55 protein-coding genes, 1 tRNA gene and 1 other annotated feature are annotated in these 54,429 nt (G+C 67.5%); of the genes, 29 read left to right on the top strand and 27 right to left on the bottom strand.

The genetic code is table 11. The annotated features are described in order from the left end of the window. The first annotated feature begins 82 nt into the window (after positions 1–82). Positions 83–625, top strand: coding sequence for a DedA family protein (locus tag CWC60_RS19610; protein WP_206420053.1), 543 nt, complete (start codon positions 83–85; stop codon positions 623–625). A gap of 9 nt (positions 626–634) precedes the next feature. Here CWC60_RS19610 and CWC60_RS19605 read toward each other — a convergent pair whose 3' ends face one another. Together CWC60_RS19605 and CWC60_RS19600 are read right to left on the bottom strand one after the other, a co-directional pair. After that, positions 635–1,399, bottom strand: a complete 765-nt coding sequence (locus tag CWC60_RS19605; RefSeq protein WP_109795618.1) for a CoA-transferase — start codon at positions 1,397–1,399, stop codon at positions 635–637. Further along, entirely contained in the window at positions 1,396–2,232 is an 837-nt protein-coding gene (locus CWC60_RS19600; protein ID WP_109795617.1) for a CoA transferase subunit A, read from the bottom strand. The genes CWC60_RS19605 and CWC60_RS19600 overlap by 4 nt, the downstream gene beginning before the upstream one ends. A gap of 147 nt (positions 2,233–2,379) precedes the next feature. On the opposite strand from CWC60_RS19600, the gene CWC60_RS19595 reads away from it, so the two are divergent. The 3 genes from CWC60_RS19595 (at position 2,380) to CWC60_RS19585 (ending at position 4,053) form a co-directional block, all read left to right on the top strand. Then, complete coding sequence (locus CWC60_RS19595; protein WP_109795616.1) at positions 2,380–2,604, top strand: AbrB/MazE/SpoVT family DNA-binding domain-containing protein; 225 nt, start codon at positions 2,380–2,382, stop codon at positions 2,602–2,604. 73 nt (positions 2,605–2,677) lie between these two features. Then, positions 2,678–3,547, top strand: coding sequence for a sulfurtransferase (locus tag CWC60_RS19590; RefSeq protein ID WP_109795615.1), 870 nt, complete (start codon positions 2,678–2,680; stop codon positions 3,545–3,547). Next, positions 3,544–4,053, top strand: coding sequence for a hypothetical protein (locus tag CWC60_RS19585; protein ID WP_109796420.1), 510 nt, complete (start codon positions 3,544–3,546; stop codon positions 4,051–4,053). The genes CWC60_RS19590 and CWC60_RS19585 overlap by 4 nt, the downstream gene beginning before the upstream one ends. A 7-nt stretch (positions 4,054–4,060) precedes the next feature. On the opposite strand, the gene CWC60_RS19580 is transcribed toward CWC60_RS19585, so the two are convergent. Continuing rightward, complete coding sequence (locus CWC60_RS19580; protein WP_164516647.1) at positions 4,061–4,552, bottom strand: GNAT family N-acetyltransferase; 492 nt, start codon at positions 4,550–4,552, stop codon at positions 4,061–4,063. Positions 4,553–4,674: 122 nt separating this feature from the next. Between CWC60_RS19580 and CWC60_RS19575 the strand changes: the two genes are divergently transcribed. The 4 genes from CWC60_RS19575 to CWC60_RS19560 all read left to right on the top strand — a co-directional run bounded on the left by CWC60_RS19575 (position 4,675) and on the right by CWC60_RS19560 (position 7,813). Beyond that, positions 4,675–5,187 (top strand): hypothetical protein, encoded by a 513-nt coding sequence (locus tag CWC60_RS19575; RefSeq protein ID WP_109795612.1) that lies wholly within the window; start codon positions 4,675–4,677, stop codon positions 5,185–5,187. Positions 5,188–5,281: 94 nt separating this feature from the next. Beyond that, positions 5,282–6,052, top strand: coding sequence for a crotonase/enoyl-CoA hydratase family protein (locus CWC60_RS19570; RefSeq protein ID WP_109795611.1), 771 nt, complete (start codon positions 5,282–5,284; stop codon positions 6,050–6,052). Positions 6,053–6,106: 54 nt separating this feature from the next. Continuing rightward, positions 6,107–6,181 (top strand) — tRNA-Gln (locus tag CWC60_RS19565). A gap of 99 nt (positions 6,182–6,280) precedes the next feature. Beyond that, the gene (locus tag CWC60_RS19560; protein WP_109795610.1) at positions 6,281–7,813 is read left to right on the top strand and encodes a DHA2 family efflux MFS transporter permease subunit; all 1,533 of its coding nucleotides are present in this window, start codon (positions 6,281–6,283) and stop codon (positions 7,811–7,813) included. Here the strand turns inward: CWC60_RS19560 and CWC60_RS19555 are convergent. After that, entirely contained in the window at positions 7,810–8,604 is a 795-nt protein-coding gene (locus tag CWC60_RS19555; protein WP_109795609.1) for an enoyl-CoA hydratase/isomerase family protein, read from the bottom strand. The genes CWC60_RS19560 and CWC60_RS19555 overlap by 4 nt on opposite strands. Before the next feature lie 243 nt (positions 8,605–8,847). Here CWC60_RS19555 and CWC60_RS19550 point away from each other — a divergent pair, with 243 nt between their 5' ends. Together CWC60_RS19550 and CWC60_RS19545 are read left to right on the top strand one after the other, a co-directional pair. After that, positions 8,848–10,425, top strand: a complete 1,578-nt coding sequence (locus CWC60_RS19550; protein WP_109795608.1) for an ABC transporter substrate-binding protein — start codon at positions 8,848–8,850, stop codon at positions 10,423–10,425. A 155-nt stretch (positions 10,426–10,580) separates the two neighbouring features. Beyond that, entirely contained in the window at positions 10,581–12,140 is a 1,560-nt protein-coding gene (locus CWC60_RS19545; protein WP_164516646.1) for a bifunctional aminoglycoside phosphotransferase/ATP-binding protein, read from the top strand. Here the strand turns inward: CWC60_RS19545 and CWC60_RS19540 are convergent. Both CWC60_RS19540 and CWC60_RS19535 read right to left on the bottom strand, forming a co-directional pair. Continuing rightward, positions 12,135–13,313: an acetate/propionate family kinase gene (locus tag CWC60_RS19540; RefSeq protein WP_109795606.1), complete on the bottom strand. Its 1,179-nt coding sequence runs from the start codon at positions 13,311–13,313 to the stop codon at positions 12,135–12,137. The genes CWC60_RS19545 and CWC60_RS19540 overlap by 6 nt on opposite strands. Beyond that, a complete protein-coding gene (locus CWC60_RS19535) occupies positions 13,313–14,254 on the bottom strand; it encodes a bifunctional enoyl-CoA hydratase/phosphate acetyltransferase (RefSeq protein ID WP_109795605.1) in 942 nt (313 codons plus the stop codon). The genes CWC60_RS19540 and CWC60_RS19535 overlap by 1 nt, the downstream gene beginning before the upstream one ends. Before the next feature lie 184 nt (positions 14,255–14,438). Between CWC60_RS19535 and CWC60_RS19530 the strand changes: the two genes are divergently transcribed. Together CWC60_RS19530 and CWC60_RS19525 are read left to right on the top strand one after the other, a co-directional pair. Then, positions 14,439–14,657 carry a hypothetical protein gene (locus CWC60_RS19530; RefSeq protein ID WP_109795604.1) on the top strand — a complete coding sequence of 73 codons (219 nt, stop codon included), beginning with the start codon at positions 14,439–14,441 and terminating at the stop codon, positions 14,655–14,657. 87 nt (positions 14,658–14,744) lie between these two features. Next, on the top strand, positions 14,745–15,842 hold the full coding sequence (locus CWC60_RS19525; protein ID WP_109795603.1) for an alpha/beta fold hydrolase: 1,098 nt from the start codon (positions 14,745–14,747) through the stop codon (positions 15,840–15,842). On the opposite strand, the gene ubiB is transcribed toward CWC60_RS19525, so the two are convergent. Continuing rightward, entirely contained in the window at positions 15,839–17,419 is a 1,581-nt protein-coding gene (gene ubiB / locus CWC60_RS19520) for a 2-polyprenylphenol 6-hydroxylase (RefSeq protein WP_206420052.1), read from the bottom strand. The two genes, CWC60_RS19525 and ubiB, sit on opposite strands and share 4 nt — an antisense overlap. 52 nt (positions 17,420–17,471) lie before the next feature. Further along, positions 17,472–18,224, bottom strand: a complete 753-nt coding sequence (ubiE, locus tag CWC60_RS19515; RefSeq protein WP_109795703.1) for a bifunctional demethylmenaquinone methyltransferase/2-methoxy-6-polyprenyl-1,4-benzoquinol methylase UbiE — start codon at positions 18,222–18,224, stop codon at positions 17,472–17,474. A gap of 50 nt (positions 18,225–18,274) precedes the next feature. Between ubiE and mutM the strand changes: the two genes are divergently transcribed. The 3 genes from mutM to CWC60_RS19500 are packed head-to-tail and all read left to right on the top strand — an operon-like array spanning position 18,275 to position 20,252. Further along, on the top strand, positions 18,275–19,105 hold the full coding sequence (gene mutM, locus CWC60_RS19510; RefSeq protein ID WP_109795602.1) for a bifunctional DNA-formamidopyrimidine glycosylase/DNA-(apurinic or apyrimidinic site) lyase: 831 nt from the start codon (positions 18,275–18,277) through the stop codon (positions 19,103–19,105). After that, positions 19,102–19,443 carry a hypothetical protein gene (locus CWC60_RS19505; RefSeq protein WP_109795601.1) on the top strand — a complete coding sequence of 114 codons (342 nt, stop codon included), beginning with the start codon at positions 19,102–19,104 and terminating at the stop codon, positions 19,441–19,443. The genes mutM and CWC60_RS19505 overlap by 4 nt, the downstream gene beginning before the upstream one ends. Before the next feature lie 32 nt (positions 19,444–19,475). Further along, the gene (locus CWC60_RS19500; RefSeq protein ID WP_109795600.1) at positions 19,476–20,252 is read left to right on the top strand and encodes an enoyl-CoA hydratase; all 777 of its coding nucleotides are present in this window, start codon (positions 19,476–19,478) and stop codon (positions 20,250–20,252) included. An 84-nt stretch (positions 20,253–20,336) separates the two neighbouring features. Here the strand turns inward: CWC60_RS19500 and CWC60_RS19495 are convergent, their stop codons facing one another. From CWC60_RS19495 to CWC60_RS19465, 7 genes are read right to left on the bottom strand one after another with little or no spacing between them, the layout of a single operon-like run. Next, positions 20,337–21,503 (bottom strand): pyridoxal phosphate-dependent aminotransferase, encoded by a 1,167-nt coding sequence (locus CWC60_RS19495; RefSeq protein WP_109795599.1) that lies wholly within the window; start codon positions 21,501–21,503, stop codon positions 20,337–20,339. Further along, entirely contained in the window at positions 21,500–22,462 is a 963-nt protein-coding gene (gene meaB / locus CWC60_RS19490) for a methylmalonyl Co-A mutase-associated GTPase MeaB (RefSeq protein ID WP_206420051.1), read from the bottom strand. Before meaB ends, CWC60_RS19495 begins: the two co-directional genes overlap by 4 nt. Next, positions 22,446–22,736: an HPr family phosphocarrier protein gene (locus CWC60_RS19485; protein WP_206420050.1), complete on the bottom strand. Its 291-nt coding sequence runs from the start codon at positions 22,734–22,736 to the stop codon at positions 22,446–22,448. The genes meaB and CWC60_RS19485 overlap by 17 nt, the downstream gene beginning before the upstream one ends. Continuing rightward, on the bottom strand, positions 22,733–23,140 hold the full coding sequence (locus tag CWC60_RS19480; RefSeq protein WP_109795598.1) for a PTS sugar transporter subunit IIA: 408 nt from the start codon (positions 23,138–23,140) through the stop codon (positions 22,733–22,735). Before CWC60_RS19480 ends, CWC60_RS19485 begins: the two co-directional genes overlap by 4 nt. Positions 23,141–23,168: 28 nt before the next feature. After that, positions 23,169–24,086, bottom strand: a complete 918-nt coding sequence (rapZ, locus tag CWC60_RS19475) for an RNase adapter RapZ (RefSeq protein WP_206420049.1) — start codon at positions 24,084–24,086, stop codon at positions 23,169–23,171. Next, positions 24,083–24,556 carry an HPr kinase/phosphorylase gene (locus CWC60_RS19470; protein ID WP_109795597.1) on the bottom strand — a complete coding sequence of 158 codons (474 nt, stop codon included), beginning with the start codon at positions 24,554–24,556 and terminating at the stop codon, positions 24,083–24,085. The genes rapZ and CWC60_RS19470 overlap by 4 nt, the downstream gene beginning before the upstream one ends. Further along, complete coding sequence (locus CWC60_RS19465) at positions 24,534–24,971, bottom strand: PaaI family thioesterase (RefSeq protein ID WP_109795596.1); 438 nt, start codon at positions 24,969–24,971, stop codon at positions 24,534–24,536. The genes CWC60_RS19470 and CWC60_RS19465 overlap by 23 nt, the downstream gene beginning before the upstream one ends. A gap of 167 nt (positions 24,972–25,138) precedes the next feature. Here CWC60_RS19465 and CWC60_RS19460 point away from each other — a divergent pair, with 167 nt between their 5' ends. Together CWC60_RS19460 and CWC60_RS19455 are read left to right on the top strand one after the other, a co-directional pair. Further along, positions 25,139–27,475 (top strand): bifunctional salicylyl-CoA 5-hydroxylase/oxidoreductase, encoded by a 2,337-nt coding sequence (locus tag CWC60_RS19460; protein WP_109795595.1) that lies wholly within the window; start codon positions 25,139–25,141, stop codon positions 27,473–27,475. A gap of 506 nt (positions 27,476–27,981) precedes the next feature. After that, the gene (locus tag CWC60_RS19455; protein ID WP_109795594.1) at positions 27,982–28,296 is read left to right on the top strand and encodes a ribbon-helix-helix domain-containing protein; all 315 of its coding nucleotides are present in this window, start codon (positions 27,982–27,984) and stop codon (positions 28,294–28,296) included. Positions 28,297–28,326: 30 nt separating this feature from the next. On the opposite strand, the gene CWC60_RS19450 is transcribed toward CWC60_RS19455, so the two are convergent. Continuing rightward, positions 28,327–31,476, bottom strand: a complete 3,150-nt coding sequence (locus tag CWC60_RS19450; RefSeq protein ID WP_109795593.1) for an AsmA family protein — start codon at positions 31,474–31,476, stop codon at positions 28,327–28,329. A gap of 246 nt (positions 31,477–31,722) precedes the next feature. On the opposite strand from CWC60_RS19450, the gene CWC60_RS19445 reads away from it, so the two are divergent. The 6 genes from CWC60_RS19445 (at position 31,723) to CWC60_RS19420 (ending at position 37,726) form a co-directional block, all read left to right on the top strand. Beyond that, positions 31,723–31,944 carry a DUF4169 family protein gene (locus CWC60_RS19445; protein ID WP_109795699.1) on the top strand — a complete coding sequence of 74 codons (222 nt, stop codon included), beginning with the start codon at positions 31,723–31,725 and terminating at the stop codon, positions 31,942–31,944. A gap of 37 nt (positions 31,945–31,981) precedes the next feature. Beyond that, the gene (locus CWC60_RS19440) at positions 31,982–33,640 is read left to right on the top strand and encodes an acetolactate synthase large subunit (RefSeq protein WP_109795592.1); all 1,659 of its coding nucleotides are present in this window, start codon (positions 31,982–31,984) and stop codon (positions 33,638–33,640) included. Positions 33,641–33,766: 126 nt separating this feature from the next. Further along, positions 33,767–34,348 (top strand): YqaA family protein, encoded by a 582-nt coding sequence (locus tag CWC60_RS19435; RefSeq protein ID WP_109795591.1) that lies wholly within the window; start codon positions 33,767–33,769, stop codon positions 34,346–34,348. 36 nt (positions 34,349–34,384) lie between these two features. Further along, positions 34,385–34,879, top strand: coding sequence for a disulfide bond formation protein B (locus CWC60_RS19430; protein ID WP_109796419.1), 495 nt, complete (start codon positions 34,385–34,387; stop codon positions 34,877–34,879). Continuing rightward, positions 34,876–35,415, top strand: coding sequence for a demethoxyubiquinone hydroxylase family protein (locus CWC60_RS19425; protein WP_109795589.1), 540 nt, complete (start codon positions 34,876–34,878; stop codon positions 35,413–35,415). Before CWC60_RS19430 ends, CWC60_RS19425 begins: the two co-directional genes overlap by 4 nt. A gap of 115 nt (positions 35,416–35,530) precedes the next feature. Next, entirely contained in the window at positions 35,531–37,726 is a 2,196-nt protein-coding gene (locus CWC60_RS19420) for a PAS domain-containing sensor histidine kinase (RefSeq protein ID WP_164516645.1), read from the top strand. Here the strand turns inward: CWC60_RS19420 and CWC60_RS19415 are convergent. Genes CWC60_RS19415 through CWC60_RS19405 form a run of 3 tightly spaced genes read right to left on the bottom strand, consistent with a single transcriptional unit; the run spans position 37,716 to position 41,933 of the window. After that, positions 37,716–39,140: an FAD-binding oxidoreductase gene (locus CWC60_RS19415; RefSeq protein WP_109795587.1), complete on the bottom strand. Its 1,425-nt coding sequence runs from the start codon at positions 39,138–39,140 to the stop codon at positions 37,716–37,718. The two genes, CWC60_RS19420 and CWC60_RS19415, sit on opposite strands and share 11 nt — an antisense overlap. A 47-nt stretch (positions 39,141–39,187) precedes the next feature. Further along, positions 39,188–41,194, bottom strand: a complete 2,007-nt coding sequence (locus tag CWC60_RS19410) for a hydantoinase/oxoprolinase family protein (protein WP_109795586.1) — start codon at positions 41,192–41,194, stop codon at positions 39,188–39,190. A 37-nt stretch (positions 41,195–41,231) separates the two neighbouring features. Continuing rightward, complete coding sequence (locus CWC60_RS19405; RefSeq protein WP_109795585.1) at positions 41,232–41,933, bottom strand: SDR family NAD(P)-dependent oxidoreductase; 702 nt, start codon at positions 41,931–41,933, stop codon at positions 41,232–41,234. Positions 41,934–42,031: 98 nt separating this feature from the next. On the opposite strand from CWC60_RS19405, the gene CWC60_RS19400 reads away from it, so the two are divergent. Beyond that, entirely contained in the window at positions 42,032–43,312 is a 1,281-nt protein-coding gene (locus tag CWC60_RS19400; RefSeq protein ID WP_109795584.1) for an acetyl-CoA hydrolase/transferase family protein, read from the top strand. A gap of 150 nt (positions 43,313–43,462) precedes the next feature. Here the strand turns inward: CWC60_RS19400 and CWC60_RS19395 are convergent, their stop codons facing one another. Beyond that, the gene (locus CWC60_RS19395; protein ID WP_109795583.1) at positions 43,463–43,936 is read right to left on the bottom strand and encodes a cupin domain-containing protein; all 474 of its coding nucleotides are present in this window, start codon (positions 43,934–43,936) and stop codon (positions 43,463–43,465) included. A 25-nt stretch (positions 43,937–43,961) separates the two neighbouring features. Further along, positions 43,962–44,360 carry a metallopeptidase family protein gene (locus tag CWC60_RS19390; protein WP_109795582.1) on the bottom strand — a complete coding sequence of 133 codons (399 nt, stop codon included), beginning with the start codon at positions 44,358–44,360 and terminating at the stop codon, positions 43,962–43,964. 88 nt (positions 44,361–44,448) lie between these two features. Here CWC60_RS19390 and CWC60_RS19385 point away from each other — a divergent pair, with 88 nt between their 5' ends. Next, on the top strand, positions 44,449–44,772 hold the full coding sequence (locus CWC60_RS19385; protein WP_420891174.1) for a 4a-hydroxytetrahydrobiopterin dehydratase: 324 nt from the start codon (positions 44,449–44,451) through the stop codon (positions 44,770–44,772). 12 nt (positions 44,773–44,784) lie between these two features. On the opposite strand, the gene CWC60_RS19380 is transcribed toward CWC60_RS19385, so the two are convergent. The 4 genes from CWC60_RS19380 to CWC60_RS19365 are packed head-to-tail and all read right to left on the bottom strand — an operon-like array spanning position 44,785 to position 48,959. Further along, complete coding sequence (locus CWC60_RS19380; protein ID WP_109795581.1) at positions 44,785–45,348, bottom strand: nitroreductase family protein; 564 nt, start codon at positions 45,346–45,348, stop codon at positions 44,785–44,787. Between the two features lie 22 nt (positions 45,349–45,370). Further along, a complete protein-coding gene (locus CWC60_RS19375) occupies positions 45,371–47,035 on the bottom strand; it encodes an acyl-CoA dehydrogenase family protein (RefSeq protein ID WP_109795580.1) in 1,665 nt (554 codons plus the stop codon). Between the two features lie 54 nt (positions 47,036–47,089). Further along, complete coding sequence (gene mltA, locus CWC60_RS19370) at positions 47,090–48,244, bottom strand: murein transglycosylase A (RefSeq protein WP_109795579.1); 1,155 nt, start codon at positions 48,242–48,244, stop codon at positions 47,090–47,092. 10 nt (positions 48,245–48,254) lie between these two features. Further along, positions 48,255–48,959, bottom strand: coding sequence for a Tim44/TimA family putative adaptor protein (locus CWC60_RS19365; RefSeq protein ID WP_109795578.1), 705 nt, complete (start codon positions 48,957–48,959; stop codon positions 48,255–48,257). A 101-nt stretch (positions 48,960–49,060) separates the two neighbouring features. On the opposite strand from CWC60_RS19365, the gene CWC60_RS19360 reads away from it, so the two are divergent. From CWC60_RS19360 to CWC60_RS19350, 3 genes are all read left to right on the top strand, one after another. Next, the gene (locus tag CWC60_RS19360) at positions 49,061–49,558 is read left to right on the top strand and encodes an FxsA family protein (protein ID WP_109795577.1); all 498 of its coding nucleotides are present in this window, start codon (positions 49,061–49,063) and stop codon (positions 49,556–49,558) included. Positions 49,559–49,631: 73 nt separating this feature from the next. Further along, entirely contained in the window at positions 49,632–50,141 is a 510-nt protein-coding gene (gene secB / locus CWC60_RS19355) for a protein-export chaperone SecB (protein ID WP_109795576.1), read from the top strand. 93 nt (positions 50,142–50,234) lie between these two features. Beyond that, on the top strand, positions 50,235–50,594 hold the full coding sequence (locus CWC60_RS19350) for a DMT family protein (protein ID WP_109795575.1): 360 nt from the start codon (positions 50,235–50,237) through the stop codon (positions 50,592–50,594). A gap of 65 nt (positions 50,595–50,659) precedes the next feature. Here CWC60_RS19350 and CWC60_RS19345 read toward each other — a convergent pair whose 3' ends face one another. Both CWC60_RS19345 and CWC60_RS23345 read right to left on the bottom strand, forming a co-directional pair. Further along, entirely contained in the window at positions 50,660–51,382 is a 723-nt protein-coding gene (locus CWC60_RS19345) for an alpha/beta fold hydrolase (RefSeq protein WP_109795574.1), read from the bottom strand. A gap of 281 nt (positions 51,383–51,663) precedes the next feature. Then, positions 51,664–53,199, bottom strand: a complete 1,536-nt coding sequence (locus tag CWC60_RS23345) for a hypothetical protein (protein ID WP_125182830.1) — start codon at positions 53,197–53,199, stop codon at positions 51,664–51,666. 101 nt (positions 53,200–53,300) lie between these two features. Between CWC60_RS23345 and CWC60_RS19335 the strand changes: the two genes are divergently transcribed. Then, positions 53,301–54,429 (top strand): IS3 family transposase gene (locus CWC60_RS19335; protein ID WP_420891140.1). Its coding sequence is split into 2 segments (ribosomal slippage), with 1,130 coding nucleotides annotated over them: positions 53,301–53,595 and positions 53,595–54,429; the frame shifts between segments, so codons are not numbered across the junction. This gene is flagged as partial in the annotation. After that, positions 53,582–53,698, top strand: a sequence feature (AL1L pseudoknot). It overlaps the preceding gene by 117 nt.

Raw genomic sequence — 54,429 nt, 5'->3', positions numbered from 1 at the left:
CGCCTGACGGAGGAGCTGTGTCATCTTCGACTGGATCACGGGCGTCATCGAACAGGGCGGCTATCCGGGCATCGCCTTCCTGATGTTTGCGGAGAACGTCTTTCCGCCCATCCCCTCGGAGCTGATCATGCCGCTCGCCGGGTTCAGTGCTGCCCGCGGGGAGCTGGACATCGTTCTGGCGACCCTCGCCGGTTCGGCCGGTTCCCTGCTGGGCGCGCTGTTCTGGTACGGCATCGGACGCTGGCTGGGCGAGCACGAACGGCTGAAGCGTTTCGCCGAAGGCCACGGACGCTGGCTGACCCTGACGCCGAAGGAGATCGACCGGGCCCGCGACTGGTTCGAACGCCATGGCGGCAAGGCGGTCTTCCTCGGCCGCCTCGTGCCTGCCGTGCGGACGTTCATTTCCGTGCCGGCCGGCGTGGCCCGCATGTCCCTGGCCCGCGTCACGCTCTACTCGGCGCTGGGCACGGTGATCTGGACTGCGCTGCTTTCGGGGGCGGGCTTCCTTCTGGAAGACCAGTACCAGCGCGTCGCCGGCTGGGCCAACCCGGTATCGAACGCCGTCGTGGCCTTGCTCGTGATCTGGTACCTCTACCGTGTGATCACCTTCCGCAAGGGAGGCTGAGCGGCCTGCTCAGGCGGCCTGCATCGCCTCGGGAAAGACACGCTGGGCGAAGCGCGGATAGGTTTCGGCGATCTCCAGCGAAACGTGACGGCGGATTTCGTCCAGCGTCGCCCGGTCGGGCAGCACGGTCTCCGGCACGTCATCGGGCACGTCGAAATCGAAGCCGGTGTTGTCGCGCACCTCCTCGACCGTATGGCCGGGATGGACGCTTTTCAGATGAAAGCGCGCGCGCGCCGTGTCGAACCCCATCAGGCACAGTGGCGTAACCATCGCGTAGGGCCCCCCGGTGCGGTAGATGTCCTTGCCGCTGGTGCCCGGCGTGGAGACGAAATCCACCTTCGGTACGAAGACGCGGCGGCTGTGCTCCTCCCGGAACAGGATCACCCGCGGCACCAGATAGTAGAGATAGGCGCTGCCGAAGGAACCCGGCCAGCGGATGTCGTTGTTCGGATAGTCGCCGGTCCCCACCAGGTTGATGTTGGCCTGACCGTCGATCTGCCCCCCGCCCAGGAAGAAGGCGTCCAGCCGGCCCTGGCCGGCCCAGTCGAACAGTTCCACACCGCCATTTGTCATCAGGTTGTTGGCGCGGCTGCCGAGAATGTTGACGTGCATCGCGCCGCCGCTCTGTCGCCGCGCCAGCAGGCAGCCACCGCCCGGAATGGGCGAGGACGCGCCGGCCGCCACCAGACGGCAGCCCTCCAGCAGGCGTGCGATGATGGCGATCAGCAGCTCTTCCGGCTTGACCTCGTCCGGGGAGGGCCGCGCCGGGTTCATTCCGCGGCCGCCTGAGCGCTCTCGCCCAGGACATGGGCGCGGAGATACTCGGCGAACCCTTCGTCGGAGCGGGCTGCAGCGACATAGCCCTGCATGTGCGCGTCGTCCGTGGCGTATTCGTTCCAGAACGGCAGCGGCCAGGCGCCGTGCCGGGCTTCGGCGACGCCGCCCACATAGATGGATGACAGCGTGCCTGCGGCAGTGGCGTCGTCTTCCAGCAGATTGCCTTCGACGATTTCCTCGACCGTCACCAGCGATTGCTTCGCTGCGCCGGCCATGGCGAACAATTCCCGACGGATGCCGAGATAGACATTGCCCTGCCGGTCGGCCTTGAGCCCGTGGAAGATCGCGAAATCGGGGCGCAGCGCCGGCAGCAGGACGATCGGGTCCTCGTCGGCCGAGAACGGGTTCTGCTGCACCAGCCAGTCATCGCGGTTGGCCAGGATGTCGGAGCCGATCATGCCCCTCAGCGGCATGTAGGGAATGCCCTTCTGGCCGGCCTGAATGGCCGCGTGAACCGCCGGACAGGTCGCGTCCTTCACCTTCAGGGTGCCGGCCTTCAGCGCCGCCTGGAACCGCGGCGCGCCGCCGAACTCGCCCAGGGTCACCGCGGAGGTCTCGATGGTCGATACCGCGCCGGCGCCGATCAGCATGTCGCCCTGCAGGCCGGTGACCGGCACACAGACCAGATGCAGGTTCTTCACCCCGCGCCGCACCAGCGCCCGGGTGAGCTCCATGGAAACGCCGGAATAGTCGGGCGGCACCGCAATCTGGGCCCCGTCGGGCACCATCGCGGCCAGTTCCTCGGCGGATGAGCGGATCGCGTCAGCCATGTCACTTGTCTCCCCGGAAACGCATCTCTTACAGACATATCATGTTCCAGTGATGCAAAACAGTCACGAAGTCCGACAAACCCCTGTGTTCTCTTGCAAATTCACTCTGGAGATGGTAACTAAGTACAAATTGCAAGTGGAAATTCGATGGCGCGCGCGAAAATTGCGACGGTGAAGGGCAGCAAGGCGGTCGTCCTGCCGGACGACATCGCCCGGCGGCTGCATCTGATGGCGGGAGACACCGTCTACATCCGGGAGACCAGCCGGGGGATCGAAATCAGCGCAATGAGCCCGATCGAGGAAGACGACCTCCGCAGCGCCCAGGAAGCCATGCGCGCCTACCGGGAGAAATGGCGCTTCGCCGGAGGCTGACTGCCAACGGGTTCCCCCTGCATCGAAGGCGCACTACTCTCCCCGGACCCATGGCGACCGGGAGACCGCCCGAATGAACGAACGCGTCCAGCGCTGGCTGATCAGCGCCGCCGATCTGCAGGATCGCCTAGCCGATCCCGATCTCCGCATCTTCGATTGCACCACGCGGCTGGAGCCCGATCCGCAGAGCACCTACCGCGTCGTGCCCTGCCGCGACGAATACGAGGCCGCCCATGTTCCCGGCGCCGCGTTCATCGACATCCAGCAGGATCTCTGCAGGCCCCATCCGACGCTGCGCTTCACCTTCCCCGATGCGGACGCCTTCGCCCGCGGCGCGGGGGCGCTGGGCATCGGCGACGGCAGCCGGGTCGTGCTCTACAGCCGCCACCATCCCATGTGGGCCACCCGCGTCTGGTGGATGCTGCGCGCCTTCGGTTTCGACAACGCGGCCGTGCTCGACGGTGGCATCGACAAGTGGGAGGCCGAGGGACGGCCGATCGAGCAGGGGGCGAACAGCTATCCGCCGGCGACGTTCACGCCCGCGCCCCGGCCGGAACTTGTCTACGACCGCGAGCAGGTGCTCGCCGCACTGGCGGACAAGGGCTCGGTCGTGGTCAACGCCCTTTCCCGTGAGCAGCACGAGGGCGGTGGCACGCACTACGGCCGGCCCGGCCGGATTGCAGGCTCGGCCAATGCGCCCGCGCGGGAGATGGTGCGGCCTGACCGCACCTTCCGGCCTCTGTCCGAATTGCGACAGCTCCTCGACGAGGCCGGCGCCGACGAGTCCAAGCGGGTCGTCACCTATTGCGGCGGCGGCATCGCCGCCACGACACCGGCCTTCGTTATGGCCCTGATGGGCCAGGACGAGGTCTCGCTCTACGACAATTCCCTCAGCGAATGGTGTGTCCACCCCGAACTGCCCATGGAGAGCGATCGGTCATGAAACATCTCTTAGCGTTCTGCCTCGGACTGATGCTTCTCGTCCCCGCCGGCGCGCACGCCGCGGACCCCAGCCTGGTGGGCGAACTCGATCCGGGGCTGATCGACGCGATCGGCAACCGTGCGCTGGACAACATACATCTGGGCCAGTGCGCCCCGGAAAGGAACTGCCAGCCGGCGACGTCCGCCGAGAAGCGCCGCGGCGTGATTACCGGCAACATGACGGCGGACGCGATCCGGCGCGGCGCCGGCTCCGCCTGGGCCGATCACTGCGGCTTCGAGTGGGGCGAACGCTCCTTCCTGCCGCTGATGGAGCGGGAGCAGAACAGCGGCTGCTGGAACCCGCGGCAGCTCGCCCTGATCTCGGTTACTCACGGCCTCGCCATGGCGCTCTTCCGGGACGAGTTGAAGTCCAAGGGCCATATCTGCGATCCTGCCACGCAGGAGCGGGTCGAGGCCTATCTGCTGAAGATCGGCGGCATGACGCGGCGGAACGACTGCCGCGAATAGCGCCGGTTCAGCCCTCGCCCGCAAGACCCTCGAGAGCGTCGCCGTACAGCACGCGGATGTCCGCCGCCTCGTCGCCTGCGCCCAGCTTGTCGTAGAATCGCCGGCCACGGGCGTTGTCGCGCCGCACGCCCCAGAAGACCGCGTCGCAGCCTGTCGCCAGGGCATGCAGCGCCACGGCCGCCATCAGGCTTCGGGCGACGCCGCCGCCCCGCCACTCCGGCGTGACATAGAGATTCTCCAGCCACCGAGCGGGCTGCGCCGTTTCGGCGTGATAGGCCAGATTGTGAGCCGCGTAGCCGACGACGATCCCGCCGGCCACGGCGACTTCCGTCGCCAGGATCGCGTTATCGCCGATGAAATCCCGTATCATGACGGAGGCATCGAAGGGACAGAGCGCCTCTGCGCCCAGGTCCTCGAAATCCAGCGCGTTCGCCAGTTCCGCCAGACGCGCCGCATCGTCCGGCGCCGCCCGCCTGATCGTCCACTTGCCCTCGTCCATCCGCCACCCCCGTTTCAGCCGCGCCGTAGATAACGCCGATGCCATCGGTTCCCAAGCGGCGCTTGCAATTCCAATTTGATAATGATTATCATTTTCATATCAATCGAGAGGAGCGCATCATCATGATTCTCGCCATGCAGCCCCCGTCCCTGCGCATCGACACCGCCCGGCTCGGCGAATGCGAGCGTCTGTTTCTCTGGTGCGTGCGAAGCTGGGTGCACGCCGCCTTCCGCCGCACCAGCTCAGAGGACCTGCGTCTGGCCCTGCTTGCCCATCGCCTGGAGCCCGCGGCGGCCGAGATCGACGGCCTTATGCGCCAGATCGCGGCCCATGCCAGCGGCACCGTCGACATCCGCATCCGCCGCGCGACCGAGTTGAGCGGCGACGAGATCCGCCTCCTTCGCGCCCTGCGCGCTGGCTTCCTGGGCCTGCCTGAACTGGGCGACGCGCTGCTGGCGCCTCTGGTACATCAACCGGGAAGGGCCGCGGCGATGCAGCGCCTCTGGGCGCTGGCGGAGTCCTTCCGTTCCGCCGGGCTCGACGCCTGCGACTGGCCACAGCCGGAGGGCCGGGCCGACCGGACCGGCGACGACCGCCGCGGCCGCCGCAGCGCACCCGGCAACGACGTGGCCTGACAGGTCGCCCTCCTCCCGCTTCCCTGCCGCTTGGGAAGCTGCATTATCATGCGGACAATGGCCCGGGGCGGCCGGCTGAGGGAGGACATCGGCGATGGCGATCATCACGACCCGCGAGGACGGGATCACTACCATCCTGATCGACAGGGCGGCGGTCAGGAACTGCGTCAACCACGAGACCGCGCTGGAACTGCGGAAGGCATTCCGCGCGTTCGACGAGGACGACAGCCAGAAGATTGCGGTGCTGGGCGGCGTCGGCGGCTGTTTCTGCGCAGGCTACGACCTGAAGGAGGCCGCGGACGGCGCCGGCGCGCTCAACTACGAACCGGAGGGCGAAGGCCCGATGGGCCCGACACGCATGCTGCTCGACAAACCGGTGATCGCCGCGGTGGACGGCTACGCGGTCGCCGGCGGGCTGGAGCTTGCGCTGTGGTGCGACATGCGCGTGATGGAGGAGGACGCCACCTTCGGCGTCTTCTGCCGGCGCTGGGGCGTGCCGCTGATCGACGGCGGCACCGTGCGCCTGCCGCGGCTGATCGGCCAGTCGCGGGCGCTCGACATGATCCTGACCGGCCGTGCGGTCGGCGCCGAAGAGGCGATGGCCTGGGGCCTCGCCAACCGGGTGGTGGCGAAAGGGCGGGCGCACGAGGCGGCGACGGAACTGGCCCGGGAGATCGCGCGCTTCCCCGAGGTCTGCATGCGCGCCGACCGCCGTTCGGCCCACGAACAATGGGGTCTGGACCTGAGCGAGGCGCTGAACAACGAAGGCCGCGGCGGGCTGAAACCGCTGATGGAGGAGACGGCGAAGGGCGCGGCCCGGTTCCGGGACGGCAAGGGCCGCGGCGGCGATTTCGGCACCATCTGACCTCCGCCGCGCGCTTGCGCGCCGCCGGCGGAGCGCCTAGTTTCCGCATCGGATTGGGGCGTGGCCAAGTGGTAAGGCAGCGGCTTTTGGTGCCGCCATTCGCAGGTTCGAATCCTGCCGCCCCAGCCAGCCCTCCGGCGCCGGACCGAACCGGCCCCGGCGGCGCGGCCCGCCCATGCGTCAGGCCCGGTTGCGCATGCCGTGCGGGGCACGGATCATGAGGTCCGTATGGCACTATCCGAAAACCCAGCCGCGGAAGGGGGGCCCGGGCTGACCGCGGTCCAGCGCTGGGCCATCCTGGCCTGCATCGTCCTGTCCGGCACCCTTTACAGCCTGGCCATCCTGGTCGTCTCGGTCCTGTTGCCGCAGATGCAGGGCAGCCTGTCGGCGACCCAGGACCAGATCTCCTGGGCGATGACATTCAACATCCTGGCCACCGCCGTGGTCACGCCGATGACGGGCTGGCTCACCGCGCGCTTCGGCCGGCGCCCGGTCATGCTCTGGAGCACGGGCGGATTCACCCTGGCGACGCTCGGCTGCGGCCTGTCCGACAGCCTGCTGACCATGGTGCTGTGGCGCATCGTGCAGGGCGGTTGCGGCGCGCCGCTTGTGCCGCTGGGCCAGGCCGTGATCCTCGACACCTTCCCCAGGGAGCAGCACGGCAAGGTCACGGCGATCTTCGGCATGGGCGTGGTGGTGGGACCGGTCATCGGACCGGCGCTTGGCGGCTACCTGGCCGAGCTCTACAACTGGCGCTGGGCGTTCTACATGATCGTGCCGCTGGGCCTGATGGCGCTGCTCGGCCTGGCGCTGTTTCTCACCGACAAGGGGAAGGAAGACGACGCGCGGCTGGACTGGACCGGCTTCCTGGCCCTTTCCGTGGCGGTGATCTGCCTGCAGCTCATGCTCAGCCGCGGCCAGCGCCAGGGCTGGTTCGAGAGCCCCGAGATCGTAATCGAGGCGGCGATGGCCGTCCTCGCCTTCTACGTCTTCGCCGCGCACACGTTCACGGCCCGTCGGCCCTTCCTCAACCCGAAGCTGCTGCTGGACCGGAACTACGCGGTCGGGCTGGTGGTGGTCACGATCTACGGCATGCTGAATTTCACGCCGATGGTGCTGCTGCCGCCCATGCTGCAGGACCTGCTCGGGTTCCCGGATTCGGCCATCGGCCTGATTCTGGGCTTTCGCGGCGTCGGCGCGGTGGGCGGCTTTTTCGCCGCCATGTGGCTGTCGAAGCTCGACCCGCGCGTCGGCATGTGCCTCGGCTACTCGATGCAGGCGGTCTCCGGCTGGTTCATGGCCGAATTCGGTCTGGAGATCACGATCACCGACGTCGCCATTCACAGCATCTTCCAGGGTCTCGCCGTCGGCATCATCTGGGTGCCGCTCACGGTCGCGACATTCTCCACCCTCGACCCGCGGCATCTGGCGGAAAGCTCCGCCGTCTTCCACCTGCTTCGCAATCTGGGAAGCTCGGTCTTCATCTCCCTCTCGGTCACGATCGTGATCGTCACCGGCGCCATGAACTACGCGGACCTCACTGAATTCATCAATCCCTTCAACGAGCTGCTGCGGATGCCGGAAATCATGGGCGGCTGGAGCGCGGCGCCGGAGGGCGGCCTGGCGCGGCTGGAGAACGAGGTCGCCCGTCAGGCGGCGCTGATCGGCTACGTCAACGCCTTCTATCTCTATTCCCTGACCAGCGCAGCCGCGGTGCCGCTGATCCTGCTGATGCGCGTGAAGCGCCGGAAGGCGACCTAGCGCCCGGTAAATCGCGGCGTGCGCTTCTCGTTGAAGGCGGCCAGTCCCTCGGCGCGGTCGGCAGAGCGGGCGTGCAGCGCGTTGAGCGCCAGTTCGTAGGACAGGGCGGCGTCCAGCGGCTGCTCCAGACCATTGTCGACCATGCGCTTCATGCGCTCCAGGCCGACGGGACTGCGCCCGGCCAGCCGCTCGACCATCTCCGCCGTCGCGTTCAACAGTTCGGCGTCGGCCACGACGCGGTTGACCAGCCCCCATTCGGCCAGCGTCGCGGCGGGCAGGAAGTCGCCGGAGAAGATCAGTTGCTTGGCACGGTTGGGCCCGACCTTGCGCGGCAGGCGGACCGAAGAGCCGCCACCGGGGACCAGGCCGTAATTGGCGTGGGCATCACCCAGCCGCGCGCTCTCCGCCGCGACGACCAGGTCGCAGCAGAGCACCAGTTCCAGGCCGCCGGCCAGGGCGAGGCCGTTGACCGCGGCAATCACCGGCCGGGGGAACCGCTCCACCTTCACCAGCACGTCCCGAAGCCGTTCGAGAAATGCGGCATTCGCGGCCGGACCGTCGTCGCCGCTGACCCGCTCCTGCGCCGCCTTCAGGTCGACGCCCGCACAGAAGGCGCGGCCCGCGCCGGTGAAGACCAGCGCACGCAATTCGCGCCGGGCGGCAAGCAGGGCCATGAGGTTCTCCAGATCGGCCAGCATGCCCGCCGAAATGCTGTTCATCTTGTCCGGGCGGTTCAGCGTCACCCAGACCGAAGTCGCCCGGTCATCGACGATCAGCGTGCCATTATCCATGTCGAGCGCCCCCTTCTCCGTTGCCCGGCGGCGAGACTACCGCGTGCGGGCCGCCGGCGCATCCGGCCCGTTTCTTTGTCCTGCCCCGCCAATGGGGTACCATGCGGGACGCCGACCGAATGGAGAGGGCACCGCCCTCACGTCCCCAAGAGACCGCCGCCGGCGCAACGTCCGACGCCATGGCCGCGTCAGGCGCCGCCGGTTTCCGACGAGGGGTCCGCGCAACAGGAAAGACAGCGAGACATGACATACAGGGAACTCAAGCGACGTTACGAAACTGGCCGGCTCGACCGCCGGTCCTTCCTGCAGGGCGCCGCCGCCGTCGGTGCGCTGGGCGCCGCGAGTGTGCTGGCAGCCCCCCAGGCGCAGGCCCGGAAGAAGGGCGGCACCATGCGCATGGGCAAGGCGCACGGTCAGACGACGGATACGCTGGATCCCGGCACGGCGGAGAACGGTTTCACTACGGCTCTGCTCTATGGCGTGCACGGCTTCATGACCGAGGTCGGCGATGACGGTTCGCTCCGACCCGGCGTCGCAGAGAGCTGGGAAGCGTCGCCCGATGCCAAGGTCTGGACCTTCAAGCTGCGTCCCGGCGTGATCTTCCACAGCGGCAAGACCCTGGATGCCAGCGACGTGGTCGCCTCGGTCAACCACCATCGCGGTGAGGAGTCCACCTCCGCCGCCGGACCGATCGTCAAGCCGATCAAGGACATCAGGACGCCCGACGACATGACCGTCGTCTTCGAACTCGAAGCCGGCAATGCCGACTTTCCCTTCGTGCTGAGCGACTACCACCTTGTCATCGGACCGGCGAAGGACGGCAAGCTGGACTGGAAATCGGGGGACGGCTGCGGCGCCTACCGGCTGACCCGCTTCGACCCCGGCGTCGCCGCGGAGTTCGAGAAGTTTGCGGATTTCTGGGACGATGGCCGCGGCTTTTTCGACGAGATCGAGATGCTCTGCCTGGTCGATCTCAATGCGCGCACCACGGCGCTGGTTTCCGGCGATGTCGACGCCATCGACCGGCTGGACCTGAAGACGGTGGGGCTGCTGGGCCGCCGGCCCGGGGTCGACATCCACTCGGTGGCGGGCAACCAGCATTACACCTTCGCCATGTCGACCAATCACGATCCCTACACCGACAACAATGTCCGTCTCGCCCTGAAGCACGCGGTGAACCGCGAGGAACTGGTGGAGAAGATCCTGTTCGGCTATGGCACCGTGGGCAACGATCATCCGATCGGCCGCGGCCAGCGCTACTACAACGACGAGATGGCGCAGACCAGCTACGATCCCGACAAGGCGAAGTACCACCTGAAGCAGGCCGGCATGGACAGCCTGGAGGTCAGCCTGTCTGCTTCCGACGCGGCCTTCGGCGGCGCCGTCGATGCTGCCGTGCTGTTCCAGAACTCCGCCAAGGAGGCCGGCATCGACATCAACGTCGTCCGCGAACCGAATGACGGTTATTGGTCGGACGTGTGGATGAAGAAGCCCTTCAGCGCCGTCTACTGGAGCGGCCGTCCGGTCGAGGATCAGATGTTCTCCACTGCCTACCAGACGGACGCGGCGTGGAACGACACCTTCTGGTCGAACGAGCGCTTCGACGAACTGCTGATCGCGGCCCGCGCCGAACTGGACGAGGCGAAGCGCCGGGAGATGTACTACGAGATGCAGGCGATCCTGAACCAGAACGGCGGCGCCATAATCCCGATGTTCGCCTCATGGGTCTTCGCCACAACCGACAAGGTCGGCCATGGCGAGTTCGCTTCGAACTGGGACCTGGACGGCGAGCGCTGGATGGAGCGCTGGTGGTTCAAGTGATCTGACCGTCTCCCGACGAGCGAAGCATGCGGGCGGGCCGCGCCGGTAACCGGGGCGGCCCGTTGCGTTCCGGCCCTTGACCTGCGTCAAGGCTGGCGAGCGCCATGTGTGTCACCTATCTGTCGGCGCACAAGGCATCCGGAGGGTCGACAGCCGTGGCCGAAGACGAAACGCAGGACGAGGCGCGCCGCCTACTGGCCGACCCGGCGACCCACGGCGGCGGCAAGGTCGAGGTCGTCGAAACCCACGCCAACGTGATCTTTCTGGGTCCCGAACTGGCCTTCAAGATGAAGAAGGCCGTCCGCTATCCCTATCTGGATTACGGCACGCCGGAGCGGCGGCGGCGCTTCTGCGAGGCGGAGGTCGAGATCAACCGCCGCACCGCACCGGAGATCTATATCGACGCCGTTCCGTTGACGCGGGAGCGCGGGGGAGCGCTGGCGCTGGACGGCGCCGGCGAACCGGTTGAGTGGGTCGTGCGCATGAAGCGCTTCGACGACGGCAAGCTGCTCGACCGCCTGGCGCGGCGGGGCGAGCTGACCGACCGGATCTGCCGCGACGCGTCGGACGTCATCTTCGACTTCCACCAGCAATCCGAGACGCGCGCCGGGCGCGACGCCGCCGCCGACATGGCCGCGGTGGCGGACGGCAACATCGCCGAGCTCCGGCGTCACGGCGAGGCGGTTTTCGAGGATCGCGCGATCGACCTGCTCGAAGAGCGCACGCGGCAGGCCATCGAATCCGGGCGGAGCCTGCTGCGCCAGCGGGCCGCGGGGGGCGCTGTGCGCCATGTCCATGGCGACCTGCACCTGCGCAACATCGTCCTGCTCGATGGACGCCCGACCCTGTTCGACGCCATCGAGTTCGATCCGGGCCTAAGCGACATCGACGTTCTCTACGACCTGGCCTTCCTGCTCATGGACCTGCTGCACCGCGACCTGAAACGGGAAGCCAATCTGGTGATGAACCGATATCTGGCGCGCGGCGGCGATTATCGCGGCGTGGGCCTGCTTCCCCTCTACCTGTCGCTCAGGGCCGGAATCCGGGCGCACACCACCGCCTCGGCGGCCAAGGGGCCCGGGGACCGGGAGAAGGCCGGGGAAGCGCAGGCCTATCTCGACCTTGCGCTGGCGATGCTGGAGCCCGACCACCCACGCGCCGTCGCCATCGGCGGGGCCAGCGGCACGGGCAAGTCGACGGCCGCGGCCATGCTCGCCCCGACGCTGGGCGAGGCCGCGGGCGCGGTGCACCTGCGCAGCGACGTCATCCGCAAGCGCCTGAAAGGCCGAAGGCCCGAGGAGAAACTGGGCGAGAGCGCTTACAGCTCGGCGGTTTCCCGTCGCGTCTTTCACACCCTGGCCGAGGAAGCGCGGACCGTGATCGAGGCCGGCAGGCCGGTGGTCGTCGACGCCGTCTTCGGCCATGCCAGGAACATCGATCCGCTCAGCGCGGCTCTGGCCGTTGAGGGCGTGAGCCTGGAAGGCTTCTGGCTTGACGCGGACCCGGCGATCCTGCGCGAACGTGTCGGCGGTCGCCGTGACGATGCCTCCGACGCCGACGAGCGGGTGCTGGCGAAGCAGCTGGGCAATCTGGAACGGCCTGCGGGCTGGCGGCTCATCGACGCGTCCGGAAGCCCGGAGGACACTGTCGCGCTGATCCGCGCCGCGCTGAACGAGGACAATTCCGGCGCCCCACAAGGCCGATCCCGGCTATGACGCTCCGATCGACGCGCCGATGCAGCGGGCGGCATGTATGGCCAGCATCTTCTCCTCGTCCGTCGGCAGGCGGAGCAGCCTGATCCGGCTGCTTGCCGCGTCGAAACGCTCCGCGCCTGCGGCGTTCGCGGCCTCGTCCACCACGGCGCCAAGCAGGCCGAGCCGGCTGCAGATGTCGGTGCGGATCGCCGGCGCGTTCTCCCCCACCCCGGCGGTGAAGACCAGCCCGTCCAGACCGCCGAGACTGACCGCCAGCGCGCCGATCTCGCGGGCGACGCGATAGCAGAAATACTCGATCGCGAAGGCCGCCTCGGGCGTGCCGGCTGCCCGCAGTTCACGCATGTCGCCGCTCAGCCCCGACAGTCCCTTCAGGCCGCTGTCGCGGTAGAGCATGTGCTCCACCTCGGCCAGCGGGCGGCCTTCCCGCCACAGATGCAGGACCACGCCCGGATCGAGCTGCCCTGTCCGCGTCGCCATGGGCAGGCCGTCCAGGGCGGTGAAGCCCATGGTGCTGTCGACGCTGCGGCCGTCGCGCATGGCGCAGAGACTGGCGCCTGCGCCGAGATGGGCCACGATGACCCGTCCCGAGGCGAGTTCGGGATCGAGATTGCGGAGCCGCCGGGCGATGTATTCGTAGGAAAGGCCGTGAAAGCCGTAGCGGCGGACGCCGGCTTCGGTCATTTCGCGCGGCAGGGCATAGACCTCGGCCACTTTCGGATGATCGCGGTGAAACGCGGTATCGAAGCAGGCGACCTGCGGCGTCCCCGGCAGCGCCCGGGCCAGCGCCACCATGCCGGCCAGGTTATGCGGCTGGTGAAGCGGCGCCAGCGGAATGAAGGCCTCCAGTTCGCGCACCACCGCCCCGTCCGCCAGCAGCGGCCAGACATGGTCGGGTCCGCCGTGAACGATGCGATGGGAGCAGGCGACGATCGTGTCTCCGCTGAAAGCCTCGCCAATCCAGGTCACCAGCGCATCCATGGCGCGCTCGTGGTCGGCGCCCGGCAGTTCCTGCGAACGGGTTTCGCCCGCCGCTTCGGCGCGGAAGGCGCAAGCGTCAGACCCCAGCGCGTCGACATGGCCGGCGGCGACCCTTTCCAGCGACGGCAGACGGAACGCCCCGAACTTGACGGTCGAGGAACCGGCGTTCACCGCAAGGATCAGATCGCCCGCCATCAGTCTTCCCCCATCACCGCCGCGGCAGCCGCGATGCGCCGCGCATGGGCGACCAGCGCGGCGACGGCGGCAGAGGCGAGGCGCGCGGCCGCGTCGTCCGCACGGCTTGTCAGGATGATGGGCGCACGTGCGCCCATCACCACGCCGGCAGCGCGCGCATTGGCGAGGAAGGTGAGCTGCTTGGCAATCATGTTGCCCGCCTCCATGTCGGGTGCGACCAGAATGTCGGCGCGGCCGGCGACCGGAGAGTGGATGCCCTTGATCTCGGCCGCCTCCACGCTGACGGCGTTGTCGAAGGCCAGTGGACCGTCCAGATCCGCCCCGGTGATCTGGCCGCGGTCCGCCATCTTGCAGAGGGCGGCGGCGTCCACCGTGGACGGGATCTTCGGCGTGACCGTCTCGACCGCCGACAGGATTGCGACCTTGGGCCGCTCGATCCCCAGGGCGCGCACGCAGTCGATCGCATTCTGGACGATATCCGCCTTGGCCAGCAGATCGGGATAGATGTTGATGGCCGCGTCCGTGATGAAGTGAAGGCGGTCCTGGCCCGGAATCTCCAGGGCGAAGACGTGGCTGAGGCGCTTCTCCGTGCGCAGGCCGGTCTCTCTTGCGAGCACGGCATGGAGCAGTTCGTCGGTGTGCAGACTGCCCTTCATCAGCGCCTCCGCGCGGCCCTGACGGACGGCCGCCACCGCCATCTCCGCCGACTCGTGGCTGTGGCGGGTGTCGATCCGGGGCCAGGCCGAGATGTCGAGACCGAGCGCCGCCGCCGCATCGTCGATGCGGTGCCGCGGCCCGACGAGCAGAGGCTCGATGAGGCCCGCGCGCGCAGCGTCCGCGGCGCCCTGCAGGGAGGGCGCGTCACAGGGATGAACGACCGCCGTCGGCGCCGACGGATAGCCGGCGGCGCGCGCCACCAGTGCGGAGAAGATGTCAGCCATTGTTCCCGATCGCCCGAATTGTCCGTGCCATGCGCAGCATGACCGCGGCGCGCCGGAGAGGCATTGCGCCAGATCAAGACCGCCGGGGCCAGTGTGGTTCGCACAATTGAGCCAGATCAAGATCGCCGGCCGCCGCCGCCGCTATGCTCGCACCATTCTGGGAACAACGCATGGAGGGGCGTCAATGGCCTCGATCTCGACCATCGTGAAGAAGCACGTCGAAGCCGCCGTCGCCGAGGCCGCGGAAACCGGCTATTCCCGCGAGGAAGTCGCGCGCTCGATGATGTCCTTCGTCATGCAGATTTACCGCGAGAACCGGCCGATCGAGGAGATCGCCGAGGAACTGCGCTACATCATCGACAATCTCGACCCGGACGAGCAGTACGCCTTCATGCGGCCCTGAGTGCGGCCTGCGCGGCCCGGAAGGTCTTCGTCGGCAACGGATGAGGCACTACGCTGAAGCCCGGACCGCCGCGAGAGGAGCCGCATCATGGAAGACCTGTTGCCGTCGGGCGTCCGCACCGGGCGCGTGGACAATCTGAACGGGCTGGAGATGTTCTACCTGGAGGCCGGTTCACCCGACGCGCCGGTCCTCCTGCTGCTCCACGGCTTTCCCGAACTCGGCTTTTCCTGGCGCAAGGTGATGACGCCGCTGGCCGCCGCCGGCTACCGGGTCATCGCGCCCGACCAGCGCGGCTACGGCCGGACCACCGGCTGGAACCCCGGCTTCGAGGACCCGGAACGGGCCTGCCGCATGCTGAATCTGGCGACGGACGCGCTGGGTCTGCTCAAGGCGCTCGACATCCGGGAGGCCGCGGCGGTCGTCGGACACGATTTCGGCTCGCCAGTGGCCGCTCACTGCGCCCTGATCCGGCCCGACATCTTCCGGCGCGCGGCGCTGATGAGCGCCCCCTTCGGCGGGCCGCCGCCGCTGGAAGCGAGACGCGGGAGCGGCGATATCCACGCTGACCTCGCCGCACTGCCCCGCCCGCGCAAGCATTATCAGTGGTACTACGTCACACCCGAAGCCGACCGCGACATGCTGGATGCGCCGCAGGGCCTGCACGACTTCCTGCGCGCCTACTATCACGCGAAGAGCGGCGACTGGCCGGGCAACCGGCCCCGGGAACTGGCGGCGTGGAGCGCGGATGAACTGGCGAAACTGCCGGCCTACTACGTCATGGACCGTGATGCCGGCATGGCGGAGACCGTGGCGCCCGACATGCCGACGCCGGAAGAGATCGCCGCCTGCGGCTGGCTGACGGACGCGGAGCTGGCGGTCTATGTCGAGGCCTTCCGCCGGACCGGGTTCCAGTGCGCGCTCAACTGGTACCGCAACATGACCGACCCCGCCTATCTGGCCGACATGCGGGTCTTCGCCGGCCGGCGACTGGACGTACCAGCCTGTTTCATCGCCGGGGCGCGGGACTGGGGCATCCACCAGCGCCCGGGCGCGTTGCAGGCTATGGCCGAGCGCGCCTGCGCTGACTGGCGCGGGACGACGCTGATCGATGGCGCCGGCCACTGGGTCCAGCAGGAACGGCCCGAGGCGGTTGTCGGCGCACTTCTCGACTTCCTGGCGGACTAACCGTTCAGCACCAGCGCCATGATCACGGCGCCGGCAAGGCCGCCCAGCACCGCGGCGCCCGCCGTGAGCCAGGCTGTGCGCTTGCGCCGCTTCGCGGTGACATCCAGGGTCTCGGAGGCCATCACGGGCAGCGCCGACAGCCGGTCGATGGCGATCTCCGTCCGCGCCAGCAGCCTGGGCACCCGGTCGATCATGTCGAGCGCCGTGCCGAGACCGTCAACGACGCGCGCCTCCAGCCCCAGATTCTCCTCGGCCCAGCCTTCGACGACGGGCTGCGCCGCCTCCCAGAAGTTGATCTCCGGGTCCAGATCACGGGCCACGCCTTCCACCGTGACCATCGTCTTCTGCAGCAGCAGAAGCTCGGTCCGGGTCTCCATGTCGAAGGTCTTGGTGATGCGGAAGAGCTGCGCCAGCAACCGGCCGACGGAAATCTCGCTCACCGGCTTGCCGCGGATCGGCGCGCCGATGGATCGGCAGGCCTGTGCGAAGGCGTCGACCGACTTGTGACGCGGCACGTAGCCGGCGGCGAAATGCACCTCCGCCGCCCGGCGGTAATCGCCGGCGATGAAGGCCCCCAGCATTTCCGCCATGAATATGCGGGTTGGCCGGTCCAACCGGCCCATGATGCCGAAATCGACTGCGACGATGACGCCATCGGGCTTCACGAACAGGTTCCCCTGATGCATGTCGGCGTGGAACAGCCCCTGGTTCATCGCCTGCCGCAGGAAGATGCGGATGACGCGGACCGCGACTTCCTTCAGGTCGATGCCCGCCGCTTCCAGCGCCGCCCGGTCGCCCATGGAGATGCCGCGCACCCGCTCCATGGTCAGCACCGACTCGCTGGTGCGCTCCCAATCCACCGCTGGCGCCTCAAAATCGGGATCGCTCTCGAACATCTCCCCGATTTCGTCGGCGGCCGCCGCCTCCAGCCGGAAGTCCATTTCCAGCTCGACGGTTTCCTGCAGGGTCCGCACGACCTCCGTCGGCTTCAGGCGGCGAAGCTCGGGCTCGGCCCGCTCGGCCATCGCGGCCAGCCAGTAGAACAGCCCAAGGTCGCGTTCCATCATTTCCGCGATGCCGGGCCGGACGACCTTGACCGCCACCTCCCGGATCGTCTCGCCGTCGCGCACGGTCGCAAAATGAACCTGAGCGATGGAAGCGGCCGCCACCGGCTTTTCGTCGAAGCTCTCGAACAGCTCCTCCAGCGGGCGGCCCAGCTGATCCTCGATCTTTTCCTTCGCCTTCACGAACGGGAAGGGCGGCAGCCGGTCGCGCAGACGGTCGAGGTCATGGGCAATGTCCTCGCCCAGCAGGTCGGCGCGCACCGACAACGCCTGTCCGAGCTTGATAAAGGAGGGTCCCAGATCCTCGAAGGCAGCGGCCAGCCTTTCACCTGGCCGCCGTTTCCGGTTCTTGCGGCTGCGCAGCGCGAACAGCCGGGCCAGCCGCATGACCAATGGCGGGGCGTCGAACTGCTGCAGGGGGAACAACGCGTCGTGACGCGCCAGGGTGCGCGCGATGACGATCAGCCGACCGAGATAGCGGAGCTTCCGGAACATCGCGACCGACCCGATCATGGCCGGCCTGCACCGCGGGCGCGAAGCGATCGGTCCCCGGAAGCCATCCGGGTCAGATCCGCCAGCCGTGGTGAATGGCGGCAACGCCGCCGGTCAGGTCCTCGTGGGCCACGCGGCGGAACCCGGCCTCCTCGATCATCGCGGCGAAGGCCCGCTGATCGGGAAACCGGCGGATGCTCTCGGCAAGATAGCGGTAGGCGGCCTCGTCGCCGGCGACGAGGCGGCCCAGGCGCGGCAGCACCTGGAAGGAATAGACGTCGTAGGCCGGACGCAGCGCCGCACGCACGCTGGAGAATTCGAGGCAGTAGAAACGCCCGCCCGGCTTCAGCACACGCCGCATCTCCGCAAGCGCCTTCGGTATGCGGGTGACGTTGCGGATGCCGAAGGCGATTGTCACGGCGTCGAAGCGGTGATCGGGAAAGGGCAGCGCCTCGGCGTCGCCGACGACCCAGTCGATGCCGCGGACCATGCCCCGGTCGATCAGCCGGTCGCGCCCTGCCGCCACCATGGCTTCGTTGATGTCGCAGAGCGTGACCTTCGCCGTGCCGCCGGTGCGTTCCAGGATGCGCCGGGCGATATCCCCGGTCCCGCCGGCCAGATCGAGGATGCGCTCCCCGGGCCGGGGCCGGAGGGCGGCGACAAAGCGTTCCTTCCAGAGGCGGTGGACGCCCCCGGACATAAGGTCGTTCATCAGATCGTAGCGGCCGGCGACCGAGCGGAAGACTTCGCCCACGCGTGCGGATTTCTCCGCCGCGGGGACCTCCGAAAAGCCGAAGCTTGCCTTCTCTTCATCGCTGTCCGTCATGGCGGGATGGACCATAGCGGAGGCCCGAGGGCCGCGCTACATTGCGGCCCATGCCGGAACTGCCCGAAGTCGAGACCGTTCGTCGCGGACTGGAGCGCCGCCTGAAGGGGCGCGTGTTCTCTCGGGTCGAGGTGCGCCGGCCGGACCTGCGCTTTCCCTTGCCCGAGAACATGGCCGAACGCCTGACCGGCCGCCGCGTCGAGGCCCTGCGCCGCCGCGCCAAATACCTTCTGTTCGATCTCGACGACCGCCAGACCCTGATCGGGCACCTGGGCATGTCGGGGAGGATGCACATCCACGACGCCCTGCCGAACGCGCAACGCCCGCACGAGCACATCGTCTTCGTCGCCGACGACGGCACCGCGGTCACATTTCAGGACCACCGCCGTTTCGGCTTCTTCGACCTGGCCGAGACGAGTGCGCTGGAAAGCCACCGGTTCTTCGCCTCGCTGGGACCGGAACCGCTGGACGCCGCCTTCGACGGCGCCGAGCTGAGCCGTCGCCTCGCCGGCAAGCGGACGCCGATCAAGGCCGCGCTGCTGGACCAGCGGATCGTCGCCGGCCTGGGCAACATCTATGTCTGCGAAGCGCTGTTCCGCGCCGGCATCTCGCCAAAGCGGATCGCCGCCACCGTCGCCGGCCGGCGTGCAGAGCGGCTGGTCCCGGAAATCAAGACCGTGCTGGAGGAAGCCATCGCCGCCGGCGGCTCCACGCTGCGCGATTATGTCCAGGCCTCCGGCGAGCTGGGCTATTTCCAGCACGACTTCCGGGTCTATGGCCGTGAGGGCGAGCCCTGCCGGAAGCCCGGCTGCAGGGGCGCAGTGGGGCGGCTGGTGCAGTCCGGCCGTTCGACGTTTCATTGCGGGACCTGCCAGCGATGAGGCGCCTGGCCGCCATCGCCGCACTCTGCCTCGCGCCACTGCTGGTGCGGGCCGACGGCTGGATCGAGACCCTGGACATTCCGCTGATGCCGGGCCTGGTGGTCAACGCCGACAGCGAGACCGTGTTCGAGACCGCCGAGGGCCGTGTCGTCGTGGTACGTGCAGCCGGACCTGTTGCGCGCGAGGCCGTTGAAAGTTACTACGCCTCGGCCCTGCCCGGTCTCGGCTGGAACGCCGGACCCGGCGGCGGGCTCCTGCGCGACGGGGAGCGCATGGAACTGGAAATCAGGGGCCAGGGCGGCGAGACCGCCGTGACCTTCAGGCTGGCGCCGCGCTGAACGGCGGCGACCGACATACGGGGAGACCGGACATGGCCTATGAATGCATCCTCACCGACACGCGGGGACCCGTCGGGCTGATTACGCTCAACCGACCGGACGCGCTCAATGCGCTGAACAAGCAGCTCATGGACGAACTGACCGACGCGCTGATGAAGTACGAGGCCGACGACGCCATCGGCGCCATGGTCATTACCGGCTCGTCCAAGGCCTTCGCGGCCGGCGCCGACATCAAGGAGATGCAGCCCAAGTCCTACATGGACGTCTACATGGAGGACTTCATCACCGCCAACTGGGAGACCGCGAGCAAGGTGCGCAAGCCGGTCATCGCCGCGGTGGCGGGCTATGCGCTGGGCGGCGGCTGCGAACTGGCCATGATGTGCGACTTCATCCTGGCCGGCGAGAACGCCAAGTTCGGCCAGCCGGAGATCAACCTGGGCGTCATCCCGGGCGCCGGCGGCACCCAGCGCCTGACCCGCTTCGTCGGCAAGTCCAAGGCGATGGAGATGGTGCTCACCGCGCGCATGATGGACGCCGAGGAGGCCGAGCGCTCCGGGCTGGTGAGCCGCATCGTGCCTGTCGACGACCTGGTCGAGGAGGCCGTCAGCACGGCGACCAAGATCGCCGAGCTCTCGCGCCCGTCGGTGATGATCGCCAAGGAATCCGTCAACAAGGCTTACGAGACCATGCTGCGCGACGGCATCATGTTCGAACGTCGCGTCTTCCACTCGCTGTTCGCGACCGAAGACCAGAACGAGGGCATGGCCGCCTTCGCCGAGAAGCGCAAGCCCGCCTTCAAGAACCGGTAGGCAGTCGATCCAGGCGCGCGAGGGATGGCATGGCCGGCTCGCGCGCCTTCTTGACTGGCTAGCTGGATTTCCGTCTCCCTGCTCTCAATCCAGGTACGGTTGCAGCCGCTCCATGGCTTCCGACAGGGCGGCTTCGGAGCTGGCGAAGCAGAGCCTGAGATAGCCCTCGCCGCCCGGACCGAACGCGCTGCCGGGTGCGAGGCCGACGCCTGCCTCGTCGCGCAGCCTGCGGCAGAAGGCAAGGCTGCCCTCGGCCATCCCCTCGACGGCGAAGAAGGCGTAGAAGGCCGCGTCCGGCGGCGTGTAGCGCACGCGCGAAAAGCGGCCGAGTGACTGGGTGATCAGGTCCCGGCGGCGGTGCAGCCGCTCGGCCAGCCCGTCGACATAGGGGTCGCCGTCCCGCAGCGCGGCGACGCCGGCGTGCTGCACGAATGTCGTCGGCGCCGCCATGTTGTATTCGTTCAACTTGGCCAGCGCGCCGCCGATGCTGGCCGGCGCCGTGATCCAGCCCAGCCGCCACCCGGTCATCGACCAGCTCTTGGAGAAGCTGTTGATGGCGATCACCCGGTCATCGGGGTCTGCGACCTCGACGAAGGACGGCGCGTGGTGGCGGTCGTAGACCAGCCTGGCGTAGACGTCGTCGGCGATCAGCCAGATGCCCCGCCTGCGCGCCCATTCCATGATCGCGTCGCGCTGATCCTCCGGCATCATCCAGCCCGTCGGGTTGCCCGGCGAGTTGATGAAGACCGCCTTCGTGCGCTCGTCGGCGGCGTCGAACAGCCGGTCCAGGTCCAGCGACCAGCGGCCGTCGCGCTCGTCCAGCAGCACGCGGCGCACCTCGCCGCTCAGGATCTTCACGGTCTCGGCGCAGTTGGGCCAGACCGGGCTGATCACCAGCACGTTGTCGCCCGGGTCCACCAGCGCCTGGAAGGCGAGCATGATCGCGTTCATGCCGGAGGCCGTGACCGTGAAGCGGTCGCGCGCGAAGTCGCGGCCGTAGATCCGCGTCATGTAGGCCTGGATCTCGGCGCGCAGCGGCCCGATGCCGGCATTGGGAGCGTAGAAGGTCTCGCCCGCGTCCAGCGCCGCCTTGGCGGCGTCGCGGATGAAGTCAGGCGTCTCCTCGTCCGACTCGCCGAACCAGAGCGCGATCAGGCCGGGCTTGCCGATGTAGTCCAGCGCCACCTCGCGGATCTGCGAATCGGGCAGGTCGCGGATCAGGTCGCGGACTTCGGGGGGCGTGCGGCTCATCGGTCGTCCTTCATGGCCAGTCGCAGGAGGTCGAGGGCCGCCTTTTCCACTGTCGCGTCCCCGGTCGTCAATGCCCTTGCCAGCCGCTCCACTTCGGCGCTGTCGACCGCCGAGAGACGCCGCGACGCCAGATCCAGCGCCGCGCGCCGGAGCAGACGCCGGGCACGGGCCATGGGCGCGGCGTGACGACGCTCCCGTCCCAGCGCGTCCACCGCGGCTGCGAGTTCCGCCACCCCTTCCCCGTTCAGCGCCGTGGTCTTCAGCACTGCCGGCCGCGTCCCCTCGGGCCGCATGCCGGCCATCGTCTTCAGATGGCGGAGCGTCTGGACCGCCAGCGGGTGGTCGCCCTTGTTGACCACCAGGATGTCGGCGATCTCCAGGATGCCAGCCTTGATCGCCTGCACGTCGTCGCCCAGGCCGGGCGCGGCAACCACAACCTTGACGTCGGCCACATCGGCGATCTCCACCTCCGACTGGCCGGCGCCGACGGTCTCGATGACGATGACGTCGCGGCCGCCGGCGTCCATGCAGTCCATCACGCGGACGGCGCTGCGCGACAGTCCGCCCAGGTGGCCGCGGCTGGCCAGCGACCGCACGAACACCCCGTCGTCGCCGGCATGGCCGGTCATGCGGATGCGGTCGCCCAGGATCGCGCCGCCGGAGATCGGACTGGAGGGGTCGACCGCGATGACGCCGACCGTGCGGCCGCGCTCGCGCTGTTCCCGGACGAAGGCATTGACCAGGGTCGACTTGCCCGCGCCGGGCGGCCCGGTGAAGCCGACCGAGATGGCCCGGCCCAGGCGGCCCTGCATCGCCCGAAGCACCGCGGTCGCCTCGCGGTTCTCGTTCTCGACCGCCGTGATCGCGCGGCTCAGCGCGCGGCGCTCGCCCGCCAGCCAGTCGTCCAGCCACTCGGGTGGCGCGTCGTCCGCGCCCGGTCTGTCAGCGGGGTTCTTCAAAACGGTCGGCGACCAGCCGGCCCAGCGCCGCCACCGCCTCCTCGGCGTCCTCGCCCTCGGCCGTGACCTGGATCGCGGTGCCCTTGGCCGCAGCCAGCAGCATCAGACCCATGATGGAATCGGCCCCGACGGCGACGCCGTCCTTCTCCACCGTGATATGGGCCTCCCACTGCTTGGCGCAGTGCACGAACTTGACCGCGGCGCGGGCGTGCAGCCCCTTTTCGTTGCAGATGGTAAGGGATTCCCGAATCACCGGCGGGGAGGACGCGCTCACTGGCTCCCGCTCGCCAGCACGGCGGACGCGATGTTGATGTACTTGCGCCCGTATTCCTGCGCCGTCTCGGCGGCCTCCTTCAGCGAACTGTGTTCGCGCACCGTCGCGAGCTTGATCAGCATCGGCAGGTTCATGCCGGCGATCACTTCCAGCCGCCCCTGGTCCATGATCGAAATCGCCAGGTTCGACGGCGTCCCGCCGAACATGTCCGTCAGAACGATCACGCCCTCCCCCTCGTCGACGTCGCCGACCGCGTCCATGATGTCGGTCCGCCGCTGGTCCATGTCGTCATCGGGGCCGATGGAGATGGCGCGGACGTTCTGCTGGGCGCCGACGACGTGTTCGGTGGCGGCGATGAATTCCTCCGCCAGCCGGCCGTGCGTGACCAACACCATGCCGATCATTGTAGCGATTTCTCCGATTCCGTTTTCATCAGGCCGGGGAGGGAATCACGCCCGGCCGGTCAAGGTCCCGGTGACGAACGGTCACATGATCGGCCAGTCCGCGCAAGCGTTGGCCGAACAGGCTCGCCGCGTAGACGGAACGGTGCCGCCCGCCGGTGCAGCCGAAGGCGATCGTCAGGTAGGACTTTCCCTCCGAGCCGTAGCGGGGCAGCAGCAGCGCCAGCATATCCGTCGTTTTCTCCACGAACGGCTCCCAGGCTTCGTCGGCGCGGATGTGCGCGCGGACATCCTCGTCGAGGCCGGTTCCGGGCTTCAGCGCCGGCACATAGTGCGGGTTGCGCAGGAAGCGGACGTCGAACACCAGATCGGCGTCCCGCGGCAGGCCGTGGCGATAGGAGAAGGACGTAACGAAGACCTGCAGCCCGGCCGGCCGTTCCGGACTGTAGCGCGCGCCCAGCACCCGGCGCAGATCAGGCAGGGCGAACTCCGACGTGTCGATCATCTCGTCGGTCCGTTCCCGCAGCACCTCCAGCATGCGCCGCTCCATGCGGATGCCGTCCATCACGGTGCGGTCGGCGGCCAGCGGGTGGCGACGGCGGGTCTCGGTGAAGCGCCGCTGCAGGACGTCCGGATCGGCATCCAGAAAGCAGAGTTCCACCGACCGGCGTGAACCGGTCCGCAGCGTCTTCAGCATATCGACCAGATGACCGGCGTCGAAGCCGCGGGTGCGGGTGTCGATCCCGACGGCGAGCGGCGGCGTCTCGTCCGCGGAAACATTCTCGGCTTCCAGCAGCCGCTCCAGCAGGTTGAGCGGCAGGTTGTCGACGACCTCCCAGCCCATGTCCTCGAGGATCTTCAGGGCCGAGCTCTTGCCTGCGCCCGACATGCCGCTGACCAGCAGCACCCGGCCGCTGTCTGCAATACGTTCTCCGTTCCCGTCGTTCATTCGACCAGCTTCTCCGGATCCGCGAGCGTGCGCAGGAACATGCGCAGCTTCGCAGTCGCCGATTCCTCGAATGGATATAGCTCCAGGAAGGGCAGGTTGAAGCCGAGAACAGGCCTTTCGGCCGGATCGGGCATACGTTTCACGACAATGCGATTGGCGGTGAGCCCGATCAGCGCCGCCACCGCCGCTTCGGCGGCGCATTCGGATGGCTCCAGCCGCACTATTCCCAGGCCGCGCACCTCGAGAAATCCCCGGATGGGCTCCGGCGCACGGGCCCTCAGCCGTCCCCCGGCGGCCGACAGCGCCGTGCGGTCGTCCGCAATCAGCCGCGCCCCCTCCGCGACCAGCCGCAGGGCGAGGTCGGACTTGCCGCTGCCGGACGGCCCCTCGAACAGCACCGCGACACCATCCACCTCGACGCAGGTGGCGTGAAGGATCGAGACGCCGCTATCTGTTGGGGATGACGGCATAGACCACCGTGGCCTGGGCGGCGGGCTTCTCCGCCTGTCCGTCGGCGTGGAGCAGGCAGTCGCCGAACATGGTCGTCCGGCCTTCCTTGACCACGCGGGCCTCGCAGATCAGGTCGGCGTCGGCCACCGCGCGGAAGAAACTGGTCGACTGCTGCACCGTGGCGATGTTCTCGCCGCCCGACAGGCAGGACCGGATGGCGAAGACCATGGCGGTGTCGGCGACGGCCATCATGGCCTGTCCCGACAGGATCCCGCCCATGCGGTTCAGCCGGTCGTTCTTCGGGATGCGCAGTCGCACGCGGCCGCGCCCGATCTCCTCCACGACCAGGCCGAGATCCTTCACCCAGGGGGCGAACCACTCCTCGGCGCCGCGGCGGGCTTCCGTCAGCGTCAGTTCCGATGCGCGCGCGTCCATGCCGGCTCCTCCCCCATTGCGGTTGCCTCCCGAACCCGGCGCACAGATAAGCAGGGGGCGGCCGCCTTGCAAAGTCCTGAACGGAGAGCGGCGGCGGCCGCCCCCGCGCGCCACTGGCCTCCAAAATACTTTAAGTATAAAATATCTCCCGCGATGGAGAATGGCCGATGAAGATCAACGTGATAGGCGGGGGGCCGGCCGGGCTTTATCTCGCGATCCTGCTGCGCAAGGCGCGCGGCGATCTGGACGTCACGGTGCATGAACGCAATCGTCCCGACGACACGTTCGGCTTCGGCGTCGTGTTCTCCGACGAAACGCTGGGCCATTTCCGCGACGCCGATCCTGTCAGCTACGAGCAGATCATCGAGCGCTTCGCCTACTGGGAAGAGATCGACACCCACTATCGCGGCGAGGTCATCCGCTCCACCGGCCACGGCTTCTGCGGCATCAGCCGCCTGGAGCTGCTGACCATCCTGCGCCAGCGGGCCGAGGAACTGGGCGTCCGAACCATCTTCGAAGCCGATGTCACGGATGTGGAAGCCCTTCGCGACTGCGACCTGCTGGTTGGCGCCGACGGCGTCAACTCGACCGTGCGCTCGGCCTATGCCGGGAGGTTCCGCCCGACGGTCGACCTGAAGCGCAACAGGTTCGCCTGGATGGGCTCCACCGCCCCGCTCAAGGCCTTCACCTTCCACTTCAAGGAGAACCGGCACGGCCACTGGATGATCCACGCCTACCGCTTCCGCGGCGAGGCGGCGACCTGGGTCGTCGAGACGACGCCGGAAACCTTCGAGGCGGCCGGGCTGCGCGAGGACGACGAAGAAGGCTCGGTCCGCTATCTGGAGGCGCTGTTCCGCGAGGAACTGCAGGGCCACCCGCTGCTCACCAACCGTTCCGTCTGGCGCCGTTTCCCCGCCGTGAGCTGCGAGAGCTGGGTGCACGAGAACGTGGTCATACTGGGGGATGCGGCGCACACGGCGCATTTCTCCATCGGTTCCGGCACCAAGCTGGCCATGGAGGACGCCATCGCGCTCGCGGGATCGGTGCTCGGCCATGGCGATGACGTCAAGGCGGCGCTGGCCCATTACGACGCCACGCGCCGCGAAGAGGTGGAGAAGACCCAGCACGCCGCAAACGTATCGCTGCAATGGTTCGAGAACGTGAAGCGGAACTTCCGTCTGCCGCCGCTGCAGTTCAACTTCTCCATGCTCTCGCGCTCCAAGCAGATCACCTACGACAACCTGATGATGCGCGACCCGGCCATGGTCGAGGCCGCCGGGCGCTGGTTCGTCGACGACTGCCGCGCGAAGGGCCTGCCCGTGCCGGAAAACGAGACGCCGCCGCCGATGTTCACGCCCTTCCGGCTGCGCGGCATGACGCTCGCCAACCGGGTTGTGGTCTCGCCCATGTGTCAGTATTCGGCCAGCGACGGCGTGCCCGACGACTGGCATCTCGTGCATCTTGGCAGCCGCGCCATCGGCGGGGCCGGGCTGATCTTCACGGAAATGACCGACATCTCGGCGGACGCGCGGATCTCGCCTGGCTGCACCGGCCTGTGGAACGACGAGCAGGAGGCCGCGTGGAAGCGGGTCGTCGACTTCGTGCATGCGCGCTCGGCGGCGAAGATCGCCATGCAGCTGGGCCATGCCGGGCGCAAGGGTTCGACCCAGCTCGGCTGGGAGGCGATGGACCGGCCACTAAGAGAAGGCAACTGGCCGATCGTCTCGGCCTCGCCCATCCCCTACTTCCCCGACAGCCAGGTGCCGAAGGAAATGACGGCCGGTGATATGGACCGGGTGGTCGAGGACTTCGCGGCCGCCGCACGACGGGCCGACCGGGCCGGCTTCGACATGCTGGAGATCCACATGGCGCACGGCTACCTGCTGGCGTCGTTCATCTCGCCGCTGACAAACAGGCGGACCGACGAACATGGCGGGTCCATCGAGAACCGCATGCGCTTTCCCCTGCAGGTGTTCTGCGCCGCCAGGGAGGCCTGGTCAGCGGACAAGCCCATGTCGGTACGTCTCTCGGCCACCGACTGGATGCCGGAGGGGCTGACCGAAGCGGATTTTCTCGCCGCGGCGGCGATGCTGAAGGACGCGGGCGTCGACCTGGTCGACGTCTCGGCGGGCCAGACGGTGCCCGACCAGAAGCCGGTCTATGGCCGCATGTTCCAGACACCCTTCGCCGATGCGGTCCGCCAGGACCTCGGCATCCCCACCATGGCCGTCGGCAACATCACCACCGCCGACCAGGTGAACACGATCGTGCTCTCCGGGCGCGCCGATCTGGTGGCCCTGGCCCGCCCCCATCTCGCCGACCCGTACTTCACCCTCCATGCGGCAGCGCGTTACGGCCATGGCCGGCAGCACTGGCCCGACCCGTATCTGGCCGGCCGCGATCAGCTCTACGCCGTCGCCCGGCGCGACGGCGAGGAACTGGCGGAACTTCGCCGGCAGGCGCGGGCCGCACGACCGGAGATGACCCGTCTTTCCGCCGACTGAGAGGAAGGCGGCCGCTGCGGCTGAACCGAAGGGGCCGAACCGGCCCGGGCCGATGATCACTGATTGGTCACGGCCGGGTGCGGCACAAGGCGAACGTCCCGCCAAACGACAACTCCCATGTAAAGGCATTCATGTTTTCGCGCTACCATAATACTACATGAAGTATTGCTCTTCCCGATTCGACCTAGACGTGGTACCAGCATGCTGGATCAACCTTGGATGGTAACAAGATACTTCGCAAAATCACAGCGGGAGCGCAACAAAGAATAGTAATCAACCTTGCCGGGGGAGCATAGAATTGTGCTCTTCTCGCCCCATTTCAAACAAGAACCCATGGGAACAAGCGCATTCACCGCGTCACCGCATCTACCCCAATGCAGGGGCGAAGCATGCCGACCGGTTTGTTGACCAGGCAAGTGCGTTGAAAATTAAGTATCCTGCCAATATGTCGATATCAGCGCCAGGACGCATCGGAAAGACCACGCCATGAAAAGCAGAGTAGCGTTGTGAAAGAACATTCTCAGACACCAGGCGGGCGACGCCCCCGCGTTCCGGGCACGGCCGTCCACAAGAGGTCGGTCCGCATCGCCGGCCACCCGACCAGCATTTCCCTGGAAGACGCTTTCTGGGACGCGCTGCGCGAACTGGCGGAAGGCCGGGAAATCAAGCTGAGCGAACTGGTCGAGGAGATCGACGCGAACCGCGAAAGCCAGAACCTTTCGAGCGCCATCCGCGTCTATCTGCTGGAAACATACAGGCAGGCCCTTGGCGCCGGCGGCAGCGCGCCGCGCACCGAAGCCGGCGGCGGCAGTACCCACTGACCGGACCCGCGTCGGGCCTGGCCGAGGACGTCAGGGCGCGACGCTCAACCGGGGCGCATCCACGGGCCCTGCAATCGACAGTGTCCCCGGCTCGGCCCCGCCCGCACCCTCCAGACCTCTCAACTCGAGATCGAGCCGCCAACGCGGCAGGTCGACGCTGCCGATTATCGTTGCCGGGCCCTCGGCAGCAGCGAACGGTCTGGTCGTGCGCAGCACCCCGCGCGTGGCCTCGAGCGTTCCGGCCAGGCCTTCCAGATCGGGCGCGGGCAACGTCTCGTCGACGGGATCGAAGGCCAGATCGGCGCGTGTGACCTCGACACGTCCGGACAGCGCGCGGATCATGTCGAAGGCGGTCACGCCGCGCCCCTCAAGGGCGGCCTCGAAATCAGCATCGCCTTCCAGCGCGGGGATCTCGCCCAGCAGCACCGCCAGCATCGGAGACAGTTGCACGCCGCGCCCCTGAACTTCGGCCTCGACGAAGGGCACGCCGTCGGCGCCGAACGTCATGCGGCCGCCGATTTCGCCTTCGCCGATGCCGCCGCGCAGTTCCTCCGCCACCATCCGACCGTCGGAGATGGCGAGCGATGCATGGAACGGGGCCAGCGACAGGCCATCTGCCGTCAGCCGCTCCATGTCGACCGTGGCGTCCAGGCGGACGCCGCGCAGCCAGCTCGTCCCGATAGGAGCGAGCGACCAGCGCCGTCCTCCGGTCTCGTTCTCCACCGCGGATTTCGGCAGGTACGGGCCCAGATCCAGACGGCCGTCGGTCACGTTCGCGATCACTTCCGGCTTGCCGCGCCAGTCAATCCCGACCGCACCGTTCAGGCGATCATCGCCGGCCCTCGCCTCCAGCTCCGCCAGGCGCAGGCTGAAGGACCCGCCTTCCGCCACCGCGGTCACATCGAGCGCCGCGCCGCCGGCCGCCGACGGCCGGTAGCCGCTCCAGAGGCTCTCCATCAGGGCGATGACATCACCATGGCGCAGGCGGGCGTCGAAGCGGTAGGCCGTCTCGCCTTCCTCGCTTCCACCGACCTCGCCGATCAGGTCCAGCCGCGCCGCCATGGCGTCCATACGGCCTGCAATCCCCAGCCGCTCCGGCGATCCGGTCACCGACCCCTCGACCGTTACCGGCCCCGCCAGCACGAAGGGCAGCCGCCAGTCCGGAAACGCCAGACGGCGCAGCGCCGGCGCGCTGGGACTCTCCAGGCTCACCCTGAGGTCGAACCCGGGCGCTGCCAGCCAGTCGGCGACCGCACCCTCGATCCGTCCGTCCAGTTCCGCCGAACCAAACGCCACGGACAGCGCGGCCGAAGCGAAGCCGCCCTCCAGCCCGGCGTCCAGCGACACATCGCGCAGACGGCCGGCGATGCCGCCGCCTGTGGCGCCCAGCGCGCCCAGAAACGCGCCCATGTCCGGCGCCGTGACATTCGCCTCCAGCTCGAATCGCGGGTTCTCCGGCGTGTCGACCCGGCCCGAAATCAACACTTCCGCACCCTGCAGCGCGCCGATGCGCAGCGCCGTGAGCGTCAGGTTTCCGTCCAGCAGGCCCGCCTCCAGCAGGACATCCTCGGCCACCTCGGAGCCGGCGACCAGACGGTCTATACGTATGATGGCGTTGGTGTCGAAGCGGTCCAGCAGCGGCAGCCGCGGGGCCGCCGGATCCGGCATCAGGACGCCCCAGCGCCAGGCGCGCAGGCCGAACAGAGCCGCATAGGCGTCGGCATTGATCTGATCGACGGCGACATCGAGGCTGAAGGACAGTCGCTCGACCAGGGCGATGGCGACCCCACCGGTCAGCCGCGACTGATCCAGACGCAGATCGATTCCCGTGACCTGGGCGACGTCGCTGGTGATGCCCACCGCAGCGGACAGGCTGAGATTGCGCAACCGGCCCCGGGCATCCTGCGGCACGGTCACCCCGCCCCATTCCAGCAGGCTGACCAGATTGTCGGAAACCATCTCGACCGAGCCGTCCAGCCGATAGGCGCCGGCCGCGAGACGCAGTTCGCCGGAAAATGCGAGGTCCGATCCACCCGGCAGCAGCGCCGAAACGCGGCCGATCGAAAGCGCGCCGTTGGCCAGCCGGGCGTCCAGAGTGAACTGGCGTACATATCCGTCGCCGAACTCCACCAGGCCGACATCCAGACGGATGGCGACGCCCAGTTCTGGCAGACGATCCAGCGCGCGCGCCGCAGTGGCGCCGCCGTCGGGCCAGTGCCGCAACGAGGCGAGCAGCGGCGGGCCGGCCAGCTTGTCGAAGGCCAGCGCCACATCCAGAGCGGGCGATGCACCGAGATCCGCGCCGAGCCGGCCCCCGAAGGCGGCGTCGGCCAGCATGCCGCTGATGCCGTCGAACACCAGTTCCGACCCGTCCAGCCGGGCACCGGCACGGAAGCGCAGCGGCACCGGTTCCTCGCCCGGCGGCACCAGCGCGAAGACGTTCTCGAAGGCGCGCAGATCGGCGATATCCGCCTCGAACTGGCCTTCGGCCACACCGGCAGACGGATCGGATAGACGGCCCTGAAACCGCGCCATCGCCGTGTCGTCCAGATTCATCTCGACGAACAGCGACGGCCGCGCGCCCTGGCCGAGCCTGAAATTGACGTCGACGTCACGCCCCTGCCAGACGCCGGCCAGATGACCGGTGACGCTTCCTGCGCTGCCGTCCAGGTTGATCGCGCCCGACAGGTCCGATGCGGACAGGACGCGGCCGGCCGGCTGATCGCGGTAGTTGAGGACGCCGCCGGAAATGCCGAGCACGCCTATCGAGAGACCGTCCCCCCGGTCGGGAGCGCGAAGTCCGGCGTAGTTGGTGCGGCCTGTCAGGTCCGCGTGCAGCGTGATCACCGGCTCTACCAGTTCGACATGCTCGGCCAGGAACTCGCCTGCCAGCAGACTGCCGAGCGACAGACGCATCTCGGCCCGCCGCGCAGTCAGGATCGGATCGAGGTCGCGCGCCGAACCGCCCTCCACCACCACGCCGCCGGCGGTCAGTCGGGGCGTCGGCAGGATCCGGAACGCAAGCTCGCCCTCCAGCCGCACCGGCTGACCGAGCGCCCGCGACAGACCGGCCTGGACATCCCCGCGATAGTCCTCCGGATCGATCACCAGCGGCGCGGCGAACAAGGCCCCGAAGACGAGCGCGACCAGGATGGCCAGAATGATCAGAAATGCACGCACCTGACGCCCTTGCCGGTTCCTCTGGATTGCCCTGTCGGGAAACGCGCGCCCGTTAAATCACGCACCGCCATGGGAGGCAATCGCAGTGACGGCGGACACCGCGGATGCCGCGGCGCTTGCGCCATCGCCATGATCGGCTAAGCTTCCCGGCATCAAGAGGGGTTGGGTCACGGTGGGCGATCTCTACGACATTGCATGGCCTGGGTGCGGCGCACGCCGCCGCCCGCTTCCCGCGAGGCGGTGAGCATGGCCGAGATCGTCAGCCTCAATCGCTTCCGGAAGACACGCGAACGCGCCAGGGCGGCAGCGCGCGCCGCCGAGAACCGCGTGCGTCACGGCCGCACCGGCGTCGAGAAACGCCGCGACGCGGACGCGGCGGCCAGGCGTGAGCGGCTGCTGGAGGGCGGCCGGTTGACGGACGACAGTGATGGGGACGGCGGCACGGCCGGCGCTCCGTCGAAGAAATAGGAAGCCTCGTCTCGAGGGGGGCAATGGAGGGAGTGCGATGAAAGCATCCGATCTTTTCGTGAAATGTCTGGAAGAAGAAGGCGTCGAAAGGATTTTCGGCGTTCCGGGCGAGGAGAACGCCGACACGATGATCTCGCTGATCGATAGCAAGATCGAATTCGTGCTCTGCCGTCATGAGCAGGCTGCGGCCTTCATGGCCGACGTCTATGGCCGCCTGACGGGCAAGGCCGGCGTCTGCCTGGCCACGCTGGGTCCGGGCGCGACCAACCTGGTTACCGGCATCGCCGACGCCAACATGGACCGTGCGCCGGTCGTCGGCATCATCGGTCAGGCCGGCACCTATCGGCTGCACAAGGAAAGCCATCAGAACATGGACTCGATCGCCATGTTCCGCCCCATCACCAAGTGGGCGCAGACCGTCTCCAACGCCGGCGCGATCCCCGAGATCGTGCGCAAGGCCTTCAAGACCGCCGAGGCCGAGAAGCCCGGTGCGGTGATGATCGAACTGCCCGAGGATCTGGCCAAGCACCAGGTCGAGGGGCGTCCGCCGCTGAAGCCGGTCCGCACCCGCCGTCCGGGCGCCGACCACAAGGCGGTCAAGGAAGCCGTCGACGTCATCCTGAAGGCCAAGCGGCCGATGATCCTGGCCGGCAACGGCGCCATCCGGAAACGCGCCGCCAAGCAGCTCGAGATCATGGCCGAGAAGCTCGGCGTCGGCGTGATCAACACCTTCATGGGCAAGGGCGCGGTGCCGCGGTCGTCGAAGTACTGCCTGTTCACGATGGGTCTGCAGGGCAAGGACCACGCGAACGTCTACATCGACAAGTGCGACACCATCATCTCGGTCGGCTACGACCTGGTCGAGTACAGCCCCAGCCACTGGAACAAGACGCCCGGCAAGCACATGGTCCACATCGACTTCTGGCCGGCGGAAATCGACAGCGACTACGACGTCACCGTCGACGTCCAGGGCGACATCGCCGACGCGCTCTGGCAGATCAACGAGGAGCTGGACTCCCGCGGCATCAAGGAGCCTCCGTTCAACATCGACGACGTGCAGCCGCTGCGTCAGACGATCCTGGACGACTTCGCCATGGAGAAGGACGACACTTCCTTCCCGATGAAGCCGCAGAAGGTGCTGTGGGACGTGCGCGAGTTCCTCGGCCCCGAAGACATCGTGCTTTCGGATGTCGGCGCCCACAAGATGTGGATCAGCCGCTACTACCAGTGCGACACGCCGAATACCTGTCTGATCTCCAACGGCTTCTGCACCATGGGCTTCGCGATGCCGGGCTCCATCGGCGCCAAGATCGCCAAGCCCGACAGCAAGGTGCTGGCGATCAACGGCGATGCCGGCTTCATGATGAACGTCCAGGACATGGAGACGGCGGCGCGGCTCGGCATCAACGTCGTCTGGATGGTCTGGTGCGACGGCGAGTACGGCCTGATCAAGTGGAAGCAGCAGAACCAGTTCGACGGCAAGCATTCGGCGCTGGCCTTCACCAACCCGGATTTCGCCGCCATGGCCAACGCCTTCGGCATCTGGGGCAGGAACCTGGAATCGGCCGAGGAGCTGCCGGCGGCGCTGGAGGAGGCCTTCAAGCAGAAGGGTCCGGCGCTGATCGCGCTGCCGATCGACTACTCGGAGAACGTGAAGATGACCCGGCGTCTGGGCGAACTGGAAGCCGTCATCTGAACCTTCGCCGAACCGGCAAACGGAAGGGGCGGGCCCGCGCGGGTCCGCCCTTTTCCTATGCGCGATGGACATTTGCGGACCCGCCGACCATCCTCGCCAGGCGCGATTCGGGGAGAAGCGAAACAGGTGCTGCGGCGTCTCTACAACTGGACCATGAGCCTCGCCGCCCATCGGCGGGCGAGCTGGGGCCTGGCGGGAGTGAGTTTCGCCGAATCCAGTTTCTTCCCCATCCCCCCCGACGTCATTCTCATCCCGATGATCCTTGCGGACCGCCGCAAGGCCTTCCGCTACGCCGTCATCGCCACGGTCTTTTCCGTGCTGGGCGGGCTGGCGGGCTACGCCATCGGCGCCTTTCTGTTCGAGACCGTGGGCCGGCCGCTGCTGGAATTCTACGGCGCGCTCGACAAGTTCGCCGAGTTCAGCCTGCGTTACAACGAGGAGGGCGGCTGGATCGTCTTCTTCTTCGGCGTCACGCCCTTTCCCTACAAGGTGATCACCGTGGCCTCGGGCGCCACGGCTCTGAACCTGGTCACCTTCACGGCCGCGAGCGTCGCCGCACGGGGCCTGCGGTTCTTCCTCGTCGCCGCCCTGCTGTGGTGGTTCGGCGAGCCCATCCGCCGCTTCATCGAGCGCTATCTCGGCATCCTCGTCCTGATCTTCATGGTCTGCCTTGTCGGCGGCTTCGTCGCCGTGCGCTATTTTCTCTGATTGCCGGCGGGAAGCAGCCCGGCTAGAGGGTTGATCATGAGCCTTTTCGACCGTCTGGACGCCCGCCTGGGACTGATGATCGCGGTGCTGGCGGCGCTGCCGTTGGCCGCGGCGCTGATTGCCCAGTACGTCTTCGGCCTGGCGCCCTGCCCGCTCTGCGTCTGGCAGCGCTGGCCCTATCTCGCCGCCCTCGTCCTGGGCGCCGCGGCCTGGGCGCTGGGCTGGCGGAGCGGCTGGCTGGCCGCGGCTGCGGCGCTGTGCTTTGCGGCCAGCGCAGGTGTCGGCGTGTTCCATGCCGGCGTCGAAGAAGGTCTCTGGCAGGGTCTGGAGACCTGTACCGGCGCGGGCACGCCCGGCGATCTCGACGCCCTGCGCTCCCAGGTTCTGGGGACGCAGCCGGCGCGCTGCGACCAGGTGCCCTTCGCGTTTCTCGGCCTTTCGATCGCCGGCTGGAACGTGGTCTATGGCGGGTTCGCGGCCATGCTTGCGCTGACCCTTGCGGTACGATCAACCGGCAGGAGGAGCCGATGAGAAAGCCGCTACCCGGCGACACGCCGCTCGAGGAGCGCATCGCACGCATCATCCGGGTCGACCAGGCCGGCGAGTACGGCGCGAAACGCATCTATGACGGCCAGCTCGCCGTCCTCGGCCGTTCGAAGTCGGTCGAGACGATCCGCAAGATGGCGGACCAGGAACTCCACCACATGGAGACCTTCGACCGCATCATGAACGAGCGCCATGTCCGCCCGACCCTGCTCTCGCCGATCTGGCACGTGGCCGGTTTCGCGCTGGGCGCCGGCACCGCGTTGATGGGCGAGAAAGCGGCCATGGCCTGCACCGAGGCGGTGGAGGAAGTGATCGACGAGCACTACGCGGCCCAGGCCGCGGAGCTGGACGACGACGAGGCGGAGTTGCGCGAAACCATCGAGCGGTTTCGCGCCGACGAACTGGAACACCGCGACACGGCGCGCGCCCACGACGCCGCCGGGGCGCCGGGCTACGATCTGCTGACTGCCGGCATCAAGGCCGGCTCGCGTCTCGCCATCTGGCTGTCGACCCGGTTCTGAACCCGGAATCCGCGCGGTCCCCGCACGCGATGTTTACCTTTTCGTTAACCCGCACCCCCTTAGGATATAGACTCCCGATGAAGCGGGATGCGTGATGGGCGAGGCGCTGGGTAGCATGACCCGACCGGACGACGCGATGTGGAGAGCGGCCTTCAAGCTGCTGGACGTACCGGCGGCGCTGACCGAGGGCAGCGGCAGCGGCATCCGCGTCGTGGTCGCCAACGCGATGTTCCGCGAACTGCTCCCCGATTCCGAGGCCGGCCAGCGCGATGTCCTCAGCGCAGCGGAAGGACGCAGGGACAGGAATCCCTTCCCCGGTCAGCCCGGCTGGCTGCTCCATGCCAAACCCGTGAGCGACGGACTGACCCTCTGGCAGGCCCAGCGCGAGACCGCCAGGACGGTGACCGACGGCGTCGCCGACTGGGTCGCCTCCGCCACGCTCGGCGACATGGCGATCCTGTTCTTCGACAGCGACGACCGGCTGCGCGCCTACAACGCCGCCATCCGTCACTACTTCCCCCCGCGCGAAGGATTCCCGAGGCTGGGCGAGACATTCGAGGGACAGCTCGACGCAATCATCGAGAGCTATGACTTCAGTCCGCCTGTCGGCACGGCCCAGGACTGGAAGGATGACCTCATGGCCGGCTTTCACGAACCCGGCAGGCCGAGGCTCGGCCTGACGCCCTCGGGCCGCTGGGCGCTGTCCACCACCACACGCATGGGCGACGGCTCGTCGCTCCAGCTCCTGAACGACGTCACCGCCTTCCGCGAACGCGATCAGCAGATGAAGCTGTTCATGCGCAACGCCCGCGGGATCCTGTTCTCCCGCCGGGATCTGGAGAAGGGCGATCTGAAGGTCTGGGGCGATTCACGCGCGCTGGAACTGGCCGACAGCCGACCCTCCGGAAAAGGCGCGGGCGATCAGCTCTCCTGGTTCGATCTGATCGATGAACGCGACCGGGATCGCTATGTCGGCTTCATGAAGGCCCGACGGCCCGAGGACAAGCCCTACGCCATCGAGTTCCGCTTCCGTCACCCCGACAAGGACGAGTTCCGCTGGATCAGGGAGATCGGCTGGACGGTGGTCGACCGGGAAGGCCGGAACTACCTGGATGCCATCTATTTCGACATCACGGAGAACAAGCTGGCGTCCGAAGCGCTCAAGGAGAGCGAGAAGCGGTTCCGCGATCTGACCGAGATGGCCTCCGACTGGTATTTCGAAACCGACGCGGAGCTGCGGCTGACCTATCTGTCGAGCCGCTACGAAAGCGTCGGCGGCGTGTCGCCGGAACAGTTCGTCGGCCGGCCCTGGGCGGAGATCGTCGAAATGCGCACGGCCGACCTGGAACCTGCGGACGCCGCCGCATGGTACGATCTACTGGCGGTCTGGCGCCGTCACGAGGCCTACCGCGACTGGCAGATCAAGTTCTACAATGCCAGCGGCGAGCTGAAATACGCACGCATCAGCGCCGAACCCCAGTACGACGCGGACGGCGCCTTCAAGGGCTATCGCGGCATCGGCCGCGACGTGACCGCCCTGACCCAGGCGCAGAACCGGGCGCTGAAGTCGCTGGAGCGGGCCGAGCAGGCGAACGCCGCGAAATCGGCCTTCATCGCCAATGTCAGCCACGAGCTGCGCACACCGCTCAATGCCATTCTCGGCTTCTCCTCCATCATGTCGGACCAGTTGCTCGGGCCCATCGGCAACGAGCGTTACCGCGGCTACGCCGTCGACATCGCCGCCAGCGGCGAGCACCTGCTCAGTCTGGTCAACGACCTGTTGGACATCTCCAAGGTCGAGGCCGGCCGCTACACCATCGAGGACGAGAACGTCGACTTCAGGGCGGAGATCGAGCGCATCATCCATCTGCTGGGCGTCGATATCGAGAGCAAGGAACTGGTGCGCGCCTATGGCGAGGGGCCGTACATGGTCCGCGCCGACCGGCGGGCCGTACGGCAGATGCTGATCAACCTGATCGGCAACGCAGTAAAGTACACTGGCGACGACGGCCGCATCGCCATCGGCATCGGGGAGACCGACCGCGGACAGCCCTTTGTCGAGATCGCCGACAACGGCGTGGGCATTCCCCAGGACGACCTGCACCAGGTGCTCGAGCCCTTCGGCCGGGCGCGCTCGGAAATTGCGGCGGAAGGCACCGGCCTCGGCCTGCCGCTGACGCGGCGGCTGATGGAACTGCATGGCGGTTCGCTGCTGATCGACAGCACCCAGGGCCGGGGCACGCGCGTGCGCATGATCTTCCCCGCCGAACGCGCTACCGCAGCCGCGCTGCCCGACGCGGTTACGGGCTGATCACCTTTCCGGGGTTCATGATGTTGTCCGGATCGAGCATGCGCTTGATCGAGGCCATCAGCTCCAGTTCGACCTCCGACTTGTAGCGCCGCACCTCGTCGCGCTTCAGCCGGCCCAGCCCGTGCTCGGCGCTGATCGAGCCGCCCATTTCGTGGACGATACCGTGGACCACGTCGGCCACCTCCTGCCAGCGGGCGAGATAGGCCTCGGCGTCGGCGCCTTCGGGCTGCAGCGGATTGTAGTGGACATTGCCGTCGCCGATATGGCCGAAGGCGAGCGAGCGGAAACCCGGAATCACCTCTTCCAGCGCGCGGTCGGCGCGGGCGATGAAGGCCGGCATCTTCGGCACCGGGATTGAGACATCGTGCTTGATGGAACCGCCGGCGAGTTTCTGGGATTCGGAAAGTCCTTCGCGCAACGCCCAGAGCTGCTGCGCCTGGGCTTCGGATTCGGCGATCGTGGCGTCGGCTACCAGTTCCTTCTCGTAACCACGCGCCAGCGCCGTTTCCATCGCCTCGCGCAGGGCGCCCCCGCCCTCGCCCGAGGACATCTCGATCAGCACGTACCAGGGATGGAGGTCACCGAAGGGATCGCGCGCGTCGGGGAGGGATTTCATGACCAGTTCGAGCCCGAGCCGGGGCAGGATCTCGAAACCCGTGACCTGGCCGCCGGAAACGTCCTTGGCCAGCGACAGCAGCTCGACGGCGGCCTCGGGATTCGGGATCGCGGCAAAGGCCACCTGCCGGTCCGCGGGCCTGGGGTAGAGCTTCAGCACCGCCGCCGTGATGACGCCCAGCGTTCCCTCCGCGCCGATGAAGAGATGCTTCAGGTCATAGCCGGTATTGTCCTTGCGCAGGCCGCGCAGCCCGTTCCAGACGCGACCGTCGGGCAGCACCACCTCCAGCCCCAGCACCAGATCGCGCATGTTGCCGTAGCGCAGCACCGCCGTGCCGCCGGCGTTGGTCGACAGGTTGCCGCCGATCTGGCAGGTGCCTTCGGAGGCGATGCGCATCGGGAACAGCCGTCCGGCCTCGTCCGCTGCCGCCTGTACGTCGGCCAGGACACAGCCCGCCTCGACGGTGATGGTGTCGTTCAGCGGGTCAACCGCGCGCACACGGTTCATGCGGCCGAGCGAGAGGACGATCTCGTCGCCGCCCTCGAAGGGAATGGAGCCGCCCACGAGTCCGGTATTGCCGCCCTGGGGGACGATCGCGGTGCCGGTCTCGGCGCAGATGCGCACGATCTCCGCCACCTCCGCGGTCGACGAGGGCCGCAGCACCAGCGCCGACTTGCCGCGCCACTTGTCGCGCCACTCGACCAGATAGGGCGCCATGTCGTCCGGATCGGTGATCGCGCCCTGCGGCCCGACGACCGCGATCAGCCTTTCAATCGTGCCGCGCGCAATCTCGTTCATGGGACCAATGTAATGCAGATCGCCTGCGGCCGCATCCGGCGCACTGCTCAGCCACGCTTCAGGATCAGGTTGTTCGCCCCGTCCACCGCGCCGGACCAGCCGCTGGCCAGCAGAATGGTCGAGGTGCCGTCCTCGATCAGCGCCGGCCCGGCCAGCGTGCTGCCAGCCGCGGGGCGCGGACCGCAGGCCGCCTGCTGTTCCGTGCCGCGCTCGAACAGAGTGACGGTCGCCGGCTCCGCGCCGCCGGCATCGCCTTCCAGTTCCGGCGGCGCGCCCGGCGAGGCTGCGGCGCGGGCGCGGAAGGCGACGATCTCGATGGCCGCGCCGCCCGCCTTGTCGAACTCGAAGACGCGGTGATGCGCTTCCGCGAACAGCCGGCCGATCGTCTCCGCATCGATCCCGCGGCCTTCGCCCGGCAGGTCGACGGCGATCTCGAAGGCCTGGCCGACATAGCGCATGTCCAGGCTGATCCGGGTCTCGATGGGACCGCCAAGTCCCAGTTCCTTCAACTGCTTCGCCGCGGCGGCGGAAACTTCGTCAATGGTCGCGCGGATCTCGTCCATCGCATCGGCGGAGAGGCGCGTTTGCCGCGTCACGCTCTCGAAATGGACGAAATCCGAGGCCAGCAGGCCATAGGCGGACAGCACGCCCGCCGCCGGCGGCACCACCACGGTGGCGATGCCGAGGTCCTCGGCCACCCGGCAGGCCAGCATGGGGCCGGCCCCGCCGAAGGGCGCCAGCGCGAAGTCGCGCGGATCGTGGCCGCGCTCGGTCGAGATGCGCTGGATGGCACGGACGATATTGGCCTCGGCCACGCGGATCGCGGCGTCCGCGGCCTCCGTCAGCGACAGGCCCAGGCGCTCCGCCACCGGCTTCAGCGCCGACGCCGCGGCGTCGCGGTCCAGCATCATGTCGCCGCCGAGGAATGTCTCGGCGCGGATGGTGCCCCGTACCAGGTGGCAATCGGTGATGGTGGGCGTCGTCCCGCCGCGGCCATAGCAGGCCGGCCCCGGCTCGGCGCCCGCGGATTCCGGGCCGACGCGCAACAGACCGCCATCGTCGATCCAGACCACGGAGCCGCCGCCCGCCCCGACCGTGGCGATGTCGATCACCGGCGTCTTCACGGGCAGCCCGTCGATCTCCGTGGACGGCGCGAGGTCGGGCTGGCCGTCGCGGACCAGGCAGACATCGGTCGATGTGCCGCCCATGTCGAAGGTGATGATGTTGCCGATACCGGAACGGCCGGCCTGGCGCGCCGCGCCGACCACGCCAGCCGCGGGTCCGGAGAACAGGGCCGTGATCGCGGACTTCGCCATGCCCGCCGCCGGCAGCCTGCCGCCGTTCGACTGCATGACCGAGAACCGCCCGCGATGGCCGCGTGCCGCCAGCGCCTCGGAAAAGCGGCCGAGATAGGCGTCGATCACCGGCTGCACATAGGCCGCAAGCGCCGTCGTGGAGGCGCGCTCGTATTCGCGGAACTCCCGGCAGACGTCCGACGAGCAGGTCACCTTGAGTTGCTGGAAGCGCGCCCGGATGGCGTCCGCCAGTTGCTGTTCGTGGGCCGGGTCGACATAGGCGTTGAGCAGGCAGATGGCCACAGCGCCATAGCCGTCATCCTCGGCCATGCGCTCGGCGATGCGCTCCATGGTCGACTCGAGATCGAGCGGCGTCGCCACCTTGCCGTCGGCGCCGATGCGCTCGGGCGCCTCGACCACATCGCGGCGGCGCACCACCGGCTCCGGCTTGGCGTAGGCGAGATCGTAGATGCGCCGGCGATTGTGGCGCTGCAGGAACAGGATGTCGCGCATCCCCTCCGTCGTCACCAGCATCACCCTGGCGCCCTTGCGCTCCAGAATGGCGTTGGTCGCCACCGTCGAGCCGTGAACGAGATCGTCGACCTGCGACAGATCCAGGCCTGCCGCCTCGATCGCCGCCAGAGCGCCCTCGTCCGGGCGCGACGGGGTCGAAGGCACCTTGGCCACCTTCAATCGTCCGTCCTCGCCGATGGCCACAAGGTCGGTGAACGTACCGCCGACTTCCACACCTACACGCATGCGCCCCAATCCTCCCCTGATCCGAGACCGTGAATCTCTACCACGGTTCGCCAGCTGGACGCAGTTCCACCATGAAGGAGCGCGCCGAAGCCGGCTGATGCGCGGTGCGGTAGATCTCTGCGGCCAGGTCGGCGGGATTCGCCAGCCTGGATTCGTCGATGTCCGGCCAGCGCCTGCGGACGAAGGGCATGTCGATCAGCGCATCGACCACGACATAGGCGACGTGGACGCCCTGCGGCCCGAGATCCCGGGCCAGCGCCTCGGCGACGATCCGCCCGCCTGCCTTGGACGGCGACCAGCCGATGAAGTCCGGCTTGCCGCGCAGTGCGCCGGTGTTGCCGGTGACGATCAGCCGACCCGTTCCGCGCTCGACCATGGCGGGACAGAGTTCCTGCGCCGTGACCAGCGGCCCCGTCGCGTTGACGCGGAATGCGCCCTCGAACTGCTCGACGGTCACGTCTTCGTAGCCGCCGAAGGCTGCGATCGCCGCGTTGTAGATGACAACGTCCGGCAGGCCCTGCGCCTCGACCACGCGCTTCAGCGCGGCGCGGTAGCTCTCGATGTCGGCGATGTCGGTGGCGAATCCGGTCGCGCCCGGGTTCTCGCTTTCCCATGTCGCCAACCGGCCTTCATGGCGCGCCATCATGGAGACGCGATAGCCGCCCGCAAGAAACGTCTGGACGACGTGCAGGCCGAGCCCCGGCCCGACGCCGACGACGAGACAGTGAGGCCGGCTCATCCGGCGCGACCCGCGGCAGCGTAATCCCTGGCTTCCATTCCCTGTCCTCCCTCTTTCTCCGCCTGTAACCTGTTGCCGGAATCAGGGGAGGCAAGCGCATGACGGAATTTCTGGAGGCGGCGGAAGCGGTGAAGCGCATTCCCGCCGGCGCCACGGTCTACATCCAGGGCTCGGCCGGGGAGCCGACGGATCTGGTTTCGGCGATCGCCGCCGACCCGGAGGCGGGCCGCGGCTGCACCTTCGTCGGCGTCGCCGTACCGGGGATGAACCGCAACGACTATTCGTCGCTGCACGAGAGCGCACGCGCCATCGCCTTCTTCGGCACGCCGGACAACCGCGACAGCATGGCAAGCGGGAAGACGGCGTTCATCCCCAAGCAGTATCACGCCCTCTACCGCTATCTGGAGCAGGACCTCGACATCGACGTCGCGCTGGTGTCGCTGCGCGAGGGGCCGGACGGGACCTACCGCCACGGCTTCGGCCTGGACAGCCAGTCCGCGGTCCTCGACAAGGCGAAGCTGGTGATCGCGGAGATCAATGCCGGCATGCCCGACGGCGGCAGCGCCCCGCCGGTGCCGGCGGACCGGATCGACATCGCCGTCCGCACCGACCATCCCGGACCGACGCTCGGCATTGGCGAGATCACGCCGGACGTGCAGGCGGTCGCCGACAACGTCGCCGCCATGATCGCGGACGGCGACTGCATCCAGATCGGGATCGGGACGCTGCCCGTGGCGCTCCTGCGCGCGCTCAGGACCAAGAATGATCTCGGCATTCATTCGGGCATGCTGGCCGACGGCATGCCGGAGCTGATCGACAACGGCAACGCCAATGGCCGGCGCAAGTCCATCGACACCGGGCTCCACGTGGCCGGCGTCCCCAACGGCTCCCAGGCGCTCTACGACTGGACCGACGGGCGGCGTGACATCGCCTGGCGGCCGATCTCCTACACCCATGATTCGGCGGTCATCGGCCGGATCGACAATTTCATCTCGATCAATTCGGGGCTGGAGGTCGACCTGTTCGGCCAGCTCAACGCCGAGACCGTGAAGGGCCGCCAGATTTCCGGCACCGGCGGTTCGGTCGACTTCATGCGCGGCGCGCAGCGCAGCCGGGGCGGCAAGGCGATCCTGGCCATGACCGCCACCGCCGCGCGCGGCAAGGTCAGCCGCATCGTCGCCGGCCTCGATCCGCTGGGGATCACGACCGGACTCCGCACCGACATCGACCATGTCGTCACCGAGCATGGCGCGGCCCATCTGAAGAACCTGCCCGTGCACCAGCGGCCCGAGGCGCTGATCGAGATCGCGGGGCCCGATTTCCGCGAGGAATTGCGCGACGCCTGGCACGACATGACAAAGGGCCTCTGGCCCGGCTGACCGGCGTGTGCTCTCCCGGCCGGTCCCGCGCGCACTACGACCGGCCGGGAAGGGGTCCGGGACAGGCTCGTCAGGCCCGAGGACGGCAACGGATTCGATCTGCTCGAGGCCTACTCGAACGGATGGCGTCGCCAACCAAGTCGTGGCCGCCTACTGCTGGACCCGTTGACGGGTCCGGCCATCGCGCTGCTGCTTCTCGAGGCCGCGCTGGAAATCGTCCAGCGTGATCCTGCGTTCGACGCCGCCATCGGCACCGAGGATCTCGTAGACCACGCCATCGCGCGCGGTCATCATCAGCAGGATGATGGCGCCGTCCGCCCCGCCGCCCTCGATATGGGTTTCGTCGCCGCGGTTGGCGCCGAAACCCGAAGCCCTGCGGGTGGTATTGGCAGGTCCGTGGTCCGGCACGGGATCGTAGAGACTGTGCTCGCCCTGCAGCACCAGCGTCTTCGTGGGGCCGACATGGCGGTGCGGCACGCACTCGGCGTGCGGATCGAATTTCATCAGCATATCGACCACCTGCGCGTCGTGATCGACGCTGAGCAGGTGGTAGTAGAGACCCTCGAATCCGGCGAAGGGCTTCCAGGCAATGGTGCGGTCGTCGAAGCGGTAGGTCTCGGTCATGGCGGCGTTCCTCCCGCCGCCCAATCTACGCGTCGGCTTCTATATGGTCCATGTCGTCGTCGGAGAAGCCGAAGTGATGGCCGATCTCGTGGATCAGCACATGCTGGACGACATGCTCGAGGTCCTCGCCCGTTTCCCGGCAGTAATCGAGGATCGGCTGGCGGTAGAGCCAGACCATGTCCTGGTCGCCGCCGGGATCGTTGACCGATTTCCAGGGCAGGCCGACGCCGTGATAGAGACCCAGCAGGTCGAGCGGATGGTCGATGCCGAGGTCGTCCAGCACCTCGTCATCGGCGTACTCCGCGGCGCGGATCACCAGTCCCTCGCAGTGCTGCGCGAGTTCCGGCGGTATCTCCGACAGCGCCTTCTCGCCCAGCCGGGCGATGGTCTCGAGGTCTGCGTCTCGCATGAATGCGCGGTTCATGACTTCCTATTTGTCTCCGCGGGCACGGTTTGGCAATGCTCTGGCGCAGCAGCGCCCTTACCAGCCGGCACCATGTGTCCTACATGCGGTGGGACCGACAACGCAGGCAACGGAGGCCGAGATGGGCGAGAAGCTGAGCGACAAGGAACGCCAGGAGGCGCTCACCGAACTGAAGGGCTGGTCGATGGTGGAAGACCGGGACGCGATCAAGCGGACCTTCGAGTTCAGGGATTTCAACGAGGCCTTCGGCTTCATGAGCCGCGTCGCCCTGAAGGCCGAGAAGATGGACCACCACCCCGAGTGGTTCAATGTCTACAAGACCGTCGAGGTCACGCTTTCGACGCACGACGCCGGCGGGCTGACGGACAAGGACGTCAAGCTGGCGAAATTCATGGACAAGGCGGCCGGTTAGGCGGCCCGGCGGCTACCCCGTCCACTCGCTGACGAACTGCCGCCAGTCGGCGCGGCGGGGACCGGCGAACTCGCGCTTGGGCCGCCCCACATAGATGAAACCCAGAAGCTGCTCGTCCGGGCCGATGCCGAGCGCCTGCAGCACGTGCCCGTCATAGGCCGGCGCGCCGGAAAGCCAGATGGCGCCGAGGCCCTCCGCCTGCGCGGCCAGAACCATGTTGTAGCCGGCCATGCCCGCCGCCAGCACCTGCTCCACTGGTGGGGCCTTCGGATGATCGGGCGTGATACGGGCGATGACGGCGATCACGACGGGTGAGCGGAGCGGCTTCTTGCGGTCCTTCTCGACCGCCCCGGCGTCCTCCCCGCGCTTCTCCGCTGCTTCGGCAAAGATGTCCCCCAGCCGGCCGCGCGCCTCGCCGCGGATGGTGAGGAACCGCCACGGCGTCAGCTTGCCGTGGTCCGGCGCGGTCATCGCCGCCGCGTAAAGCGTCTCCAGCTCCGCGTCCGTTATCTCCTCGTCGGTCTGCAGCTTCGGGCCGACGGAGGCGCGGTTGGTGACCAGTTCGATTGGCTTCATTCTCGGTTCTCCGCGTTTCGGTTCAGGCTGCCGGCATGGCGCGGTCGATCATCGGCTGCAGATCCAGGCCGTCGGGGAGCGTCCCGAAGGCCCGGCCCCAGTCTCCGTCGAGACGGCTGGCGAGGAAAGCGTCGGCGACGGCCGTCGGCGCAGCGGCGGTCAGCAACGCGCCCTGCCAGGTCATGGCCATTTTCTCGACGATGCGCCGCGCGCGCATCTCGATCCCCTCGGGCCGGGCGAACTCACCCGCCAGGTCGTCGATTGCCGCGTCCAGCCGCGTATCACGGCCCTTGGCGTCGTTGAGGCTCTTCAGGAACAGCTCCAGCGCATGGGGCTCGCGCTGCATGGCGCGCAGGACGTCCAGGCAGATGACGTTGCCCGAGCCTTCCCAGATGCCGTTGAGCGGCGCTTCCTTGAAAAGCCGCGGCATGATCGTCTCCTCGACATAGCCGGCGCCGCCCAGGCACTCCATGGCTTCCACGACCAGCGGCGTCACGCGCTTGTTGGCCCAGTACTTGGAAACCGAGACGGCGATCCTGGCGAAGGCCGCCGCCTCCTCGTCCGCCATGCCGTCGTCATAGGCCTGGGCGACAGCCATGAACATCGCCGTCGCGGCCTCCTGCTCGACCGAGAGGTCGGCGATGACGTTGCGCATCAGCGGCTGCTGGCTGAGTTTTTTCTGGAAAGCGACGCGGTGTTCGACGTGATGCGCGGCCTGCGCCACGGCCTGGCGCATCAGCGCCGTCGGCCCGGCGGTGCAGTCCAGGCGGGTGTGCATCACCATGTCGATGATCGTGCGGACGCCGCGTCCCTCCTCGCCGATCATCACTGCCCAGGCGCCGTGATACTCGATCTCCGAGGATGCGTTCGACTTGTTGCCCAGCTTGTCTTTCAGCCGCTGAAGCTGGAATGCGTTCCGCGACCCGTCGGGCCGCCAGCGCGGCATCAGGAAGCACGACAGCCCCTCGTCCGTGTAGGCCAGCGTCAGGAAGGCGTCGCACATGGGCGCCGAGCAGAACCACTTGTGACCGGTCAGTTCGTACTCGCCGCCCGGCCCCCCGGCGCCCAGCGGCCTTGCCCGCGTGGTGTTGGCGCGCACGTCGGAGCCACCCTGCTTCTCGGTCATCGCCATGCCGATGGTGAGCCCCGTCTTCTGCTCCGGCGGGATGGAGCGCGGATCGTATTCGTGGCTCATGATCCCCTTCCGCCAGGTCTCCGTCGCTTCCGGCTGGCGCTGCAGCGCCGGCATCGCCGCATAGGTCATGGTCAGCGGGCAGCAGACGCCGCCCTCGACCTGATAGGTCATGTAGAGCATCGCCGCGTACGCCGCATGCCCGCCCTTGCGCCCTTCCCAGGCGATCGAATGCTGTCCGTGGCGCATGCCGAGCGCCATCATGTGGTGGTAGCTGGGGTGGAACTCGGCCTCGTCGATGCGGTGGCCGTAGCGGTCATGGGTCTTCAGCACCGGGGGAAAGACATTGGCGAGCCGGCCATGCTCGAAGGTTTCGGCCCGGCCCAGTTCCTCACCCATGGCGTCGACATGCGCCTCGGCCCAGCCTGCGCCATGACGGTGCAGCGCTTCCTTCAACGCCGCATCGGAGCGGTAGAGATTGTAGTCCTCCAGCGGCGGCGGCTGGTTGCTGACTTCGTGGGTCGTAAGTTCGGCGCGGGGGCGGAGATGGGACATTCGGATCGGACCTCCCTGTTGCCGTTGAAGATAGTGCGGAACGGCGCGCTTGTCCTATCGGAGCGCGAGCGTCGGATCGACGCCCCGGGGCAGCAGCAGCCACATGGCGAGCGGCCGGTTGAGCCGGCCGGCCCTCTCGCCCGCCTCGTCGCCGGGACCCAGGAACAGATCCGCCCGCACCGGGCCGCGGATGGCGCCGCCGGTGTCCTGGCCCATGACCAGCCGCCGGATCGCCGCCTCGCTTTCGACGCCCGGCGCCTCGATCCAGAAGGGCAGGCCGAAATACCAGAGCCGGCGGTCGATGGCGATCGAACGCTCCGGCGTGACGACGACGCCCTCGGCGCCGATCGCGCCTTCCGTCTCGCGCTCGGTGAAGAAGACATAGGACGGATTGAGATCCAGCAGTTCGTGGACGCGGCCGGGATTGGCCTCCAGCCACCTCCGGATCGCCTGCATGGACATGTCCGCCGCAGCCACTTCGCCCCAGGCGATCAGATCCCGGCCGATGGCGCGGTAGGCGCGGCCGTTCTGCCCGGCATAGCCGACATAGGCGACCTCGCCGTCGGGCAGGGCGATGCGTCCCGACCCCTGGATCTGCAGGAAGAAGGCGTCGATCGGATCGGCGAGCCAGAGGAGGTCCAGTCCGCGGCCGTCCAGCGCGCCCTGCCGGATCGCCTTGCGGTCGTGATAGGGCACCAGCCGGTCACCATCGACACGGCCGCGGATCGTACCGTCGAGTTCGTCGCTGAAGTCGGCCAGGCGCGCAGTCACCAGATCGCCGGGCACGCGGTGCAGCGGCACATCGTAGCGCGCCGAGGGCTCGCGGCTGCCGGGATAGACGGGCTCGTAATAGCCGGTGAGCCGGCCTTCGCCTTCGGCCACGCGCCAGGCTGTCCAGTTTTCGGTCAGATGCGCCTTCAGGGCCGCGTCGTCCCCGGGAATCGCATTGCACGCCGCGGCCAGATACGGGCCCAGCGGATTGGCGCGCCGCGGCCAGTGGGCGCAGCTTCGCATCATGGCGGCGCGGAAGCCCTCGAGATTGTCGCCCCCCCAGCCGGGCAGCGCAGCCACGCCGGTCTGTTCGAAGGCGATGGCGGGAGGCTTCTCGGGCGGGCGCTCGGCCAGTTCGCGGAACAACAGCCACCAGAACCCGGCCAGCGCCGCCACCATCAGCGCCAGCGCCAGGGCGACGGGCGCGGCGTGCTTCACGGGCGGGGCCTCAATGCGCGGAGCGGGTGGAAATCAGCTCCCAGTTCGGATCGCGGGAGCGGGCATCCTTGGCAAAGGTCCAGATGTCGGTAACCACCGAAATGTCCTCGGCGTCGCCGGCGACGATCTCGCCGTCCTTGTCGCGGGTCACGGAGATCATCTCGGAGACGAACCTGACCGTGACCTCGGCCTTGCGGTCGACGACGCGCGCATCGACGATCTCGACGCTGTCGAAGCCGACGAGCTCGGTTTCCTGAGTCTGGCCCTCGGCCTTCCGCCGGTCGATGGCGTCGGTGAAATTCTTGTAGACCTTGCCGGCCAGCAGCGGCTTCAGGGCCTGCTTGTCGCCCTTGGCGTAGGACGTCACGATCAGCTCGTAGGCCGCCTTCGCGCCCTCGACGAAGCTGGCGCGGTCGAATCCGCCGCCGCTTGCCCGGCCGATCTCGTTGAGCGCGCGGTCGAGAGGCGTGGCGTCGTGGTCGGGTTCGATGTCGAAATCGGTATCCCGCGGCGCGTCCTGACCCGGCAGGCGGATCACGTTATCGTCCTGGCGGCCGTTCTTGGCGGGCTCTTCGCCGCGCCGGCCGACATGCGAACGCGGCTCTTCCTGCTCATGACCGGTCCTTCGCCCGAGCGTGTTCTTCAGCCGCAGGAAGAAGAACGCGGCGATCATGCCGAAGATTACGACCTCGAAAAACGGAAAGTCAGATCCCATATCACTCGCTCCGGCGTCTGGCGCCGGTCTTGGTTCCTGGCGCGCAATGTCTGCGTCGCCTGCTCTCGTAACATAGGCTTCGGAGGTTGCCCGAACAAGCCATGCCGCTACTGCTGCTCGCCTTATTCATCGGAATGCCGATCCTGGAGATCGCCGTCTTCATCGAAGCCGGCGGCTGGATCGGACTCTGGCCCACTCTCGCCATCGTGCTGCTGACCGGCATTGCCGGCACGGCGCTGCTCAGGATCCAGGGATATGGCGTGGTCCGCCGCATCCGCGAACAGATGGACCAGGGCCGCCCGCCGGTCTTCGAGATGTTCGAGGGACTGTGCCTGTTCGCCGCAGGGCTTCTGCTGCTGACGCCGGGCTTCGTGACCGACACGATCGGGTTCCTGCTGTTCCTGCCGCCGCTGCGCAAGGCCATCGCGCGGCTGATCGGACGGCGCATCCAGGTGCAGGTGAATGCGCGCGGATTCGGGCCGGGCGAACCGCCCCATGGCCCCCATGGTCCGGGCGGCCCCCGGCGCGATCCGGGCGGCCCGGTGATCGACGGCGAATACGAGACCGTGGAGCCCGACCGCGACCGTCTCAGGTCCTGAATTTCGCTGTGACAAGCGGGCCCCGCCATGCTAGCGGACAGGCCCCGAGACGTACCGAGCGGAGCCGAGAGACATGGCCGAGGAAACAGGCGACAACCAGCAGCCCCAGCAGCCCCCGCAACAGAACCAGCAGCCGCAGATCCGGCTGAACGTGCAGTATGTCAAGGATCTGAGCTTCGAGGCGCCGAACGCGCCGGAGGTCTTCCTGAAGCAGAACGAACAGCCGAAGATCTCGATCAGCGTCGACATTGACGCCCGCCGCATCGAAGGCAATGTCTTCGAGGTCGTGCTGAAGCTGGACGTCAGTGCGAAGCGCGACGACCAGCCCGTCTTCATCGTCGATCTGGCCTATGGCGCGGTCTGCACCATGGTGAACCTGCCGGACGAACAGATCGAGCCGGCCTGCCTGATCGAAGTGCCGCGGATGATCTTCCCCTTCGCGCGCCGCGTGATCGGCGATGTCACCCGGGACGGCGGCTTCCCGCCGCTGCTGCTCGACCCGATCGACTTCGTCCGCCTCTACCAGCAGAACAAGCAGCGCCAGCAGGCCACCCAGCAGCAGCAGGGCGAGGCAGAGAACTAGGCTTCGGACGCAGACCGGCCTGCGCGCAACGCGGCGTGCGCCGGCGCCGGCGGGCCGCTAGGCTCCTCCGGTTTCGCGCCACGGAGACCCTCCATGCATATCGCCAGCGCCTGGCCGGTGCTTGCACCGTTTGTCCTGCTGTCCCTGTCGAACATCTTCATGACCTTCGCCTGGTACGGACATCTCAAGTACCAGGGCGCCGCGCTCTGGATCGCCGTCCTCGCCAGCTGGGGCATCGCCTTTTTCGAATACTGTCTGGCGGTCCCGGCCAACCGCATCGGCTACACGGTCTGGAGCGCCGCCGAACTCAAGACGATCCAGGAAGTAATCACGCTTGTCGTCTTCGCCGGCTTCGCGGTCCTCTATCTCGATGAGAAGATCACCTGGAACCATGGCGCCGGATTTTCCCTGATCGCGCTGGGCGCGTTCTTCGTTTTCGCCAAGCCGATCTGACCGCGGTCGCCGCGGGGACGAAGCCGCCCTGCTCTCACGGTGGCGGCGACGGCCCGCGCCGCGTCTCAGGAATGCGCGTCGAGGAACTGCCGGATGGTGGCCGCCGCGGCCTCTATATGCTCGGGCTCCTTCCACCGCTCGACCAGCATGGCGTCGGGCGCGAGCTGGACCACGCGCCGCGAAGTCGCCTCCGGGTGGTAGGCGTCGTTGCCCATCATGACGAGCAGCGGGACCGGACATTTCGCAATGAAGGCCTCGCCCTGGCTGAACAGGAAGTCGTCGCCGCCGAACAGGTTGCGCCGGAAGGCCGCGAAATCGTCATCGCTGGCCTCCGGATGCTGCGGTTTCACTTCCTCGGCCCAGCCGTCGAACATGTCGAAGAAGATCCGGTGGTCGCCGTCCAGGCCGATGGGCTGCAGCATCACGGCCGAGGCCACGCGCTCGGGCGCGGCGTGCGCCAGCTCGGCAATGAAGGAACCGCCGATGCACATGCCGACGACGTGGAAGCGCTCGATCCCCAGATGGTCCATCAGGCCGAGCTGGTCGTCGCGGTACGTCGCCCAGCCGTCGGTGGGACGGATCGGCGCTTTCGAGCTGCCCGCATTGCGCTGGTCCATGGCCACGACCCGGTAGCCGTCGGCCAGACGCGCCATCGGATCCCAGGTCATCCTCGGCCAGTAGGACACGGCCGAGCGCATGCCGCCCGGCGCCAGCGCCAGCACCGCCGCCGGCCCGTCGCCGTGTACCTCGTAATGGATCTCCGCGTCCCCGCGCGTGAATGTGGGCATCTTGGCCTCCCCTGCCTGTTGTGGGCGATCCTGCGGAGCGCGGCCGAGGCGGTCAAGCGCAGGCCGAAGCATTCCGAAAAAGGAAGGATTTCGGAACACTGTCGGTTCAGTCCACAATGCGCCAACTCGCTGCAAACATGGAGGCGTCGGTATTTCGGGCGGATTCCGGTCATTCGCTGCGGCGACGAGAGTTCTGCGATCACGAAAAGGAGCGGACATTCAGAACTGCGCAGGGCCGCGGGGCGTCTTTATGCGCTCAGCCTGCTACCTCGGCTTGTGGATCAGGGATCAGGTGCGTGTCGATTTAAGTCACCGCCTGTTACGCCAATTGCCTCTGCGACGCTCTCAATCAATTGCGCCGCCTGCTGAACAAGCGGCGCTGAACGGTCCACCCTGAGCCTTGCATAGCACTCCTCAATGTCTGAACTCGATAGGTGGGCATCTGCGCCGCGCAGGTCATAGACACCAAACAGTGGTGTCATTCGTTCATATGCGTAGGTTTCCTCAGTGTATTTTGCCAGCAGTGCCTGGAGCAGCTTGAGCGTTCCTTGATCAGACTTGCCTTCTTCAAGAGCGCTGACGAGGCTTTTTTTGTTGATCCGTTCAATCGTAGCCTTCACTACGTCCTTCGCGAGAGATCGTAGCCCGTTTTCATCCGTCGCGCGGAAACGGTGAACTCTGCCCTCTAACTCTTCGATCTCGTGGTGGTCCCTAAGTAGCGTTGCGCCAAACTTCGCCCGGAATACATTGTCGAGCCACGAAAGAGCGTTATGGATCAAGAATTCTGGTGATCTCGTGCTCGCAGGTTGGCAGGCCATTTGAGCCTGCATCAGTTCGGCGGAAACTCCCCCGTCTGGACGACAATTATGCGCAACCCAGATGCGTCGCTCCCATAGTGGACGGCGAGCGACATCATAGGCATAGGCGTTGATGAGACCAAGCTTATTGACGCCAAAATGTAGTGCCGAATCGGGGGAAGGGGAAACGCCGCCTGTGTTTCGGGTATACCACTGCATCATTGCGCCACGGCGAGATAAGAGATCGTTTATCACCTCAGGTTTGAACCAAAGATATTTTCCAATCTCTTCATAATTCAGCGTTCTTAGATCAACCCTTCCTCCACCACCGTCGACTTGGACCGTAAGTGTCTCATCCGGTTCCTCATATCCAATTCGGCAGGGCTCTGCGGCAGGTTCGATCCATTCGCCGCGCCACATTTCACCGGTCAAGAGAAACCGCCCGCCATCATCGCCACGAACACCCTGTGTGCTTTCTGTCTCGGTGGCCTCATCGTCGTTTCCCGAGAAATCTGGGACTTCCTCTTCTGGATCGACGTCAGTTCTCCACGCTTTGAACAATGCCCAAGTGGTGCCTGGGAAATCGCCTGATGCGTCGATTTCGTTGCACCGGGCTTCCAGTCTGTCATTCGCCTCTGATACGAGCGAACAGTCTTCCGGCCAGTCAAACTTTGGATCTTCCTGCAGGATTGCTCGACGTTGGCGGTAATAGTATAGGCGAAGTGCAGCATTTCTCGCTGCTAGGTAATCCTTGAGATACTCTGCTCTAATTTCGACGAGTGCAACGGCTCCGTCGTCCTTCCGTGTAAGCCTGACTACTTGCTCATATCCTTCATTGGGACGCAGCCAATAATCACCCTCTTCGAGAAGCCCGTAGGCCATTACAAAGTCTTGATTGATGAAAACCTGCCTTTGATGAGCGGAATTGAGGTGCTGAGTTAAAACGAGTCTAAATCCTAGGCGCTCGTCTGGATCGTCGTAGAAAGATTCGGCCTCAAAATACTGTCCGCCATCGCTCAAGTAGGGCGTTGTGTTGTCCAGAGACCAGCAGTGCCAATCTAGTTCTTCTGAACCGCGCCGAGTTTCCCGGAGGCTCCGACTTGTGAGAAGAAGGAGCTGTTATGGGAACACAATCGACACGGTATCCGACGGAGGTTCGCGAGCGGGCGGTCCGTCTGGTTTTGAATCACCAGGGCGAGCACGCCTCGCAATGGGCAGCGATCGACTCGGTCGCGGCGAAGATCGGCTGCACGGGCGAGACGTTACGGCGCTGGGTCCGGCAGGCCGAGCGCGACAGCGGCATGCGGGCTGGTACGACGACCGACGAGCGCGAGCGGATACGGACGCTGGAGCGCGAGGTTCGCGAGCTCAGGCAGGCCAATGAGATCCTGCGCAAGGCGAGCGCCTATTTTGCCCAGGCGGAGCTCGACCGCCCACTGAAGCGATGATCGCGTTTATCGACGATCACCGGGAGGCTCACGGGGTCGAGCCGATCTGCAAGGTGCTGCCGATCGCCCCGTCCACCTACCGTGACCATGTCGCCCGGCGTCGCGACCCTTCTCGGCTGTCCGCTCGGGCGCAGCGGGATGAGGCCTTGAAGGTCGAGATACGGCGCGTGTACGAGGAGAACTTCCGGGTCTACGGCGTGCGCAAGCTGTGGCGGCAGTTGAAGCGTGAAGGCTTCGATGTTGCCCGCTGTACGGTAGCGCGGCTGATGCGCCAGATGGGTCTGGAAGGGGCGATCCGCGGCAAGCGGATAAAAACGACGAGTGGCGACAAGGCGGCGCCTTGCCCGCTCGACCGGGTCAATCGCCAGTTCCGGGCGCCGGCGCCGAACAGGCTGTGGGTCTCCGACTTCACCTACGTGGCGACCTGGGCGGGCTTCGTCTATGCCGCCTTTGTCATCGACGCCTTTGCCCGGCGTATCGTGGGCTGGCGTGTCAGCCGCACGGCCCATGCCGGCTTCGTCCTCGACGCGCTGGAACAGGCTCTTCATGAGCGGCGGCCCGTGCGGAGCAACGGGCTCGTCCACCATAGCGACAGAGGAAGCCAGTACGTCTCGATCAAATACACCGAGCGGCTGGCCGAGGCCGGCGTCGAGCCGTCCGTGGGCAGTGTCGGTGATTCCTACGACAACGCTCTCGCCGAGACGATCAACGGCCTCTACAAGGCCGAGGTCATTCACCCGCGCGGGCCGTGGCGCTCGTTCGAGGCCGTCGAGTTCGCTACCCTCGAATGGGTCGACTGGTT

The organism is Minwuia thermotolerans (assembly GCF_002924445.1).
Lineage (GTDB): Bacteria > Pseudomonadota > Alphaproteobacteria > Minwuiales > Minwuiaceae > Minwuia > Minwuia thermotolerans.
Note: the sequence above shows the minus strand (reverse complement) of the source record. Positions and strands in the feature narration are given on the sequence as shown.

What these genes read in the sequence shown, in the direction of transcription:
- CWC60_RS19365 (WP_109795578.1), bottom strand. Translation starts at nt 48,959, where the DNA reads ATGGGATCTGACTTTCCGTTTTTCGAGGTCGTAATCTTCGGCATGATC.
- CWC60_RS19610 (WP_206420053.1), top strand. Translation starts at nt 83, where the DNA reads ATGTTTGCGGAGAACGTCTTTCCGCCCATCCCCTCGGAGCTGATCATG.
- rapZ (WP_206420049.1), bottom strand. Translation starts at nt 24,086, where the DNA reads ATGAACGACGGGAACGGAGAACGTATTGCAGACAGCGGCCGGGTGCTG.
- CWC60_RS19395 (WP_109795583.1), bottom strand. Translation starts at nt 43,936, where the DNA reads ATGACCGAGACCTACCGCTTCGACGACCGCACCATTGCCTGGAAGCCC.
- secB (WP_109795576.1), top strand. Translation starts at nt 49,632, where the DNA reads ATGGCCGAGGAAACAGGCGACAACCAGCAGCCCCAGCAGCCCCCGCAA.
- CWC60_RS19505 (WP_109795601.1), top strand. Translation starts at nt 19,102, where the DNA reads ATGAGGCGCCTGGCCGCCATCGCCGCACTCTGCCTCGCGCCACTGCTG.
- CWC60_RS19570 (WP_109795611.1), top strand. Translation starts at nt 5,282, where the DNA reads ATGGCGATCATCACGACCCGCGAGGACGGGATCACTACCATCCTGATC.
- mutM (WP_109795602.1), top strand. Translation starts at nt 18,275, where the DNA reads ATGCCGGAACTGCCCGAAGTCGAGACCGTTCGTCGCGGACTGGAGCGC.
- CWC60_RS19550 (WP_109795608.1), top strand. Translation starts at nt 8,848, where the DNA reads ATGACATACAGGGAACTCAAGCGACGTTACGAAACTGGCCGGCTCGAC.
- CWC60_RS19410 (WP_109795586.1), bottom strand. Translation starts at nt 41,194, where the DNA reads ATGCGTGTAGGTGTGGAAGTCGGCGGTACGTTCACCGACCTTGTGGCC.
- CWC60_RS19500 (WP_109795600.1), top strand. Translation starts at nt 19,476, where the DNA reads ATGGCCTATGAATGCATCCTCACCGACACGCGGGGACCCGTCGGGCTG.
- CWC60_RS19555 (WP_109795609.1), bottom strand. Translation starts at nt 8,604, where the DNA reads ATGGATAATGGCACGCTGATCGTCGATGACCGGGCGACTTCGGTCTGG.
- CWC60_RS19530 (WP_109795604.1), top strand. Translation starts at nt 14,439, where the DNA reads ATGGCCTCGATCTCGACCATCGTGAAGAAGCACGTCGAAGCCGCCGTC.
- CWC60_RS19535 (WP_109795605.1), bottom strand. Translation starts at nt 14,254, where the DNA reads ATGGCTGACATCTTCTCCGCACTGGTGGCGCGCGCCGCCGGCTATCCG.
- CWC60_RS19470 (WP_109795597.1), bottom strand. Translation starts at nt 24,556, where the DNA reads ATGCCGTCATCCCCAACAGATAGCGGCGTCTCGATCCTTCACGCCACC.
- CWC60_RS19445 (WP_109795699.1), top strand. Translation starts at nt 31,723, where the DNA reads ATGGCCGAGATCGTCAGCCTCAATCGCTTCCGGAAGACACGCGAACGC.
- CWC60_RS19590 (WP_109795615.1), top strand. Translation starts at nt 2,678, where the DNA reads ATGAACGAACGCGTCCAGCGCTGGCTGATCAGCGCCGCCGATCTGCAG.
- CWC60_RS19580 (WP_164516647.1), bottom strand. Translation starts at nt 4,552, where the DNA reads ATGGACGAGGGCAAGTGGACGATCAGGCGGGCGGCGCCGGACGATGCG.
- CWC60_RS19405 (WP_109795585.1), bottom strand. Translation starts at nt 41,933, where the DNA reads ATGAGCCGGCCTCACTGTCTCGTCGTCGGCGTCGGGCCGGGGCTCGGC.
- CWC60_RS19350 (WP_109795575.1), top strand. Translation starts at nt 50,235, where the DNA reads ATGCATATCGCCAGCGCCTGGCCGGTGCTTGCACCGTTTGTCCTGCTG.
- CWC60_RS19360 (WP_109795577.1), top strand. Translation starts at nt 49,061, where the DNA reads ATGCCGCTACTGCTGCTCGCCTTATTCATCGGAATGCCGATCCTGGAG.
- CWC60_RS19440 (WP_109795592.1), top strand. Translation starts at nt 31,982, where the DNA reads ATGAAAGCATCCGATCTTTTCGTGAAATGTCTGGAAGAAGAAGGCGTC.
- CWC60_RS19430 (WP_109796419.1), top strand. Translation starts at nt 34,385, where the DNA reads ATGAGCCTTTTCGACCGTCTGGACGCCCGCCTGGGACTGATGATCGCG.
- CWC60_RS19600 (WP_109795617.1), bottom strand. Translation starts at nt 2,232, where the DNA reads ATGGCTGACGCGATCCGCTCATCCGCCGAGGAACTGGCCGCGATGGTG.
- CWC60_RS19425 (WP_109795589.1), top strand. Translation starts at nt 34,876, where the DNA reads ATGAGAAAGCCGCTACCCGGCGACACGCCGCTCGAGGAGCGCATCGCA.
- CWC60_RS19380 (WP_109795581.1), bottom strand. Translation starts at nt 45,348, where the DNA reads ATGAAGCCAATCGAACTGGTCACCAACCGCGCCTCCGTCGGCCCGAAG.
- CWC60_RS19345 (WP_109795574.1), bottom strand. Translation starts at nt 51,382, where the DNA reads ATGCCCACATTCACGCGCGGGGACGCGGAGATCCATTACGAGGTACAC.
- CWC60_RS19400 (WP_109795584.1), top strand. Translation starts at nt 42,032, where the DNA reads ATGACGGAATTTCTGGAGGCGGCGGAAGCGGTGAAGCGCATTCCCGCC.
- CWC60_RS19605 (WP_109795618.1), bottom strand. Translation starts at nt 1,399, where the DNA reads ATGAACCCGGCGCGGCCCTCCCCGGACGAGGTCAAGCCGGAAGAGCTG.
- CWC60_RS19495 (WP_109795599.1), bottom strand. Translation starts at nt 21,503, where the DNA reads ATGAGCCGCACGCCCCCCGAAGTCCGCGACCTGATCCGCGACCTGCCC.
- CWC60_RS19595 (WP_109795616.1), top strand. Translation starts at nt 2,380, where the DNA reads ATGGCGCGCGCGAAAATTGCGACGGTGAAGGGCAGCAAGGCGGTCGTC.
- CWC60_RS19390 (WP_109795582.1), bottom strand. Translation starts at nt 44,360, where the DNA reads ATGAACCGCGCATTCATGCGAGACGCAGACCTCGAGACCATCGCCCGG.
- CWC60_RS19480 (WP_109795598.1), bottom strand. Translation starts at nt 23,140, where the DNA reads ATGATCGGCATGGTGTTGGTCACGCACGGCCGGCTGGCGGAGGAATTC.
- CWC60_RS19415 (WP_109795587.1), bottom strand. Translation starts at nt 39,140, where the DNA reads ATGAACGAGATTGCGCGCGGCACGATTGAAAGGCTGATCGCGGTCGTC.
- CWC60_RS19375 (WP_109795580.1), bottom strand. Translation starts at nt 47,035, where the DNA reads ATGTCCCATCTCCGCCCCCGCGCCGAACTTACGACCCACGAAGTCAGC.
- CWC60_RS19540 (WP_109795606.1), bottom strand. Translation starts at nt 13,313, where the DNA reads ATGGCGGGCGATCTGATCCTTGCGGTGAACGCCGGTTCCTCGACCGTC.
- CWC60_RS19575 (WP_109795612.1), top strand. Translation starts at nt 4,675, where the DNA reads ATGATTCTCGCCATGCAGCCCCCGTCCCTGCGCATCGACACCGCCCGG.
- CWC60_RS19585 (WP_109796420.1), top strand. Translation starts at nt 3,544, where the DNA reads ATGAAACATCTCTTAGCGTTCTGCCTCGGACTGATGCTTCTCGTCCCC.
- CWC60_RS19525 (WP_109795603.1), top strand. Translation starts at nt 14,745, where the DNA reads ATGGAAGACCTGTTGCCGTCGGGCGTCCGCACCGGGCGCGTGGACAAT.
- CWC60_RS19560 (WP_109795610.1), top strand. Translation starts at nt 6,281, where the DNA reads ATGGCACTATCCGAAAACCCAGCCGCGGAAGGGGGGCCCGGGCTGACC.
- CWC60_RS19420 (WP_164516645.1), top strand. Translation starts at nt 35,531, where the DNA reads ATGACCCGACCGGACGACGCGATGTGGAGAGCGGCCTTCAAGCTGCTG.
- ubiE (WP_109795703.1), bottom strand. Translation starts at nt 18,224, where the DNA reads ATGACGGACAGCGATGAAGAGAAGGCAAGCTTCGGCTTTTCGGAGGTC.
- CWC60_RS19460 (WP_109795595.1), top strand. Translation starts at nt 25,139, where the DNA reads ATGAAGATCAACGTGATAGGCGGGGGGCCGGCCGGGCTTTATCTCGCG.
- ubiB (WP_206420052.1), bottom strand. Translation starts at nt 17,419, where the DNA reads ATGATCGGGTCGGTCGCGATGTTCCGGAAGCTCCGCTATCTCGGTCGG.
- CWC60_RS19465 (WP_109795596.1), bottom strand. Translation starts at nt 24,971, where the DNA reads ATGGACGCGCGCGCATCGGAACTGACGCTGACGGAAGCCCGCCGCGGC.